Below are 54,526 nucleotides of genomic sequence, written 5' to 3'. Positions count from 1 at the left end.
GCGGGCTACCAGCCGGGCGGTCAGGGCGCACACGTCGGCGCAGTCACGGTCGAGGCTAATACAGCGGGCCATCATCTTTACATCGTCTTCCTGCAGGCAGGCGGTGGCGCAGTGCTCGCAGGCGGCAATGCAGGCGTTGAGGGCGTCGAGGAGGGATTGGTTTTGGGCGTGCATGGGTAAAAGCGTTAAAGTGGAGGGGAGTAAGCCGAAGCTACTCCTGCTTATACCCGTCGGGCTTAGCCTGGTTTTACATCAATTGCCTCGTGGCTTGCATCATTTGGCGCTACCGGGTCAAGCGGTAGCTCCACCATTTTCTCGAAGGAAAGAGAAAACCGATGCTCTTCGCCTACACGCTTCTGATTTGAGGTAAAATCGACCCGTTTAAACGAGGCGGGGCCGTAATCGGCCAACCACGTTTCCCCAATCAAAAGCGGGAAAACGGGGATGTCAATGGTCTTCAAAGGGGGTGTAATGGCTAAAAAACGAACCTTATCGACTCGACTGAAGGGCAGTGCCAACTGAAAGTAGTAGTTGGCATAGTAGAGCACAAACACCTTTTCCGGAATGTTAGCCGGCGCTGTCTCGCTACGGGTGTAGAGTTGGGCAAAGGGTGCCGGAAACACCGGCGGACCGGGAATGGAGTGTATCATCACGCTAAGCAGGTCCATTCCTTGGGCTGCTGCATCGTGCTCCTCCGAAGTAACGAACCGTCTGGCCCACGCATAATCGGCCACTTCCTGTTCATCAAGTAAACAGAGGGCCATTTTCAACAAGAGCTTGACCAGATGAATTGGGACGTAGCTCGGACGTGTGGTAACCAGCTGCGCAGAATTTGTAGCCGCATCAATGATGAGCGGGTCCTGGCCCTGAATCGTCTTGATGTGCAGACCTTCCGCGCCCATGGATACCTCCAGCCCGGTCTTATTGTCCTTGAATTTGGGGACTTTCTTGTTCTTGCCTTTAATCTGGTTAAAGGTTCGGGCTACGCCCAAGTAGTTGGCGAAGGAGTCTTCGTACTTCGCAAACAACGCGTTGCACGTGTCGCACTCGAAGTAGGATAGAATGTTGCGGTTGCCCATAAAATCGGGCATCACATGCGCATCCTTTCGGAACGACACCTCTGGTTCCGTCCTGCCACAAAACCGGCAAACCCGAGGCGTGGGCGTCCCCAGATAATAGGGTGTGTCTGAGGGGCCAACCATCATTTGACAGTTGTATGCCTCGAAAAATTGTAGGGCACGCTGTTGATTTACTGCATCGGCCGGCATGGGAAGTTGCAGTGTTTTGGTAATTCTGGCCATAGAAGGACGTGGTGCTGTGAAAGATGAAAGAGAAGCAAAACGTGGAACGGAGCCAGGTAAGTTTCTACAGTCGAACTTTCATATTGGATAACCACAATTTGGCCTGCTAATCAACACTCTGTGTAAAGGCCAGCTGCTGCCGGTAGGCCGAGGGGGAGCACTGCGCAAACCGCCGGAACTGCCCGGAAAAGTGCGCCAAACTGCCGTAGCCTAGCTGCCGGGCAATGCGCCCGATGTCGAGCCGGGAAGTCTGCAGCAATTCCTGGGCGTAGGCCAGCCGCTGGCTGGTAATGTAGCTGATGAGGCTTTCGTGGCCGGGCAGCTGGGCGAAGGCCGCGTGCAGGCGGCGGCTGTCCAGGCCCACCTCCCGGGCCAGGGCGGGAACGAACTCGCGGTGCCGCAGCGTGTTGCCGGAGCGCCGCAGCAGTTGGGCCACGGCCAGCTTTACCCGGTCCACCAGCGCCTGCGCGGGGCTTTCCAGCAGGGCAAAGCCGGCCGTGGCCAGCGCCTGGCGAATACGGGCCCAGTCCAGCTGCCCAGCCTGGTCCAAAACCGTGGCCGCGCCCAGCCGCACATCGAGCACCTGCAGCCCCAGGCTTTCCAGCTCCCGCCGCACCACCCGAATACCGCGCGCGCAGACCATGTGCTTGATGTAAAGCACACAGCCGGCATCGTTAGGCAGGGAGAGTGGAGCGAGGGACATAACCAAAAACTTAGACGGCCGGCTGCACCGGGTTCAGGTCGGCGGGCGGCGTCAGGGGCTGGGCGTCCAACTCCTGCGGGTGGGCATCGAGGCTGACTTCGTGGTGGCCGCGCTGGTACTGGGCCAGGGCCTTTTCGCCGAAGAGCCAGAACACGACCGGCGTCACCACGATGTCGAGGAAGGTGGAACTGAGCAGGCCGCCGAGGATGACCGTGGCCACGGGGTAGAGAATTTCCTTGCCCGGCGCGTCCTTGGCCAGCGTGAGCGGCACCAGGGCCAGCGCCGCTACCAGGGCTGTCATCAGCACCGGCACCAGGCGTTCGAGCGAGCCGCGGATAATCATCTCCTTGCTGAACCTCTCGCCCTCGTGCTCCACCAGGTGGATGTAGTGGGAAATCATCATGATGCCGTTGCGCGAGGCGATGCCGGTGAGCGTGATGAAGCCCACCAGCGAGGCAATGCTGAACGTGCCGCCCGTGAGCAGCACCGCCACCACCGAGCCAATGAGGGCCAGCGGGATGTTGAGCATAATCTGCCCCACCATCAGCCCCGACTTGAAGTGCGAGTACAGTACCAGGAAGATGCCGGCCAGCGAGAACAAGCTCAGCCAGAGAATTTTCTGCGAGGCCGACTGCTGGCTTTCGAACTGCCCGCCGTAGGTCAGGTAGTAGCCCGCTGGCAGCTTCACCTGCTGATTGATGCGGGCCTGCACCTCTTTGACGGTGCTGCCCAGGTCGCGCCCGGCCACGTTCATCGAGACGGTGATGCGGCGCTGGGTGTTTTCGTGGTTGACGGTGTTCGGGCCGGGCTCGTAGCTCACGTCCGCCACCTGGCTCACCGGAATCAGCGCCCCCGAGGGCGTCTCGATGCGGGTCTGGGCGATGGTGGCGATGTCGTTGCGCTGGGCTTCGGGCAGCTTCACGATGAGGTCGAAGCGCTTCTGGCCGTCGAGCATCTGCGACACCACGTCGCCCTGAAACAGCGTTTCCAAGGTGGCCACCACTTGGCCCCGCTCCAGGCCGTAGGCGCGCAGGGCGGCGTCGCGGGGGCGCACCAGCAGCTGCGGAATCTGCACCTGCTTCTCCACTTGCAGGTCGACCACGCCGGGCACCGAGCTGGCGGCCGTGCGAATTTCGTTGGCGTAGCGGCGCAACTCCAGCAAATCGTTGCCGAATACCTTAATGGCCACCTGCGCCCGCACCCCGCTCAACAGGTGGTCGAGGCGGTGGCTGATGGGCTGGCCGATGTTGACGTTGACGCCGGTAATCAGGCCCAGCCGCTGGCGCAGGTCGGCCAGGATTTCCTCCCGGCTGCGCATTGTTTTTCCCGCTTGTTCCAACTCCTGCTCGGTTTTGAAGGCCACCTCGATTTCCGAATTGTTGACCGACTCGGCGTGTTCGTCCAGCTCGGCGCGGCCGGTGCGGCGGGCGGTGTAAGCTACTTCCGGCAGCTGCAAAATCTGCTCCTCCCCCAGCGTGCCCAGCTTGTTGGATTCGGTGAGCGAGGTGCCGGCCGGGGCCGAGAAGTTGACCGTGAGCGAGCCTTCGTTGAAGGGCGGCAGAAACTCGGTGCCAAAGAAGGGCACCAGCGAGGCGGCCAGTGCGAACAGCAGCCCAGTGACCGTGAGCACCATTTTCGGGTGGGTCAGGCCCCAGCCCAGCAGGCCGGTATCCTTGCGCTTAAGCCAGCGCACCAGCCCGCCTTCCTGCTCGGCCGCCCGAATCTGCTTCATCTTGGGCAGCAGGTAGTAGCAGAGCACCGGCGTGATGGTGAGCGACACGAACAGCGACGCCACAATGCTGGTGATGTAGGCAATGCCCAGCGGGGCAAAAATGCGCCCCTCCATGCCTTCGAGCGCGAACAGCGGCAGGAACACCAGCACCACGATGATGGTGGCGTACACAATGGAGTTGCGCACCTCCGAGGAGGCAGCGTAAATTACCTGCAGGGCCGGTTTGGGCTGGGGCAGGTGCTGATTTTCACGCAGGCGGCGGAACACGTTTTCCACGTCCACGATGGCGTCATCGACCAACTCGCCGATGGCGATGGCCAGCCCGCCCAGCGTCATGGTGTTGATGCTGATGCCCGCCACGCGGAATACCAGCGCCGTCACCAGCAGCGAGAGCGGAATGGCCACCAGTGAGATAAAGGTGGTGCGCACGTTCAGCAGGAAGGCGAACAGCACGATGACCACCAGAATGGCCCCGTCGCGCAGGGCCTCCTCCACGTTGGTAATCGACGACTCGATAAAATCGGCCTGCTTAAACAGGCGGGTGTTTACCTGCACGTCCTTGGGCAGCGAGGGCTTCAGCTCGACCAGCGCCTTTTCCACGGCCTGGGTCAGGCCCACGGTGGCGGTGCCGGGCTGCTTTTCGATGCTGAGAATGACGGCGGGCTTGCCGTTCACGCTGCCGTCGCCGCGCTTGAAGCGCGCCCCGAAGGCCACATTGGCCACCTGCTTGACGCTGATGGGCGAGCCCTGCCGGTAGCCCACGATGATGTTCTCGATGTCAGCCACCGAGCGCAGCCGGCCCAGGTTGCGAATGAGCACTTCCGAGCCGTTGCGGTCGAAGAAGTTGCCGGTGGTGTTCAGGTTGGAGCGGCGCAGCGCCTCTTCCACCTGCGTTACGGTCAGGCCCGTGGCGTTCAAGCGGGGCATGTCCAGCAGCACCTGGTACTGCAGGTTATCGCCGCCGATGGGAATGACCTGGGCCACGCCGGGAATGCTGAGCAGGCGCTGGCGCACGGTGTAGTTGGCCAGCGTGCGCAGGTCGGCCGCGTTGGTCTGCTGGCCTCCCGAGAGGCCCACCAGCATAATCTGGCCCATCACCGAGGAAATCGGTCCCAGCACCGGCGTAATGCCGGTGGGCAGTTGCCCGCTCACGGTTTGCAGCTTCTCGGCCACAATCTGGCGGGCCGTGAAAATGTCGGTGCCGTAGTCGAACTCCACGAACACCATCCCTAAGCCGATGGCCGAGTTGGAGCGCACGGCCGCCACGCCGGTGGCCCCGTTCAGGGCCGTTTCCACGGGCAGCGTTACCAGGGCTTCCACTTCCTCGGGGGCCATGCCGGCCGCTTCCAGGAACACGGTCACGCGGGGGCGGTCGAGGTCAGGCAGCACGTCCACGGGCAGCTGGCGCGCCGTGTAGGTGCCGGCGATGAGCAGGCCCGCGGCAAAGGCCAGCATGAGCAGGCGGTTTTGCAGGGCAAAACGAATGATTTTATCGAGCATCCGCTATTGGTTCAAGTAGATGGATTTGAGCTGGTAGGTGCCCACGCTCACCACCCGGTCGTTTTCGTTCACGTCGCCGGCCAGCAGCACCGTCTGCGCACCGTTAGCGGCACCCGGCTGCACGTAGCGGATTTTGAAGGTTTCGGGGTCGGTGTGCACGAAGACCACGGGCTTGCCGTTCAAATCGGTCAGCGCCGAAGTGGGCACCACCAGCTGCTTTTTGCCGCCGCCGCTGCGGCCCAGCACCTGCACGTTCACGGCCTGGCCGGCGCGGAATAGGTTGGTACCGGTGGGGTCGAGTTCCAGCACCAGCTGGCGGGCCTGGTTCACCGGGTTCACTACGTTGCTGAACACCACCAGCCGGGCCGGGGCGCTGCCGGCCTGCCCCTGCAGGCCTTCCACCTGAAACTGGGCCCCGGCCGGAATCTTGTCCAAGTCCTGGGCGAACACCTGGGCTTCGACCCGCAGCTTGCCGGGGTTGAGCACCCGAAACAGCTCGTCGCCCTGGGTCACCTGCTGGCCCACCGCGAGGGTGAACACGTCCACCGTGCCGCTGATGGGCGAAGTGATGGTGACGCGGCGGTTGCTGGCCTGCCCGTTAAGAATGCCCGCGTTCTGGCGGGCCTGGCGCAGGCGCAGCTCGGCGGCCACCACGTCCTTGCGGGCCGCGATGTCGGCGATGGTCTGCAGGCGGGCGTAGTCCTGCTGGGCCGCCCGCAGCTCGGCCTGGGCGTTGGCCCGCTCGGTGCTGAGGCCGATTTGCTGGGTCGCGTCCAGGGTCTGGTCGATGACGGCCAGCACCTGCCCGGCGCGCACCGGCTGCCCTACTTTGGCCGCGAGGCTCACGATGCGCCCGGTCTGGGGTACCACCACCCGGCCTTCGCCCCCGGCGGCTGAGGCCACGGTGCCGTAGAGGGTCAGCCGGTTATAGGTATCGGAGTAGCCGGCCAGGGCCGTGCGCACCCCGAACAGGAACTGGCTTTCCTTGGGCAACGCCACGGCATCGGTCATGGCCACACCGCTGGAAGCGTGGGCCGCGTCGCCGTGGTCTTCGCCACCGTGCGCCCACAGCGCGGCGGGCGGGGGCAGCAGCACGGAAAAGGCCAGCCCGAGGGCGGCCGTAGCGGCGAGAAACTTATGCGTGGTTTTCATAAACAGCGGGCGTTGAAGTGGGGACGGCAGCGGCCGGGCGACGGCGGCGCATAACCAGGGCAGTGAGGGCAATGCCCAGCGCGAAGGCCCCGAAGAGCAGCAGCACGGTTTTCCAGGAGCCGATGAGGGGCGCGGCGGCCGGAGCCGGGGCCGCCGCCACGGGCAGCAGCTTGCCGACCTCAATGCCGGAGAGCAGCATCAAGTCGGCCTTGTCGCCGGCCACGATGTTCACGGCCAGGCTGTACTTCTTATTGGCCGGAAACGTGCCCTCGACTAGGTAGGCTCCCGGCGACTTTTCGGATACCGTGAATTTCAGGTCGGCCGCTTCCGGGCAGGTCACCGTCAGCTTGGCTCCCTTGATGGGCGCGTTAGTAGCGTAGTCCGACACGAACAGTCGCATGTCGGCGTCTTCACCTTTTTTCAACGGCTCGAAGCGCAGCAGCAGCTCGAAGCTCTCGGACAGCGCCGCCACCGAGAAGGTGGTGGCCACCGGCCCGGCCGAGGGTTTGGCCGCGTCGCCGTGGTCTTCGCCGCCGTGGGCGCGGGCCCCGGTGGCCAGCAGCAGGGCCAGCAAAAGCAGGAGGAGGTTCTTCATTATTGTCCCCGCAGGTAGTTAAGTGCAACGATGGCCTGACGGTAGTCGCGGATGGTGGTCAGGTAGGTATTCTGAATGGTAAAGGCCTGGTTCAGGCTCTGAATCAGCACCAGGTAGCTGATTTCGCCGGCCTTGAACAGGCGCTGCGACTGGCTGATGATGGCCCGCGACTGGGGCAGGCCGGTCTGCTCGTAGTAGGTGAGCGAGGCGGCAAACTTGCGCGTGTCGGCTAGGGCCTGCTGGTACTGGGTGCCCAGGTCGAGGCGCTGCACCTGCAGCTGGGCCTGGGCGGCCTTGCTGCGCGCCGTGGCCGCCTGCAGCTGCGCGCGGTAGGTCCAGAACCAGATGGGCACCGACACGCCGAACTGAAAGCGGTACTTTACCAGCGAGTTCTCATAGGCCTGATTCTGATAGCCCAGCGTCAGGGCCGGGGTGCGCCGCGCCCGCACCAGGCTGATGCCCGACTGGCTCAGCGCCACGTTCTGGCCGTAGTAAGCCAGCGTGGGGCTCAAGGCCACGGCGGCGCTGTCCTGCTGGGGTAGCGTGCCCAGCAGCTCCGCGCCGGCGCGGGCCAGCTCGGGGCCGGTCTGGCGCAGGTCGGCATCGGCGGTGAGGTTGGCTTCCGGCTGCCCGAGCAGCAGGCCTAGGCGGCGCTGCGCCGAACGCTGGTCCACCACGGCCTGGTCGAGCTGATTGCGCACCTGCCGGGCTTCGGCCTCGGTGCTCACCCGCTGCAAGGCCGTTACCTCGCCGGCCTTGAACAGGCGGTCGGTGGCCACTTGCAACGCCCGAAACAGGCTGTCCTGATAAGTGAGCTGGCGCACCTGCGCCTCGGCAAACTGCAGGCTCAGGTAGGCTTGGCGCACGTCGCGCCGCACGGTGGCCCGGTTCACGTCGAGGCCCCGCTCGGCCAGGGTGATGCCGGCCTGCGCGGCCTGGGCCTGCCGGCGGTACACCGTGGGGAAATCAATGGTTTGCACCACGCCCGGGGCCCACCGCTCGCCCGTGGGCGCGGAAAACAGAAAGTCCGGGTTGGTGGGCGAGAAGCTGCCACGCTTCAGGGCGCGCTGCTCCGCGATTTCCTCAGCCGACTGGCGCAGGCGCGGGTGCCGGCGCAGGGCCTGCTGCTCGGCGCTGTCGAGGCGCACCACGACCTGCTGCGCCCCCGCCGGTCCGGCCAGCAGTACCAGCAGGAGCAGCAAGAGCCTGAACCGGCGCTGGCGAATGGGAAGATTGTTCATAAGCATGAGTTAGGCCGCTGGCCCCTCCGCCGGCAGCCGACGGAGGGGAGCGGGACACGAAGGGCGGCCCGGAGTCGGACCGCGCCGGTAGCTAGGATTTTTTGACCAGCGCCATGCCGCACTTCGGGCATTTGCCCGGCGCGGTGGCGGCCACTTCGGGGTGCATGGGGCAGGCGAAAGCCGCGCCCACGGCTTTGTGGCCGTGGGCCTCGTCCAGCTTGTCGAAGCGCACGGTCAGGGCTTTGCCATCGGCCGTGTTCAGCGTCACGATGGCCGTGCGCACCTTGGCCCCGGCGGGCAGCTTGGCCGTGAGGTGGTCGTCGCCGGCCAGGGCCAGCGGCACGGTCACGGTGGCATTGGTGGTCAGCTGCACCAGCACCGAGCCGCTCATGCCCTTGTTGGGCACGGCACTCATCTTGGCTCCCAGCAGGTAAAAAGCCAACTCGGTGGGCTGGGCCACCAGCTCCAGGTGGTAGGGGCTGGCCGAGCGCACCACGCCGCCGTGGGGGGCTACGTGAGCGTGGGTTTCGCCCGCCGCTATTTCGGCGTGCTGGGCGTGGGCGAGGGGCGCGGCGGCCAGCAAAGCCAGCGCGGCGAAGAGGGTGCGAAGCATTTTCATGGAGGACTGTAGCGGTGTATTTGGAGTGGGATTAGGCTTTTTTGACCAAATCCATCTCGCAGGTGGGGCACTTGCCGGGCTTGTTGCTGCGGCTGCCTTCGCAGCCCATCGGGCACTCGTACACGGCGGCCGAGGTCTTCATCTTGCCCTCGTTCTTGGTGTGCCAGTCCTTGAACTGCTGGATTTCCTTCTGCTGGGCGTCAATCATCATTTGCGCCATCTCCTTGAGCTTGCTGTCCTTGCCGTGGGCCAGCTCGGCTTTGGCCATGTCCACGGCGCTCTGGTGGTGCACCGTCATGAGCATGTTGAAGTTCATGTCGGGGTCCGCCACCATCTGGGGCATGTTTTTCATCATCCCGTCCATCGAGGCCTTCATCTGGGCGGTGAAGGGGTCGGCCGGGTCCTGGGGCTTGTAGTTGGTCGGGGCCGAGTCGAGGCGCTCGGCAATAGGCTCCATTTCGCCGATTTCCTTCTGCTGGTCGGCCTTGATTTTTTCGGCCATCTGGCGCATGGTGGCATCCTTGCCGTCGCGCAGCTCGATGTCGGCCATGGCCACCGCGCCCTTGTGGTGCTCCAGCATCATGTGGGCAAAGTCGTGGTCGGTGTTGCCCTTCATTTTCATGGCGTCCATCTTAGCCATCATGTCGTTCATGGAGGCCATCAGGGGCGAAGCGCCGGCGGCACCGTCCGCCATTGTCGAATGGTCCATGCCGGCCATGTCGCCGCCCGCAGCGGTGGTGTCGGCCGTGGCCGAGGTCGTCTCAGTAGCCGTGGAGTCGGCCGATTTGTCGGCGTTGCAGCTGCCCAGCAGCAGGGTGCCCGAACAGAGGGCGGCGAGGATAAATGCAGACTTTTTCATGGGGTTTGGGTTGGGATTGAAGGTGAAAAAATGAGGTGTATGGGCGCGGGCTAGGCCTTCACGTTGATGGTGAAGTCGCCGGTGTGAATCTGCCCGCCGTGGTTGAATTGCAGGAAAACGCGGTACAGGCCGGGCTTTTCGAAGTTGGTGTTGAAGCCGATGACCGGGCCCTTGTCGGCCTGGTCGTTGGGGTGCACGTGCAGGTAGCGCTCGGTGTCTTCGCTGATGACCACCACGTGGCCCAGCGCCCCGAGGTACTTATCCAGGTCCGTCACCGGCTGCCCATTCTTGCTCAGGCTGATTTTCATGCCCAGCAGCTGGCCAACTTTCAGCTCTTTGTCAAATGCGAGGGTAGCCTGATAGCCATTCTTGCTCCACTGCAGCTGGTCTTTGCTGAACTTGACGGGCGTGTACTTGGGGCCCTGCACGCTCACCACCTGGCGGCCGAGCTGGTGGCCGCTGCCGTCGGGCGTGTAGTCCTGAAACAGCACGTACTCACCGCCCTTGGGGAAGGTAAACGGTACTTTGTAGTTGCCATCAGCCGTGAACTCGGGGTGCTCATGGTCGAACACCGACAGGTCTTTGCGGACGATGATGAGGTGGATTTTCTTCTCGTGCACCACCGCCAGCGGCACCGGTGCTTTCTCGTTGCCGACTTCCTGCGGGGTATAGGTCAGCGTGGCGGGCTGGCCGGCCACCAGCTGCATGGGCTTCGGCTCGAACTGCATCTGGTAGCTTTTGCCGTTGCTCACCTGGTCGTTGTGGACCAGCTCCATGCCGCACTTGGGGCACTTCTCGCCGGGCTTGGTGCTGGTCACCTCCGGGTGCATGGGGCAGGCGTAGGTGTGGCCTCCGGCGTGCGCGGCCGTGCTGTCGGGCGCGGTGCCGGTGGGCGTGGTAACGGTGTTGGTGGCGCTGCTGCTGGACGAATCCGAGGAGCAGCTGGCAACGGTGAAAATGCTGGCAGCGGCCAGCAGCGGAACAAGAAAGCGGTTCATGAAAACGGGTATGGAATGGGAAATGCGGGGCCGAAAAGGCCGTTGGGGCCTACGCCTGCCACTGCTGCCAGAGCACGAAGCCCAGCGCGGCAGCCAGCCCGGCGTAGAGCAGGTAGGACAGCCAGCGACGGCCCGGCCCACGGGGGGGCGGCGCACCGGCCTCCTGACAGCAACTCTTCATTGCGGGGGAGGGAAAACCAGGAAAATAGGGGAAGGGGGCGCAGCTTAGCCACGCGAGCGAGCAAACGAAAAGGCCCGCCCCGGACATAGCATAGCTATGCCGGCGCGAGCCTTAGCGCGTCGGAAGAATCAGACAGTCAGCGACTGGATGAAAATGCGGATGTCGGGTATTTTGGGCTTGAGGTGCCGGGGCGGAACCAGGGCCACCGTAGCCGTGCGGTCCCACTTGCCAGCCAGGGGCCGGAAATGAAACTCGATAGCCGCCGGCAGTACAGCCGGGGCAGGCAGGAATAAGTGCTTCTGGGCGGGCGTCGTCAGCGAGGACAGCAGCGACGCCGATTTGTCCTTGCAGCAGTCGTGGCTGGTGCCCGGCTTGGTCGGGTGGCCGTGGCCGTGCTGCTTGGTCGAATGCTTCGCCACCGCGCCGTGGCCGTGGCAGCCCGGGTGCGCCGGCTTCTCGGCCTGGTGGTGGTCCATGGCCGCCATCGGCGGAGCCGGCGGCAGCGGATTGACCGTTGCGCACCAGCACTGCCCCACGAACACGTTGACGAAGACGAGCAGGAAGCTCGTCGCCAGCAAACGGCGGAAAGGGTACAGGCTACGGAACATAACGGGCATGAAGCAACCGCAAAATTAGACTTATCTCCTCAGAAGAGTAGAGCTGCTTCTTTACCCGCAATGCCGCGAAAGGGTTCCGGTGGTGGTTTGCGCAAGGTGGGCGCAGGTTGATAAAATGGCGTTACTGAGCAACTCAGGGCCATCAGCTTCCATTTTGGATACACCCTAGTCCGAGCGGAAAAGCAAAATTATGCAAGTTGCTGGCGTGATTTTATAAGCTGTTTGCTGGTAACTGCCTGATAAAGCCAAGGGGCATCAAAAATAATTCAGGGCCATTTTCCAAGTGGCAGGGTGGATTTCGTATTTATCTGTGAGAGGGGTTAGTAAGCTTAATTCTTGGTGCCCCCAATCAATAACTAAATTTTTTAACCCTTTACCCATGGCCTCTACGCCTACCTCTCCTTCGCTTTTACAAGAAGTCAAAACTCAACCTCTCAGTATTGCTACCGCAGCAATCCTCAAATCGACCATCCAGTTCTTTTACACGCACAAGGGCCGCATCGCCGCCTGCGGCAGCGGGGTGTTACTAACCTTGGATGGTCGGTATTTTGTGGTGACGGCGGCACACGTTATTGCCGGCAAGTATTACGAGACGTTCGTGATTCTGCCCCCGCACGAAGTCACCCTGGCCGGTGAGCTGCGCATTACCTCATTGCCTGCCTCTGGCAAACGGAAGGACGACAAAATAGACCTAGCTGCGTTGGAGCTGACCGACGAATCCCAACTTGCCCGCCTGCAGGAAGCCTACCACTTCCTAACCCTTTCGGAACTCTCCACGAGTCCCAGGCACCTGACGGATGTTTACCTGTCCGTTGGCTTTCCAGCGGCGAAGACCAGGTCTTTTGATGGCCAAGTGAAATCAGCACCGTACCCGCTGCAGACCCAATTAACAGGTGAATTTGATTATGCCCGGTCTGGGCTCCACCCGGCTATTCACCTCGTGCTCGACTTTACGGGCGACGTGCTGTCGGCCACCAATCCCCAGCCGCACAAGCGCCCCAAAATGGAAGGCATCAGCGGCAGCGGCCTCTGGGATACGGGCAACTATCTGCTGCACGACCCTGCCCTGGAAAAGAAGCTGGTGGGCATCGTAACCGAAGAGTTGACGCTCAACCGAAAGAAGTACCTGCTTGTGACCCGAACCACCGTGCTGCTGGAGTTTTTACGCCAGAGCTTCGGCTTGCAAATTCCCGTTTCCACGACCGTTAAGGTAAACTTGGGGTCTGCCCGGTGGCGCTACGCTGAATGGCAGGCAAAACAGGCTGCCAAGGATGGTGGTACGGCGGTATAGGCCGTCAAATTATGCAATTCTGCGGCGGTATTTAGTACTAACTTCGCCATGGGGTAGCCGTTCCTTTGTAGCGTGATTCTGGGCTTTCGCCAGCTGGCCGAACCGCCCAAAAACCACTCCCTACGCTACTTTTTATGGAACCTGCCACTAAAACCGAAACCCTCGACATCGAAGGCATGACCTGCGCCTCGTGCGCGTCCTTCGTCGAGAAGTCGCTCAGCCGCACGCCCGGCGTGCAGCGGGCGATGGTCAACTTTGCCACCGAGAAGGCCACCGTGGACTACGTGCCCACCCAGGCCTCTCCGGCTACGCTGAAGGAAGCCGTTATCAACGCCGGCTACGGCGTGGTGGAGCGCGCCCCCGATACCAGCGCCGCCGAGCGCAGCGCCGAAATCGATTGCCAGAAAGCCCTGGCTTACCAGAAGCTCAAGCGCCGCTTCTGGGTGGCCGTGGGGCTGGCCGTCATCATCATGCCGCTGAGCATGCTCATGCTCTGGCCGGCGATGATGGCGCGCGTCAACATGCAGTGGCTCAACTATTCCCTGCTGCTGCTCACGCTGCCCGTGCTGCTCTACAGCGGGCGCGAGTTCTACGTGTCGGCCTGGAACGGCTTCAAGCACCGGGCCGCCAACATGGATACGCTGATTGCCGTGGGCACCGGCGCGGCGTTTCTGTATAGCCTGGCGGCGACGGTGGTGCCTGGCTTCTTCACCAGCCGGGGCCTGATGCCCGAGGTGTACTACGACACGACGGCCACCATCATTGCCCTGATTCTGCTGGGCAAGGTGCTGGAGCTGCGGGCCAAGACCCAGACCTCGGCCGCCATGCGCAGCCTCATCGGCCTGCAAGCCAAAACCGCCCGCGTGGTGCGCCCCGATGGCGCGGAGGTCGACGTGCCCATCGAGCAGGTGCAGCTGGGCGACCTGGTGGTGGTGCGGCCCGGCGAGAAGGTGGCCACCGATGGCCTCATCACCGAAGGCAGCTCGGCCCTGGACGAGGCCATGCTCACGGGCGAGAGCCTGCCGGTGCAGAAGCAGGTGGGCGACCCCGTGTTCGGGGCCACGCTCAACAAAACCGGCTCCTTCCGTTTTCGCGTGACCAAAGTAGGGGCCGATACCATGCTCTCGCAGATTGTGAAGCTGGTGGAAGATGCCCAGGGCAGCCGCGCCCCCATTCAGCGACTGGCCGATAAGGTCAGCGCCATCTTCGTGCCCACGGTGGTGGTCATTGCCATTCTCACGTTCGTTATCTGGTTTGATTTGGCCCCGGCGGGCACGCGCCTGCCGCTGGCGCTGGTCAACTTCGTGGCCGTGCTCATCATTGCCTGCCCCTGCGCGCTGGGGCTCGCCACGCCCACGGCCATCATGGTCAGCACCGGCAAGGGGGCGGAGCATGGCGTGCTGGTGCGCAACGCCGAGGCGCTGGAAAAAGCCTACCAGGTAAACACCGTGCTACTCGACAAAACCGGCACCATTACCAAGGGCGAGCCCGCCGTGACGGACTTCTGGACGCTGCCCGGCCAGGAGGCCGCCCAGCTGCTGCCGGTGGTGGCCGCCGTGGAGCGCCAGAGCGAGCACCCACTGGCCGAGGCCGTGGTGCGCCACGCCGACGCCCAGGGTGCCGCCAGCCTGACCGCCACCGGCTTCCGGGCCGTGGAGGGCAAAGGGGCCGCCGCCACCGTAAACGGCCAGGCCGTGCTGATTGGCAACCGCCGCCTGCTGGCCGACGAGGGCGTAAGCCTCTCCCCTACCCTGATAACCCAGGCCGAGCAGTTGCTGAGCCAGGCCAAAACCGTGCTCTACATTGCCGTGGCGGGCCAGGCCGTGGGCTTGGTGGGCGTGGCCGATACCGTGCGCGACACCTCGGCTGCCGCCATTAGGAAGCTCCAAGCGCTGGGCATCGAGGTGGTGATGATGACCGGCGACAACCCCGAAACGGCGGCCCAGGTGGCCGGCCAGGTCGGCATCACGCGCTACTTCGCCGAGGTGCTGCCCCAGGACAAGGCCGGCAAGGTGAAGGAGCTGCAGGGCGAGGGCCGCACCGTGGCCATGGTCGGCGACGGCATCAACGACGCGCCGGCGCTGGCCCAGGCCGACATCGGGCTGGCCATCGGCTCGGGTACCGACGTGGCCATGGAAGCGGCCGGTATTACGCTCATGCGCTCCGACCTGAACGGCGTGGTGACGGCCATCGAGCTGAGCCGCCAGACCATCCGCACCATCAAGCAGAACCTGTTTTTCGCCTTCATCTACAACACGCTCGGCATTCCCGTGGCGGCCGGGCTGCTCTACCCCTTCTTCGGCATCCTGCTCTCGCCCATGCTCGCGGCCGGGGCCATGGCCCTCAGCTCGGTATCGGTGCTGACCAACTCGCTGCGCCTGCGCAGCTTCGACAATCATTAATTCCGCTTTCCTATGGATACGCCCGCCATTTTGGTAACCGTCGGCGGCCTGGCCCTCGCCGGGTTTGTGCTGTGGTACTTCTTTTTCTCGGCCCGCCAGACGGCCAGCGCCGTGTCTTCCTCGGGTGGCGTGCAGGAGGTAGCCATCACCGTGAAGGGCGGCTACTCGCCCGACGTGATTGAGGTGGAGCGCGGCAAGCCCGTGCAGTTGAGCTTCTACCGCGACGAGGAAAACAGCTGCTCCGAGGAGCTGCTGATGCCGGATTTCAGCATTCGCCGCGACCTGCCCGCTTTCAAAACCACGCTGGTGGAGCTGCTGCCCAAAGAAGCCGGGACATTTACCTTCACCTGCGGCATGGGCATGCTGCGGGGTAGCTTAGTGGTGAAATAATGCCGCATCCCATGAAAGCCGACGTCAGCATTGCCCACGTCCTGCCCCCGCCCGGTTCGCACCGGCTGCTGATTAAGAACATGGTGTGCCCGCAGTGCATCCGGGTGGTACGCGAGGAGCTGACGGCGCTGGGCCTGCACGTTCACCGCGTGGCGCTGGGCGAGGCCGACGTGTCCACGCCCGACGGCGCGGCTCCCGACTGGGCAGCCATCCGGGCCAGCCTGCAGGAAGCTGGGTTTGAGTTGCTGGAAGACCCCCGCGACCAGCTCGTGGACCGCATCAAAACCCTGCTGGTGGCCCTGATTCACTACCCGCCGCCCGGCCCGCGCCTGCTCAATTACTCGGATTATCTGGTCGAGCACCTGAGCAAGGATTACCACTATCTTTCCCATTTGTTCTCCGCTTCCGAAGGCCTTACGATTGAGAAATTCATCATCCGCCAGAAGGTGGAGCGCGCCAAGGAGTTGATTGGCTACGGCGAGCTGCCCATTGCCGAAGTGGCCCAGCAGCTGGGTTACAGTAGCCCGGCGCACCTCTCGCGGCAGTTCCGGCAGGTGACCGGCCTCACCCCCACCGAGTTTCAGCGCCTGGGCCCCGCGAGCCACGCCCGCCGCAGTCTGGACTCGCTGATTTAAGCAAACCCGGCTGCTGTCTTATCGAATATCGCCCAAACTACCTCGTGCAAGTGCTGTTGGTCTTGTTCCGGGAAAATGAAGGCATCCGTCATTCCCAGCTGTGGTAAACGTTCTCGCAAATGAGGGAGTAGGGATTTGTGAATGTTAAAGCAGTGCGAGTATAAGTGGTTGGCTTCGGGGTTATCTTGGATAACCTGTTCGTGCACCACATGCTCCATGGGCTCGGTAGATGAGCTGTTCCAGGCAAAGACACCTTTTTGATTGATGACGTTGGGGTTGTTTTCCAAGCCGATACGAACAAAATCGTCGCCCTGGTCTGAGAAATAAGAATTGGGAATCCGTTTGAGGTGTTTTACCTGGCAGAAGTAATTGGTGAGCCCGCCACCCGGAAAAGAGGCCCGGGCCCATCGTAGTGCGGCAGCATCGTCGTTGGCAAAGTTGTTCATGTTCTCGTCCGAAAACGTGGGCGAAAAGCTCGCCATAATGCCCCGACGCTCTTTCAACGCTTCCACATTGGCCTGAAACACTTCCTTAATCAAGGGCAGGTTGCCCTCAATACTCATGGCCACCATTTCCCGCAGGCCAGCCTGAGCAAAACCTTGCTCCTCGATATAATATACACTCACGTAGTTGTCTATTTCCCGGGCGGGCGTAGGCTGGGCATCGGTGGCGCCCATCGCCGCAAAGTAAAGTGCCACTGGAAAGCTATAGGTCCAGTCCAGTAAGGGAGTGGGGCAGCTGTAATGCTGCAAAATGCTCAGCACGCTCACGTCGTTGCCAGCATCTCCCCCATTGGTTTCAATGTACTTTGCCAGGAGGCCACCGCAGTACAGTCGGGCGTTATCCATCAGCCGCTCTAAAAACAGTTGGTGGTCGGTGGGCTTCGTTTCGCGCTTATTCAGAATCCAGTTCCGCTGCATCGAGCTATACAGCATAAACTTAGCTTCGTTTATCCCCCGAAACAGGTGGTCGGTTTTGGGGGTGAACTCCGAAATGAGAGCTTCCAGCTCGGCCGGCGTATCAATGCGCTGTTGGTCAAAGTAATTGTTCTTCTGAACGAAAGACCCGTACATGGATAGGTGCTCGGGATGCAGCAACGGCGGTAGTTGCTGACTACCGTAGAGTGCATTTGCTAGGGCGCGCACCCGGGAAGTCAGCGTTTGAGGATTGACATGGCCGCTGCCATCAGGCATTTCCCGCACCTGTGTTATTTCCCTTACTAGCTGAGCGTCGCGGAGGGTAGCCCAACCGCCACTCTGCCCCCACTCCCACAGAATCTTTATCTTTTCGTCAAGTAAGCTTTGTTCGTCAGTAGGTTCCATAAGTTGATGTAAGGCGGCTGCACGAAGGTAACCAAGTCATGGAAAGCAGGTTTCCGAACCAAAGTAGTGCCTCCAAATGCCATGGAATAGGCTGCTTAGGATAGAAATTATGCAAGTCTGCGCAGGCATCTTGTAAATCCAGTGGTACAGCAGGCCGTTTTAGAAATCAGGAAAAATTCACCACGACCTGATATTATGAAAAAGCTATTTCGCCTTCCCCTGCTGGCCCTTTTGCTGGCTTCCGTTTCCCTCGTTTCCTCGTGCAGCAAAGACGACTCGGATAGCCTGAAAGTGCAGGCGCACGACCAGAACACCATGATGACACTCATGCACGACATGATGAAGAAGATGGATGCCATGATGAAAACCCAGGACCCCGACCAGGACTACTCCATGATGATGGTGATGCACCACCAGGGTGCCATTACGATGGCCCAGGAGGAATTGAAAAATGGCAAGGACAACCAGATGCGGGACCTGGCCACCCGCATCATTGCCGCGCAACAGGCCGAGATTACGCAGTTTAACGCGTTTCTGGCGGGGCACCGGGTGGAGACGCCACTCGTGCCGGCGTTTAACACGCGCCAGATGATGGCCATGGATAAGATGATGCGCGCCAACGACCTGCGCGTTATCACCGGCAATACCGACCGCGATTTTGCCCAACTTATGCAGGACCACCACCAGAGCGCCATCGAGACGTCGCAGGCGGATTTAGACCTTGGCCGTCACACCGAAACCAAAGCCTTGGCGCGGCAGATAATTGACGAGCAAATGATGGAAATAAAGGAGATGCAGGAGTGGCTGCTGACCAACAAAGGCTACTAATGTCCTCCCTCCTTTCACCTAAAAAGCAGCGGGCTAGATAGCCCGCTGCTTTTTAATTTACGCCATTACCCAATGGAAATGCACAATACTCCCTGGGCTCCGGAATGGCTGCTGTGGGTCTGGTTCGGCCTCACACTGTTATCCGTGGCCTACGTTGCCTGGGACTTGTTTACCAGCACCCCGGAAATGAAAGTGATGAAGTGGGGCTGGGTGCTGGTCACCCTCTACACCGGGCCGGTGGGGCTGCTGGTGTACTGGTTTTCGTGCCGCGAGCCCTCGCCCGGCACCCACGAGACGTTCGTGGCCCCGCTCTGGAAGCAGGCCGTGGGCTCGACGATTCACTGCGCCGCCGGCGACGCCACCGGTATCATCGTGGCTGCCGCCATCACTGGCTACTTTGGTTTGAACATGGGCACCGATATCTGGATTGAGTACGCCGCCGGCTTCTTTTTCGGACTATTCATCTTCCAGGCCCTGTTTATGAAGGACATGATGAGCATGAGCTACGGGCAGGCCGTGCGCAGTTCGTTTCTGCCGGAGTGGATGTCGATGAACGCCATGATGGCCGGCATGCTGCCCACGATGGTACTACTCATGACCCGCGACATGCGGGCGATGGAAGCCACCTCGCCCTGGTTCTGGGCCTCGATGTCGGCCGCTACGCTCGTGGGCGTCGTGGTGGCCTACCCCGTCAACTGGTGGCTGGTCAAGCACCAACTCAAGCACGGCATGGGCACCGAGCGGGCCCTGGGCAAGGGCGGGGCCCCGGTTGCCGCAGAACATCAGCACGCCGGGATGGTCATGGCCGGCATGACGCACGCTATGCCTCCAACAGCGCCCAGTTCGCCCGCCGGCCCCCCCATGCCAAGAATGCGCATGGAAGGCGACGGCCAGGTATCGGCCGGGCGCAAAGCCCTGGTAACGGTGCTTACCCTGCTCATGCTGGCGGCGGGCTACTACGTGGCGGCCCGGTACGGGGACCTCGCTATGCGGCCCGGCCAGCCGATGAGCATGCCGGAAATGTCCATGCCTGGGATGACGCATTAGCCCGCAACGGCAACCCGGACGACGGATTTTGGGTGCGGCGGCTTGCGGACCCCGGGGTTCTGCGCATCTTCGTGATTCCAATTATCCCGCCCCATTATATGTCTGCCGCGCTACCGCCCCTTATTCAGCAATACAAAGCTGATTCCGAGTCCGTTTACAACACCTGGTTCATCAATAACGAGGAGCGCTTGAAGGCCTTCCGCTCCATTCGGCGCGGGGTGCAGCAGGTGGTCAAGGACATCAAGGCGGGCAGCTTCGGCAACGATTTTAAGGGCACTTCGCTCGAATTCGTGCTCGGCGTCATCAGCGAGCAAAAGCAGGTGTTCCAGGGCGCGGCGCACCCCTTCTACTGGAAGCCCAAGCTGCGCATCCCCGACATATACGAGCACGAAGACAACAAGCGCGCCTTCGGCCAATTCTTGGAAAGCTGCCTGGCGGCCACTACCGAGCAGCAGCTGCTGCGCGAAATCGACATTCTGGACCGCCGCAAAATCAAGGGGCTGGGGCCGGCCGTGGCTAGTATCCTCTATTTCCTGCACCCCACGCTGATGCCACCCTGCAACACGGCCATCGTCAACGGCTTCAACGCCCTGTTTGGGGAGAAAATCAAGCTGGGCTCCTGGTCCGAGTACCTGCGGATGCGCGACCGGCTGCGCGACCTTAATCAGGAGCACCGCCAGCACCTGAGCCTCGACTACGGCGCGCTGAGCGGGCTGCTTTTCGACGTGGGCGTGAAGAAGATGATTGCCGGCGACCAACAATTTGCCACCGACGAGGACCGCGACAAGTACCAGCAGCAGGCCCAAAAGCGCCACAAGGAGGTGCAATCCGAGGCGCAGGAGGAAAACCAGCACACCGAGATGCAGCATCACCTGCTGCGCGTGGGCAAGGCCCTGGGCTGCGACGTGACCACGGCCATCAACGACCGCAACCGTCTTTGCGGCGGCCAGAAGCTCTCCTTTCTCTGCCTCGACCAGCACCCCGAACTGCCCGTGCCGGCCGAGGTGGCCAGCACCATCCGCCTCATCGACATCGTGTGGTTCGCTCCCGGCACCAACCGCGTGGTAGCGGCCTTTGAGGTGGAGAAAAGCACCAGCATCTACAGCGGCATCCTGCGCCTGACGGACTTGGCGTTCTCCATGCCCGAGCACGAGACGGCGCTCTATCTTGTGGTGCCCGATGCCCGCGAGAAGGAAGTGCAGGCCCAGCTCTCGCGGCCGGCCATCCGGGCCGCTGGCGCTACCATCCGCTACATCCTGTTCTCGGAGTTGCGCCAGCACTGCGAGGCGCTATGCAAGTTTGGTGATTCGCCGGCGGCCATGCTGAAAATTGCGCGCTCGGTGTGAGGGACCGTGTCTGTACTTTAGTAGAATATTAAGAGTTGGCTTGACTTTTTATGGCCGAGTATCTGTATCTATGGTTGGTGTTGCTCGGATTTCTGGTCGGATTGGGGCTATTAGCAATTCGAAAAAACCGGCTTGATAAGCAGCTGGCGCAGGAAAAGAGTAGCCTTTACAAGGATTACCAAACCAGGAATTCCGAGTTAAACGTCCGGGAGAAAATACTCGACAAGCGGGCCGCTGATGTGGCTCGATTGGAAAAAGTGTTAACCGAGAAAAGCAAAAGCTTTCCTTGGCTGGCTGGTGCAATTGCGGACCTGGTCTTGCTTAACAACAATCAGGTTGCTGACTATTTGGCCTTTAAGCCCCGGCCGGCCAAGTCCTCTGCCCAGGCAGTGCGCGAGGTAGGGAAAGAGAAACGTATTCTGGCTGCTCAGTTGAAACACCTGCAATACGTTATCAACCAGTACGAAGGCCTGTTTCCATTTCTGACGGAGTTTCGCGAAGGAGAAATGGAGGAGGCGCTCCTGGAAATAAAGGATACACATGGCGAGCAAGCACCGCAGGAGGCCGACCCGGTGAGTGTTTTTCTGACGGCTGGAGAATATAGCAGTCTCTCCACGACCGAGCGGAACCAGCGGGCCTTGGAGCGATATATGCAGGGCCGGAAAAGCCCTTACCAGTTGGGCCGTGACTACGAGCGATTTGTGGGGTATTTGTATGAGTGCGAAGGCTATACCGTAACCTATTTTGGGATTGAGAATGGCAAGGAAGACTTGGGAAGAGACTTAATCTGTCGTAAAGACGGCAACACCCTAATCGTGCAGTGCAAGTACTGGAGCAAGCACAAGCTCATTCACGAAAAGCATATCAACCAGCTGTTTGGTACCACCGTCAAATTCTACCTGGACTCAGCGCAGAAAAAGTTAGTTGAACAGCAGCTTCACCTTTTTCCGCAGTTACTTTCCGCCAGTAACATTCTGGGGGTGTTTTGCACCTCCACTGATTTGTCGGATACGGCCCGCAAGTTTGCCCAAGCTTTGGGCATCCAGGTGCGGGAGCAGGTCAGGCTGGGCGCTTTTCCGATGATAAAATGCCACATCAGTCCGGCAACGGGTGAACGGATTTATCACCTGCCATTTGACCAGATGTATGACCGAACCAAGCTGGATAAAGCAGGCGAGTTTTATGCCTTGACGGTAGCGGATGCTGAGGCTAAGGGCTTTAGAAGAGCTTGGCGGTGGCGTGGGTAGTTAACTGCACCCTGTTGAAGATTGCGCGAAACGTGGGGAGTAAACTTGGCTGATAATTGCTCAGGGTTTCGAATGTCGCTAAAGGAATTAGGCGATAAAGTCAAATAAGAGCTCAGTGAGCTTTTCTACTTGGTTTTGAGCTTGCATCACACTGTACATCTGCATGATGGTTTCCAAGTGCGTTTTGCTCATGCAGGCAACGTAACGCGTGGAATAGTGAAGGGTAGCCAGGTCCTTCTGGATAGTGAAAATTGGGCTTTTAATCCGCTTCTGGGCCCCGTGCTTGTAAATAAACGTGTCGGTAGCGCTTAGCGGAAAGATGAAGTCTTCTAATTTGCTATAGTCAGCATTGGGCCTTTCCAGCACGGGGCAGTCTCCAATCACGGAGGGAAACCGTTCATCGGGCTGCGAGTGAATAAACCAGTTGGCGTGAATGTCGGTAAGCTTGTTCTCGTCAAACAACGGCAGCAGAGGCAACAATATTCGCTTGGCCTCTTTGATAGCATCCGAATCCACCAACTGGTTCAGCGCATTCAGGTCGACTGGGTTAGCTTGGTCGATGGGCCGGATTTCAGCTTTTAAGTCGGCCAGGCTCAACTCCTCTTTCAGTCGGCCAAACTGCGGGTCGCTCGCCGGTATGCGCCATTTAAGGGAGCTGGCCAGCGCAACAATGCTCACCACTGCTTCGAGAGAAGCTTTTCGGGAGAGAAGGACATTTTGCAAATCGGCGGCGGCCTTGTCATCCAAAGCTGCATACAAGGCCTCCAGATGGTCTTTGGGCTGGCCGTGGAAGAGAACCGTATTCCGGTCCATCTCAAAGAATATAGCCTTTGGGCTTTGCCGCTGCTTGGCTATTCTACCCGTCTGCTTATCAAGCAAGTAGAGCATTCCATCCGCATCCGCGAAATTCTTAATGAGGAATTGGGGAATGTAGTGGTGTCGGCGTGATACCTGCATCAGTGGTGGGCAACAATTAAAATAAAAAAGCGACTCCAATTTCGGAGCCGCCTTTTTACTGACAAAAGACAGAGTAGAAGTAGTGCTATTTGCCTCCCTTCTCTTTTCGCACGCCTTTGAAGGGCGTACCATCTTGCTTCACGTCCATGAACTGGCCGTTGGTGGTGTTCCGCTTCACGTATTGCTCCGTGACGGGGTTGAAAACTTGCGAACGGTCGCGCACTGCGCCGTTGCGGTGGCCGTCGCCGGCCGGTTTGTTCGTTGCCATATAGCAGGGCGAGAGGGAAAAACTCTCTTTACCTCAACGGTGAGTTTGAACGAAGAATTCCGCGTAAGGATTCACTGGCATAAATACTTATTATTCAGATGCTTTGAGTTGTCTTGAACTGCGCCTGAACGAAGTCGTGGGCATAGGCTTTCACCTGGTCGCGCACCGCGCGAAACTGCCCCATAATTTCCTCCTCGCTGCCAGTAGCCTTGGCCGGGTCGGGAAAGTTGTGGTGCAGCTTCTTGGCCGACGACGGAAATACTGGGCACACCTCGTTGGCGTGGTCGCACACAGTCAGCACGTAATCGAACGGCACGGCGGCGTACTCATCGATGTGGTTGCTAGTGTGATGCGAGATATCCACCCCGTCCTCGGCCATTACGCGCACGGCGCGGGGATTAAGCCCGTGGACTTCTACGCCGGCGCTGTAGACGGCGGCCCGCTCGCCTAGCTCTTGGGCGAGGTAGCCGTGCAGCAGCTGGCTGCGGCAGGAGTTGCCGGTGCAGAGCACCAGCACGTTTTTCTTACCAGACATGAGCAGGGAAAAAAGCAGGGGAAGAGTTACGCGGCCGAAGCCACCGTTTTGCCGTCGTACCAGCGGCGGCGGAACCAGAAGGCCAGGTTAACCAGCGCAATCAGCGCCGGCACCTCAATCAGCGGGCCGATAACTCCGGCGAAGGCCTGGCCCGAGTTCAGGCCAAACACCCCAATGGCCACGGCAATGGCCAGCTCGAAGTTATTGCCGGTGGCCGTGAAAGCAATGGAGGCATTCTCAGCGTAGTCGGCCCCTAGATACTTGCCGGCCGCGAAACTAAGCACGAACATGATGCCGAAGTACAGGGCCAGCGGCAGGGCGATGCGCAGCACATCGAGCGGCACCTGCACGATGGTTTCGCCCTTGAGGCTGAACATGACCACGATGGTGAGCAGCAGCGCCACCAGCGTAATGGGGCTGATGGCCGGGATGTAGACGTTCTCGTACCATGCGTCGCCTTTCAGCCGGCGCAGGACGGTGCGCGACAAAAAGCCCGCCGCGAACGGAATGCCCAGGTAAACGAGTACGCTCCGGGCAATGTCCCAGATGCCGATGTTCACCGCGTAGCCCTTCAGGCCAAAGTAAGGCGGCAGCACGGTGATGAACAGCCAGGCCAGCACCGAATAAAACAGTACCTGAAAGATGGAATTCAGGGCCACCAGCCCGGCGGCGTACTCGCGACTGCCATCGGCCAGGTCATTCCAGACCAGCACCATGGCAATGCAGCGGGCGATGCCGATGAGAATCAGGCCCATCATGTATTCGGGCTTGTCGGGCAGCAGCCAGATGGCCAGGAAAAACATGAGCAGGGGGCCCAGAATCCAGTTTAGGAACAGCGAGAGGCCGATGATGCGCGTGTTTTTGAAGACCGTGGGCAGCTGCTCGTACTTGACCTTGGCCAACGGCGGGTACATCATCAGAATCAGGCCGATGGCCAGCGGTACGTTCACCGTGCCCACTGAGAAGTAGTTGATGGCCCCGTTGATGCCGGGCACAAAGTAGCCCAGGCCGACGCCCAGCGCCATGGCCAGGAATATCCAGAGCGTGAGGCCCCGGTCGAGGCCAGAGAGTTTCTTTTCAGCCAGCGCGGCGGGGGCCGGGGCGGCGGGCAGGGGTTGATTCAGGGTTGTCATAGAAAATAGTGAATTAAGCGACCCCGACGGAGGAGCTGCGCCGCTCCATCTGCACCGTGTTGCGCCACACGCCGTGGTGCTGGCCAATCCGTTCGCGGTGGCCGATGACGCGAAAACCTGCCTGAGTATGCAGGCCAATGCTGGCGCTGTTTTCCTCGAAGGTGCCAGCTTGCAGCGTCCAGATGCCTTGGGCCTCCGAGTCCGCAATCAAGACCTGCAGCAGCTGCCGGCCGACGCCCTGCCCACGGGCGTCGGCGGCGATGTAGATGCTGAGTTCGGCCACCCCGCCGTACACGCAGCGGCTCGACACCGGCGAGAGCGCAGCCCAGCCCAGCACCATGCCGGTGTCATCGACGGCGACCAGGCGGCTGTGGGCCAGGTGCGCCCGGTCCCAGGCCTCCCATTCGGGGGCCTGCGTTTCAAACGTGGCGTTGCCCGTGGCAATGCCTTGCTCGTAGATGGCACGCACGGCGGGCCAGTGGGTTTCCGCGAGTGGTTGAATGGTCATCGGGTTGGTAGCTTAATAGGCTTTGCGCAGCATGTCGGCGTATTCGTTCGGCAGCGGGGAGGCCTCCACGGCCTGGGCGGCTTTCTCCACGTCGTATTCGACCCGAATAAGTTCCGTGCGCACGCTGCCAGGGTCCGTGAGCTTCGTGTTTTCGTCGAGGTGCAGCAACTGGTAAGCCGCGCGTGGGTCACCGTCCTTGGGCTTGCCCACCGAGCCGATGTTGAGGGCGTGGCGGTAGCGGGTTTCGCCTTCCACTTCGTAGGCGAAGGTGCGGTGGTAGGGCTTGTGAGTATGCCCGAATAGCATAATATCGGCGTTGGCCTCGGCCAACACCCGCAGAAAGCTGGCCTCGGGCCGGTCCTCAAACAGGTACTCATTGATTTTGCGCGGCGAGCCGTGCACCATCAGCAGGTTCAGGGTGCAGGGCTCCTCCTGAAACTCCAGCCGCATGTGTTTGGGTAGCAGGCGCAGGTAGCGCCGCTCCTCGTCGCCCATGATATGGTTAGTGTAGGCAATGCTTTGCGCGCCCAGGTCCTTTTCGGTGTCGGTTTTGTAAGCGCAGCCGCAGTTGCTACTGGCCAGCCCGATGCCCTGGTCGTAGTTACCGGCCAATGTGGGGATGCCGCGGCGGCGCACCTCATTCACCACTTCGTTGGGCCAGGGCGCGTAGCCCACCAAATCGCCCAGGCAGAAAATCATGTCGGGCCGGCGCTGCTCCATATCGGCCAGCACCGCTTCCAAGGCCGGCAGGTTGCCGTGCACGTCGGAGAAAAAGGCAATTGTCATCGAAATCGGGCGGAATGGATTGGGGGATAAGTCAAGCGGCGTGACCCGGGAGGGCCGCGCCGCGTGGTCATTTTAGCAGCACCCGCCGCCCGGCGTGCAGCCGCCGGCCGTTTGCAGCTGGGGCAGCGCGAACTGCTGGGCCGCCGGAATGCCGCAGGCATCCTGGGCCAGGCAGGCCGTCTGCTTGGGCATGAGCACGAAATCGGTGCCGTCGAAGGTCAGGCCGAACTTGCCGATGGTGGCCTGCTGGTACTCTACTTCAATGTCCAAGTCTTCCTGTCCCAGGATTTTCTCCGACAGCTTCAGGATGTGCAGGAATTTCTGGGGGGCTAGGCGGTGGTCATAATCACCGGCCTCCCAGAGCTGGAAGTTGGCCACGGTTTCTTGGCGCTCCACGCCGCCGCAGTCGATGAAATGCTTGCTCACCAGGCCCACTTCCGTGACGTGGAAATGGGAAGGCAGGTACTCGCCCGTGGGCAGGCGGAAATTAATGGCTTCTACTTCGGTCAGGGCCTGCTTGATTTCAGAGATTTTCATGGCGTTGCTTCGTAAAATGGTAAGGGTTAAAGTGAGGATGGTTAGCAGGCGCAGGCATCATCGGGGCCGCAAACGGCGCCGCTCGTGGCCTCGATGAAAAAGGCGGTGAACTGCTGGTGCACCTGTTGCAGCAGCTCGGTATTGAGGCAGTAGCAGACCGTGAGGCCGTCGATTTCGCCGCGTATCAAATCCAGCGCCTTCAACTCCTGCAAGTGCTGAAATACGGTGGTGCGGGACAGGGGCAGCTCGGCGGCGATGTCGCCGGAGATGCAGGTCTTTTTGCTGGCCAGGAACTGGATGATGGCCACTCGCGCCGGGTGGGCCAGGGCCTTGGCCACGCGGGCTAGGTGCTGCTGCTCTTCGGTGAAGGCGGCGGTTTTAGCGTAGGTCATGAGGATGAATCGGGGAGTGCGTTGGGAATAGATGCTGGCGCGGCAGCCGTGGCGGCCAGCAACTGGGCGAGCAGGATTTCGGCCCGCTGGTAGGCGCGCTGTTCGGCCGCTTTCAACCGCTGCTCGCCGCCGCCGCCGGGTTGGCCGTTGTAGCTCTGGGTCTGGAGCCGCAGGCCTTCCAGGACGAGGCATTCGGTGCGCAGCACCCGTTCGAGCACCACGCGTAGCAGGGGATGAACCAAGGTATCCGCGTTGGAAGACATAGCAGTCAGGAGCAAAGCCGGAAGTATGTCGCAAATATACGACATAGAATGACGTAAGTTTACGACATAGCTAAAATATTTCTTCCTGGGCGGAAAACGAGCTGTATTAAGGCATTGCTGGCGGCGCGAGCCCATTGGGCCAGGCTATGCAGGAGTTCGCTGCGCTACCGTGCTACGCACCGCTCCCGTTGGTCGCGTTCTTCCTATCCTTCTCGCAAAAAAATCCTCCCACCGGCCCGGCCCAGGCAGCGGCGCTTACTCGGGGGCGGGGCCGGCTCTCCGCTACTCCCGTTGGTCGCGGCGGAATGCCGGCCCCGCCCCCGGTGCGCTTTGCAGCCCCGCCCGGGCCTCCCTCCTTTTTTAATGGCTGCTGGCCGAACCGGCAAGGGTCGGTACCGCCAGCGCAGTGCTTGAGCCAGCGAGCCGCTGGCAAAATCAATATGGAACAAAGGGGAAGGAGGGTTTAAGCGGCCAAAGCGGGCAGTTGATTTTGGTGAAATATTGTTGTCTTTTTAGCAACAAAAACACTCAAAAATGCGTTTAATAGGATAAGCAAGTGGTTGTTCACTATCATCTTAGCCCCGTCAGACGTCATGCTTAATCCTGAATTCTTTCCTACCCCGGCCGCCGTTATTCAGCGCATGCTCGAACCGTTTTTCAATCCCGCTCCTACCGGCGACGAAGCCGAGAGCGGCGACCGGTACCGCCGGTACAACCCGGCCGCGGCAGCTTTGCGCAAGCTTACTATCCTGGAGCCCAGCGCCGGCAGCGGGGCCATCGTGGACGAGCTGACGGCCTGGCTGGACCGCGAGGACTACCACAGCCGCAGCGGCAAGCAAAACGTGTATTGCTGCGAAGCCGACCCCGACCTGCGTGCCGTGCTGCACGACAAGGGCTACAAAGTCATTGCCAACGACTTCCTGAGCTACCGGGGCGACCATTTTATCGATTTGATTGTAATGAACCCGCCCTTTTCCAACGGCGACCGGCATTTGCTCAAGGCTTGGGACGTGGTAGCCGCCGGCGGTGACGTGGTGTGCCTGCTCAACACCGAAACGCTGGCCAACCCCTACACCGAAACCCGGCAGCTGCTGGCCCGCCTCATCGAGGACCACGGCACCAGTGAGGAGCTGGGGGCCGTTTTTGCTGAGGCCGAGCGCCCCACCAACGTAGGGGTGAGTATGGTTCGGCTGCACAAGCCCGCCAAGGCCGACCGCCTCACGTTTGAGTTCAGCAGCCGGGGCCGCCGGGGGCCGGAGCTAAACGAAAACCTCTTCGCTAATGCCGTGGCCACCCGCGACGTTATCGGCAACATGGCGGCCGAATACGAAGGCCTGAAAGCGCAGTACGCCGCTTACCTCCAAGCCCGTGAGGGCATGAAGTTCTACGCCAAAAGTCTGCTGCGCAACGACTACCAGGACGTGCTTAAACTGGCCGAGGCCAGCTTGGAGCGCGGCAGCCTGCGCACGAGCTACAACAACTTCGCCGACGAGATGAACCAGCAAATCTGGGGGCTGGTACTCGATAAGGTGAACATTCAGAAGCTGATGACGGCCGACGTGCGCCGCAACTTCGCGGCCTTCAGCAAAGCCCAGGGCTACCAGGAATTCACCCACGAGGCAGTGGCTGAGCTGGTGGCGCTGGTGCTCGACAACCGCGAAACCATCATGGAACAGGCCGTGGAATCGGTGTTCGACACCTTTACCAAGTACCACAAGGAAAACCGCCTGCACGTCGAGGGCTGGGTAACTAACTCGCAGTGGAAAGTGAACCGCAAGGTGATTCTGCCCTACGCGGTGGAGGAAAGCTATTCGGGCAAGGGCTTCCGGGTGAACTGGAGCCGCCGCGACGACTACGCCGACATTGACCGGGTGATGTGCTACCTGACGGGCGAAAACTACGATACCTGCGTGGGCATCGATACCGCCCTTGACCGCTACGGCAATCAGAACCCCAACCCGAACGGCGTGTACACGGTCTACAGCCGGTTCTTCGAAATCCGGGCCTTTAAGAAAGGCACCGTGCACCTCATTTTCCGCGAGGAATTTCTCTGGCAGGAGTTCAACCTTCGGGCTTGCGCCGGCAAGCAGTGGCTGCCCGGCCCCGAAATGGCCGCCTACCGCGCCCGCCAGGCCAAAGCCGCCACCGCGAAGACCCACCCCTTAGTGCCCGAGGCTGAGCCGCTGGCCGCGCCCGGTACCCAAATGCAGCTGCAGCTTGCGGCCTGAGCACCGATGCCAGCGGGCGGGCTACCGTCCGCTGGCACGTGACCGGGGCAGTGGAGTATCGCTCTGCTCCTTCTCCCGTAAGGCAGGGAAGCGTTATACTGCTTGCATGAAAACCCCATCCCCTCCCTCGGCTCCGCCCGGTGCTGCCCCGCCGGCGGGCCAGCAGTTCAGCCACCTGCTGCGCCACGGCCGCTTCTCCTTCACCGAGCGCGAGCTGCAGGAACACCTGCAAATGACTTACCGCACTATCAAGCAGCGCGAAGCCGACCCCTCCGGCCTGACCGTGGCCGAGGCGCTCCGGGTAGCCGAGCTGCTGGCCGTGCCCGTGCAGACGGTGCTGGATGCGGCCCTGGCCGATGCACAGGCGGCCAGGTCGAAGCAGTAGCCCGGTTTGGCACATTTTTGCCTAACTTTCGTTTGCCGTAGTAGACCACTCAGGCAAAACAGCATGGATACCCTCGTAAAATTCGGCCCCAAGGAAGCAACCCGCGAGCAGCGCCAGGCGCTGTCGGACCGGGCGGCCGCGCTGAACGCAACCCAAGACCGCAAGCTGAGCCCCTTTGCCGAGCAGCTGAGCCAGCGCTACATCAACGGCGAGCTGAGTCTGGCCGAGGTTAACGCGCAGCTTGACGCGCATTACCAAGCCCAGACTCAGAAGCCGATACCCACGCGGGGAGCCGATGGCATCCTGGCGGTGGCACCCCGGCCGGCTCCCGCCGTGACCAAGGCCCGCTCTTTATCGCACTAGCCCTTCGCTTCAATTCTATTCGCTAACGCCCTGCCGGTTGGTGGGGCGTTTTGCTTGCTTACCCAGTTCCCGCGCAGGTTTCCTCTATGACTGACGGTTTTACCGACCCCCACACCGGTGTCCTGATTAATAAGCTCAACATTGCCGATGAGGACAAGCTGGCCGAGGTCGAAGGCAACCGCTTCCACTTCCGCCTGCTGGAGGTGCTGGCCGGCCACGTGGAAGTGACGCCTCACAATGCCCAGGGCCTGCAGGCATTGCACCGCCACCTTTTTCAGGATGTGTACCCGTGGGCCGGCGAAACGCGCGCCTGGGGCGAGTTTCAGGCTACCAAGTCAACATCGGCCGATAAGGACGGTCCCGGCCTGTACACCATGTACTTTGGCAGCTACCAGCAACTGCCCGCGCACCTGGATGCCATCGGGCAACAGCTGGCCGCTGAGCGCTTTCTGAAGGGGCTGGATAAAGACCAGTTCGTGGCCCGGGCGGCCTACTATTTCGACCAGTACAACTACGCCCACGCCTTTCGGGAGGGCAATGGCCGGACCTTGGGCGCGGCTTTTCAAGTGCTGGCGGAGAATGCCGGCTACGACGTGAACCTCGTCGCGCAGTTGCACCCCAAGCAATACAACCAGGCCCGGGACTATGCTATTCTACGGCCCACCGGGAACCCGGAAACCGATTTGCAGCCGCTCCGCGCCTTTTTTGGCCAGATTACCACGCCGCTTCCGGAACTGGTGCTAGCCCCGGCCGCGCCCGTGGTAGTGCCCGAGTTTCTGCGGCGCGTGGATGCCATGCGCGAGGTACAGCAGAGCCAGGAGCCTATATGGCGCGCGCTGCTGGGAGGGCGTCACACCGGGGTAGCCCGGCAGATTATGCAGGGCACCCGCGGCGTGGTGCATCCCGATGCGCAGCAGCCGGCGCGGCTGGCTATTCTCAAAACCGGGGCCGAGCTGCTGGCGCAAATGCCCGTTAAGATGGAAGATGCCCGGCTGCGCCAGCGCGTGGCGCGGTTGCTAAAGGCATTGCCTCTGGTTACGGTGGTGCTGCTGGTAGTCGGGCCTCCGCTGCAGGCCGCGCCATCCGCCAGCCCGGAACCACCGAAAATACCCGTAGCCAGTAAAGACGAGCCGCTGCAAAAAGCACCGGAGTTAAAGCGTCGAGGCCCAAAGCTGTGAGTTCGAAATAGAGCTGATTTGTTGCCTCCCAGGACGCCGGTGCGAGCTTTTATTCGTATCTTGTATTGGTGGAAAAAGCACTCTATTTCTCCGAAAACGAGCAAATCAAGCAGCAGCGTCGCGAGGTGGTAAAGTTTGCAGTTGGCGTGTCAATGAGTCAAAATCGACCGCCCTCGACGCTGCTGGTGGAGTTGCAGAACCAATACATTGCCGGGCAGATTGACCTGGCGCAATTGTCGGCCGCGCTCGACGCCGAGTACCAGCCAGCTCCCGGCTTTGACCCTTTCGCTAGGTATGCGCCCGGAGCAGGCCCGCAAGTAGAGCCGGCCCATCAGTACGACCCATATCTGCACTTTGATGAATCGAGCGTAGGTCCTCGCCTGCCGTAGCTTTACTGAGTCCGGCTGATTTAGCGCAACTATAGGGCCTGAAAAGATGTTTAAATAGAATAGGGACTGCTATTGGCTTTCTCCCTCTGGTTCCCAATCCAGCTTTCGGGAATATGCTTCCCTGTCACACGAAAGGCTAATAGCCCCGGCTCACATATCCTGTACTCATGGAAAAGCTCACCCCTTCTGCTACGGTTGCAACGCCCGAGCCGCAGGTCGTACCGGCCCCCCTGGCCGAGCACCTGCCAACTCTATTGTGGGACGTAGACCCCGATACCATCGACCCGCAGGCCATGGCGCGTACCATCGTGCAGCGCGTCATTCAGCGCGGGAGCAAAGAAGACTGGGCTGCCATGCTGGAATATTACGGCAGGCCCCGCGTGCAGGAAATCGTTGAAACGGTACCCTATATGTCGGATGCCGCCATTGCGGCCGTATGCCAGTTCTTCCACATCGAAAAGGAAACGCTTAGATGCTACCAGCGCAAGCAGTCGATACCGCAAACCTTCAACTCCTAGCGCAGCTCATGCAGGAGCCCTTGCTGAAGCCGTTCGTCCTGGTAGGGGGAACGGCTTTGGCGTTACATCTGGGTCACCGTCGCAGCCGCGACCTCGACCTGTTTTCGGACGGCCCCACCCCGATTGACGGAGAAATCAAGGACCTGCTGATAAGCAAATATAAGATGCGGGCCGACGGCGCGCTCCAACGAATGCGGGCCCAGGAGCCGGAATGGGACAAAGCCGCCATTCAGGGTGTCATCGGCCAGGTGAAAACCGATGTGGTGAATTATGGCTTCCCGCTGTTACGACCGCCCGTGCTCTATCCCGACTCCAACATTCGTATGGCTTCACTCGAAGACCTGGGCGCTATGAAGCTGGCCGGTGTGGTGATGAGCGGCGAAAGGCTCCGCGACTTCGTGGACGTGGCCGCGCTGAGCGAAAAGCTCACTTTGAACCAGATGCGCCAAGCCTATGAAGGCCGCTTTAATACATCATCATCCGAAGTGCCCCGCGCCCTGGCCTTCCACGGCGACATCGACTTTAACATGAAGCCCGAAATGCAGGGTTACCGCTGGCCGGCCATTGCCGCGCGCCTGGAGCAGATGCAGCGCAGCCCCGACCTCCTGTTTCCACCCATCGTGGAGCAGCGGCTAGTGATGCCGGTGCTGGGGCCAATGGCAGAGGAAAATGCCAAAGCCTTACTGCCAGACCAACAAAAAGCCCCCGAGCCGAAGCGCCGGGGGCTTAAGCTATAAGCAGCAGAAATAGCCTAGAAAGGCTTGTACCGCTCGTAGGGATTGAATGGATTGCGGTTGGGCGGCGTGACCTTACTGGAAAGTCCCCAGAACTTGCTTAGGCCAAAGAGCACCAGCCCCCAGGTGGCGGCAGTGCTGCCCCAACTGGGAGCCCAAGACGAATACAGAAAGGCGATAATCGCCGCGAAAATCAGGAAGCTACGCATACCAACACGGGTTAAATCTTCACGCTAACTAGGCAGGCAACGCAGTGTGGGCACTTTTCGTTGCTTCTGCCCAGCTGCTGAGCTTGACAATGCCTATTTGAAAGTCCGGGCTTTGAGCAGGTCGGCGTTAGTAAGCTTGAGCTTGACGTTGCGCCCGCCGCCCTTTTCGTACACCTCGATGATGAGCTGCTTTTGCTCGGGGATGGTGAATTTTTTGAAGATGTAGACCTGTTCGAGCTGGCCTTTGGCGTCAATCTTTTTCAGGCCCCCATTGAAGACGTAAATGGGCGTGATTTCTAAGGCCTGCTCGGCCGTGCGCTTGGCCACCTGCTTATCCTGAATGTAGAATTTGACGAAGTCCACGTCGTAAGTCACGTTCGATTTGTTGGCAACGTGCAGCGGAAAAAACAGGGTTTCCTGCTTGTAGCCCACGTTGCCGGCGCGCACGCTGAGTTGGTTGGCACTCTCGCTGGCCGAGGTACCGCCCGCCGCCAGCGCTTGCCGGGAGTAGGCATCCAGATTGCCCTGCGGGATGGGCGAGTTCGATAAAATGGCTTCCCCTTGCGCCGATGAAGCCGAGCCGGCCGCGCCCAGGTCGAGGCTGAGCACCTTAGGGTCGTGCTGGTAGTTCACCACGAAGGAGTACAGCTTTCCATCCGAGGTGAGCACCGTCATGTTCGATTCCGGAAAGCCGGCCGAAGCGGCTTTCACCCGCACGATATTTTCCGCGCCGGTGGCCTTGGCCGCAATCAGGCCCGAGCTGCCCAGGTCGACGTAAGTGATAGGAAAAGGGAACACTAGATGAGTCGTTTTCTGGTCGCTGATATAGAGCGGATAGGTCGGCAGCTTATTGGCTTCCGAGTATTGCAGCATCCGGGCGGCCGAGGTCTGGGCCTGCACCGGAACAGCCGCCAGGCCGAGTAAAAGGGCGCTGGTAGCAAATAGGGTGGTTTTCATGGGAAGGAGTCGTTAGTCTTTATCTACTTTGAGCATCACGTTGTAGCCGGCCTTCAGGCGGACTTTGACCAAGCGGATTTTCTTCTGGCCAATGCCTTTCACGGCGCTAACCGCCACGCCTGCCGCGGCCATGGCTGGGTCGGCGCTCATCGTCATCATGTCGGCCGCACCGAGTCCTTCGGCACCAGCCTGTTTTGCGGCATCGCGGGTAATGGCGCCGGGAATGTGCAGGCCTTCCAGCCCATCCACGTCGTACACTTCCAGCGCCGCCGGAAACACACTGTTGCCCGATTTGAGGGTTTCAATGGCAATGCTGAGCCGCTCGCCAGCCAGGCTGCACTTGCCATAGATAAAGGTGTTGGCTGGCAGAGAGTGGCCATTGATGACGGCCGATTCGGTGAGGCGCATTTTCACCAGTGAGCCACTGACCACTTCCTGCGATTCGTGGATGACGGCCGGTAGGGTGTTTCCGTCGCCACCCGTGCCGGTTTCAGCATCAAAGCCCTGAAAAGAGGCCGTGCGCTTGCGCCCCGGCCCGTTGGAGCCCAGGCGTGACACCACGGCATCATCATCGATGGCCCGCAACCGGGTGGTAGGTTTCTTCTTTTTCGGTAGGGCTGCAACCGTGCGCGGGGCCGCTCCTCCCCCACCGGCACTGTTCGATTGGGCCAGCAGTGCCGCCATTTGCAGCTGGGCTTTCTGCTCGGCCAGGTCGCGTTCGTGCTGGCTGCGCATTAGCTCCATTTGTTCCTGCGGGGTGAGGGCCCCTGGGGCTGTTGTGGCAGGGACTACGGTGCCGGGCGCAACTCCGCCGTTCATCTGGGCCTGCTGTGCGGCAATGAGCTGCTGCTGGGCCTCAACCACCGACTTATCGACGGAGCCGTTGGGTCCCGCCTTGCCATCGGCCCCCACCGCGTAGGAAAGGCCCGAGCCCGAAGTCGTATCGAGGCGTGCATCGACCAGGCCCCGGTTGCGCAGGGTATCAACCGGGCTGGCGTAGGCTTCGAGCTTGCTGCTGGTAATGGTGCCCTTCTCGGCTTTGGGTAAGTTGGTGTTGAAGCCGGTTTCGGTGTTCTGCGCTGCCGCCGGCGTGCCCTGGCCGCCCCCGCCCAGGTAGAACATCACGGCCAGAAAGGGCACGCCTACCACCGGCAGAAAGGTGGCCATCTTGCGGGTGCGAAGAAATTGCGCGTCGTGCGGCGCGTTGGTTGCCGTTGCCATAACAGGGGAGGATTAGCGAGGAAGCGTATTCAGGTCTTCATTCTTGAGCACCCGCCAGTTTTCCATCAGAAAGCCGTGGGGATTATTTTCCGAGCGGGTCACGTCGCGCAGGGAGCACTCGGAAAGGAAATTGCGGGTGGTAACCGAGGTGGCCCGAATGACGCGCTGGTGCCCGTAGCACCGCGCCACCATCGGGCGCGAATTGGACACTACCACGCTATCCACCGTCATTTCCAGGCTGATGTTGGCGGCAATCAGGTCGTTATAGAAGCCCTTCTCCTTGAAGTTCTCGTACTGCCGTTTGGCCGAGTTATCAGCCAGGTATAGGGCCTTATTGACGTTGCTGTCGATGGCTTTCTGGTCAGGGTCGAGCGTGAAAAACAACTCGTGGAAGCGCGTGACGTGGCTGCGTGCCTCCACCGGCCGGTTAGCCCGCGCATCCCGCGCCCCAGCCGTGAGCAGCTGCCCACCTTCCAGCACATAGATGCGATTGGCCGCGGCGTTGGTGGTTTGGAAGGCGAAGTAGGCGATGGTGCCGGCCAGCACCAGCACGGCCACAATGAAAATAAGCGCCAGGGTTTTTACCTGCTGAAAAGCCGAATCAATGGTTTTGAGGGAAGCAAACATGGGAAAAGGAAATAGTGGGAAATCACCGCGCAACCAGGGCTAGCCCCGTAGCCGGTTGACGAAGCTGGCCGCCCGTTCGCGCACCGCCGTGCCAGCCCGGTGACCTGCGGCCTCACTCCGCGTCATGTTGCCCGAGGCAGCATTGCCAGCTAACGCCTGCCCGGCCCCAACTGCCGCCCCAAGGCCCGATGCGGCCCCGGATACGCCGGCCGCGCCCGCCCGCCCGGCTGAACCTGCCGCCGCGCCAGCCATAGCCGCCCCACCACTCATAGCCGATTGCATGGCCCGGGCGGCCTGGCCTGCCCCGGAAGCCGCAATCATCATATCGGTGATGAAGGGAATAATCAGGTACCCCGTGATGGCAATGCACAGAAACACGAGGTAGCCGAAGTCGGCCGAGTCAACGCCTTGGTTAGAGGTCAGGCGGGTGATGTCGCCCTGTAGCATCATTATCTGAAACTGGCCCATAATGGCTCCGAAAATGTTGGCCACGGGCACCCACAGGCTGATGGTGATGAATTGCCCCAGCCATTTAGGAATGGAGTTGCCGAAGCCTGGGAAGATGGCCAGCCCAAAAGTGAGCGGTCCTAGCACCGACAGCACGATGAGCAGGAAGGTGGCCAGCACGTTGATGAGCAGCCGGGCCGCGACATGGAACAGCTCCAACGTGTTCTTCATCCACTCGCGGAAGTTCTGGTTCACATCGTACTTGAGCTTATCAAACGAGAGCGACAGCTGCTGGCCCATGTTCATCATGCCCAGTTCGTCGAGCCGCTTCTCGTAGGCCTCGTCCGTGGCGAAGTACTTGTTTTCGGGCCGGGCGGCCAACAACGCCTTTTTTTGGTCCTGCAAGGCCGTAATCTGGGTGGTCTGGTCCACCCGGACCGAGTCCGTGCTTGATGCCAGCGCGCCGGTGATGCCGCGCAGGCCGCCGAGCAGCTGCGGAAACAGCAGGATGGCCAGCCCAATTAGAAATGGGCGCAGCAACGGATACAGGTCGATAGGCTCGGCGCGGGCAATGTGGCCCCACACCCGGGAGCTGATGAAAATGAGGGCTCCCACCCCGCCCACGGCCCGGCCCAGAGTGACGAACTGCGCCACCAGGGGCAGCATGGAATCATAAAGCCGGCTGAGCATCTGCTCCATTTCGAGCATTTGCGCGGTGATGGAATTCATTTCCATAGTCGGGTGATTTGGGGCTGGTGAATGAAAGCGAAAGGGCTACTGCTTAGCGCCCACGAGGGTGAGCACCGACGCCCGGTCCTGAATGGCCTGCTGCTGGGAGAGAGCCACAGCGCGGCATTTATTGGTGTAATAGGTCATCAGGTATTGCTGCTGCTGCATCTTGTCGCCAATCTTGTTGATGAATTTGATGCGTTGCGGGTCCGTCATTTCCGCCCGGTTCGCAGTCATAATGGTGGCCAGCTCGCCAATCAGGGCCACGTTTTCCTGCAGCAGCACCTGGTACACTTGTGCCGCTTCGGTTACCTGATTTGGGGAGAGGCCGCGCCCGCGCAGGTCGGCCACGCCCGAGCTGAACTGCGAAATCATCGAGGCCTGCGCGGCGTAGATTTCCCGCACCCGGCGGTAGTTGCGCACCCCCGCGCTTATCTGTAGCAAACTGCTGTACCACTGCGCGTGCAGGGCCTGCGTCTGGTCCACGATGCCCTTAATCTTGCCGCTTACCACTTGCATATCGCCGGCCAGGGCCTTGCCCCGCCCCAATAGGGTGGTCGAAACGCCCTGGTGCACAATCTGCTTGCGCGAGCTGGATTCAGCGATGGGCGCGGAAATAACGGCCGGAGCTTGGGCAAAGCCCTGCTGTGCGCTCAGCCCCAGGCCAAGCAGCAACATGGTGGTGAATGCTTTCATCGGGAGAGGAAGGGTTAGTGCGCGTCCATGAGGCTGAGCAGCGCCTGGTGGTCCTGTTCGACCTGCTGGGCGGTCTTGAGTACCATCATGTTGCGCCGGGTGAAGTAGTTGACTAGGCCCAGCTGGTCAGTAATTTTGGCGTCCAGCGTGTCGATGAATTCCATTCGTTCCGCGTCGGTCATCTTGAGCATGGACGGGCTGGTAATGGTGGCCAGGTCGGACACCGTGTTGGCTCCTTCGGCCAGCATCTTCGTGTAGATGGATACCATCTCCGTCAGTTGGGCCGGCGTGATGTAGCGCGAGGTGCGCAACACATTGATGGCCGAGGAGTAGGTCGAGATAATCTGGGTTTGCTTGGCGTAAATGGCCCGCACCCGGCGGTAGTCGCGCACTGCGCTGCTCACTTTCAGCAGCCCGTCGTACCAGGCCTTGTGCTGCTCCATGTTCTTGAGCGAATAGGTCTTGGTCAGCTCCTGTTCTTTCACGCCCAGGGCTACCAGCTTGTTGGCCGCCGCTTCCAGCCCCTTCATGGTGTTCTGCAGGCCGGTTTGTACGCCGCTTTGCACTTCCAGCACCGGGGCCGTTACTACCAGCTGGGCTGACGCTTTCGAGGCGCTGAAGCCCAGCAGCGCCAGGCTGAGGATGCCAATCTTCGTTTTCATAGGGAAGGCAAGTGGTTGAAGGAGGTGACGCTAGAGTGTCCGCGTGTAGGGGTGTTCCAAATACATCATGTGCCGTTCGGCCGCGAAGCGCACCCGACCGATGCTAGAATCCACGCTCTGCAGCGTCGGCAGGGCCTGGGTGGCCGTCACGTTGGGCTCCTGGATGAGCGGCAGCAGCATTTTCATGGCTTCTTCGCACTGCGGCGTAAAGCCGTTCCAAGTGACCACATCTTCGGGCTTCACGCGATTCATGCCCCGCGAGCGGACTACCGTGCGCAGCACGTAGCGGTAGCGCTTCCAGATGTTGGCCACCACGGGGTGCTCCTTCACCGCACCGTTCAGGTCGCTGGTCTCCCAGGTATTCACGGCCTGCGCGAAAGACCGGGCGGCGGTGATGTCAGCTTTTTCGGCTTTGGGAGCCGACGCTAAGCTATCGGCAAACGCCACGGCGGCCACGGCCACGGGGGAGGTGGAAACGGTTGGAGGAGCTGTTTCGACGGCTCTATTGTCCATCGCCGTCGTAGCCTTGTCGGAGCCGCAGCCAATTAGCAAAGTGGCCAAGCCTAGTATTGGAAGCGTGATTTTCGTTTTCATGATTTTTCCCTTTGGTTGAAATCAGCCGCCCTACCCTTCGCGCAGCTCATTGGCGAAAAGCTTGATGGCCGTGGGCATGTCGCCGGTCTGCCTGAGCTTCTCAAACAGCCGCACTTTCTCGGTTTCCTCGGTGGTGTAGGTCACGTATTCTTCCTTGGACACCTCGATGGCGTACACTTTCGACACGACCCCACCCAGGCTGATGAATACCTCCGTGTAGCGGCCCCGCGTGGCCTTGTTGTCGCGGTTGATGCTCAGCACCAGGTCTTTTTCCTTGGGCGTGAGCGAGAGCAGCGCCTGAATCTCATCGAAGCGGTTGATGAACTTGCGCTGGTCGAGCAGAATCTTGCAGTCCGAGTTGTTGATGATGGCGTCCTTGACAATCTCGTTGCCGATGATGTCGTCGATTTCCTGCGTCACCACGATGGCCTCGCCGAAAAACTTGCGCACCGTCTTAAAGAGGTACTTGATGTAGGCGGCCATGCCCGGCGTGGTCAGCGCCTTCCAGGCCTCTTCAATCAGAATCATCTTCCGCACCCCTTTCAGCTTGCGCATCTTGGAGATAAAGGTTTCCATAATGATGAGCGTGACCACCGGAAACAGGATGGGATGGTCCTTGATGTTGTCCAGCTCGAACACGATGAAGGGAGCCTGCACCAGGTCCAGCTCTTTCTCGGAGTTCAGCAGGTAGTCATACTCACCGCCCCGGTAGTAGGGCTTGAGCACGTAGATGAAGTTATCGATGTCGAAATCCTTCTCCCGGACTCTTTCCTCCTCCAGAATCTTGCGATAAGGTCCTTTAACAAACTCGTAGAACGTGTTGAAGCTCGGCTTGATAATCGCGTTAGCTTCGAGCATTACGTAGTACAGACTGACGGCAGTAGAGAGCGACACGTACTCCGACTGGCTCACGCTTTCGTCGTCCTTTTTCCAGAGCGCCTGCAGCAGCGTTTTGATGGATTCCTTCTTCTCCACGTCCAGCTTGCCCGAAATCAGGAAGGGGTTGAAGGCAATCGGGTCGTCTTCCTCATAAGTGAAGTACACCCCGCCCACCAGCTCGCAGAGGCCCTTGTAGGAGTTGCCGGTATCCACCAGCAGCACGTGCGCGCCCTGCTCGTAGTACTGGCGCACCATGTGGTTGGTGAAAAACGACTTGCCCGAGCCCGAGGGCCCGAGCACGAACTTGTTGCGGTTGAAGATGATTTGCTTCTTCATCGGCTCATCCGAAATGTCCACCAGCACGGGTTTACCCGTGAGCCGGTCGGAGAGCTTGATGCCCTTGGTGGCCCCGGTGCTGCGGTAGTTGGTTTCGGAGGCCCAGAAGCAGACGGCCTGCTCGATGAAGGTGTAGAAGGTTTCCTCCGAGGGAAAGTCGCCGGCGTTTCCCGGTATGCCGCCCCAGTAGAGCGCGGCGATGTCCACCGTGTTCTGCCGCGGCTTGCAGTTCATGGCGTTGAAGGCCGCGTTTACCAGCTTGCGCACCTCGGTCAGCTCCTCCTCGTGCCGGCCCCAGGTGAGCACGTTGCAGTGCACCCGCACCGGCCGGCGCTTGTGGGCAATCAGCTCGTTGAGGAAGGCATTGTAATACTCGAAGTTGATGGCGTTCTGCCGCGAGTAGAGCGAGAGCGAGTTGAGCCGGTCCTTCTTCTGCTCGAAGGTTTTGACGGTCTTCTGGGTGTTGTCCAGAAACACGTACTGGTTCAGGATGTGGTTGGCACCCAGCAGCAGCCCCAGCGGCGCGGCAAACGAAATGGGGAAGTCCGAGTATTCGGTGCTGTATTGCTCGTAGCGAATGTCGGTTTCCACCGAGGTGGGCAGGTCATCGAGGTTGGCCACCGAAAACATCTGGCAGAACTCCGCGCCCACTTTCAGCCCTTCGGTCAAATCCAGGTCCACCTGCAGGGCCTGGTCGGACAAATCCAGCGCCAGGTACTTTTCCAGCAACCCGGCTTTATCGGCCGTGCCGGCCAGCTCATCCGAGGTCAGGCGGTGCGAGCGGATGTAGGGAGCGTTGGTCGGCCCCACCCCTTCCAGGGTGCGCACGAACTGGCCCACATTGTCGAAAAAGCTCTCCAGCACCTTGGTGTCGAGCATATCTTTCGGCACGATATTGCGCCGGGCCAGCAGCCCCGACGTGCTGCCCCAGTTGGGCCGCTCCGACGAGGTTTTGGTGATGTAGAGGTAGCAGAAGTGGTTGAGGAAGGGCCGCTCGTTGAAGTGGCGCTCGTAGGCCGACGACAGCAGCGTGCGCTCGGCCTCGAAGCCGGGCGCGTACTTATCCTCCACGTACCAGTCCTGCTTGTGCACCACGCAGTGGTCGGGCAGCAGGCGCACGGCCTTCACGAAGGCGGCCTGCAACTGGGCATAGTCTTCGCGCGAGAGCGTGAAGATTTCGGGCAAATCCAGCCGAAACGCCACGGTCACGTCCGCATTTTTCGAAATGAGGCAATCCTTTTCCACCTTGTAGATGGGCTGCTTGGATTCCAGGGAAACGGAGGGCAGAACCTTATTGCTCATAAGCTGAAGAAAGCACCCAAAACCAGCCGCGCCTAGCGGCTGGTTGGGTCCTCGTTGAGGCGTTGGAATAAGCGGCTGTGCCGGTTGGTGATGTATTTGGGCGACGAGCGCCGGGCGGCGGCCTTCATCAGCCCATGCTCGCCAAAGCGGCGGTTCAGGGCGAATACGCCGGCCCACATCCCGCCACCGGCCAGGAAGGTGACCAGCACGGTGAGCACCAGCGGCAGGCCCAGCAGGTAGCAGGTCACGAACAGGGCAAACACCAGCCCGATGCCGGCGGCCAGAAAGTAGATGTTGCTGCCCACCAGTCCCTTGAATTCGACGGGCTTGTTGATGCCGCGATTGAGGTCGTAGATGGGCATGGCAGCGGCTTAGAGGAAGAAGGAGCGCACCACCGTGGCCACGATGACCAGGAAAATCATCGAGCCAAACCACGACACGGCCGTTTTCTGGGTGTCCTGGTCGCCGGAGTTCCATTTGCCATACACCTTGATGGCCCCCACCAGGCCCAGCACCGCCCCGATGGCGTACATGAGCTTGGTAAGCGGGTCGAAGTAGCTGGTGACCTGGGTGGTGGCATCCTGAATGCCGGCCGTGCCATTGCCGCCCCCGGTCTGGGCGTAAAGTAGTTGCGAGCTGAATAGCAAGACCACGAGGGCCAGCGAGGTAACGAAAGGTTTCTTAGTCATGGCAAAGGAAAAGGAGTCGGGAATCAATGATTAGGGAGAAAGCAGGCCGCGCTACTCATCGTCGGGGCCGAATAGGTCATCCAGCTCGGCGTGGTTGAGGGCCATCTGCTGGGCCATTTGCTCGGCCAGGGTGGTGCCGGCCAGCTCGACCGGCGGCGCGGGCTGCTGACCAGCTTGCAGCAGGGTCAGGTACTCGGCGACCGAGGCGGCGGACACTAGCTTGGGTAAACCCACCGGGGCGATGTCCAACCGCGAGGCTACCGGTTCCTCGAAGCTGGCCAGCGGCTCGTAGCCATCGGCCACCAGGGGCAGCTGCACGGTTTCAGGCTCCAGCACCCCGCCAGTTGCCTTATCCGCAGTCTCGGATTCCTGGGGCAGGTTGTGGGCTTCGCGTCGGACCAGCGCAGCCAGGTGCTCGTCGGCCTGGTCGGCTTCCTCGGTGCGGTTTTCATCCTGTGCCTGCGCCTCGTCGCCCGCGGCGGCCGTCGCCTCCATCGGGGCGGTATCGCTGGTGCTTTCATCGTGGCCAGTAGCCGTGCCGGTGGAGTCAGGAAGTGCCCCGCTGACCAATGGCTCGGCGGCAGCCGGCAGGTTCTGGTCCGCGCCGGCTTCGGGACGTTCCGCGTCATCGGCTTCCTCTCGGGCTTCGGTGGCCGCTGGCGTGGCCTTCACGAAGGCCGAGGTGGGGCGCACCAGTGAGGGCGGAGTCACCGTGCTGCCGCCCACGCCGGCGAGCTGGGCACCGGCCAGCTTTTTGCCCGGCGTCAGCAGGGCCGTGAGTTCTACCCGGTAGTAGAGCAGGCCCACCACCAGGTAGTAGAGAACAACCACAACCAAAACGAAAAGGCCAAACTGGCCCCAGGAATAGGCGCTGAGCATCGCGGGGAAATAGCGTGGCACCCCAGGCCGACCGGCCCGGGCGTGAACTTGCCAAACCGTGATTTGACGCTACAAACCTATCCGGGCTATAAACCGCTTGGGTAGAAAGTTGACGAATGGTTAGAATTCGATGGTGAGGTGCAGCCCCGATACACGAACGGCACCACATTCAAGCCTGAATTTTAGAGAAAAGAAGCTTGGCTGTTGCAGAACTTGCTGGACGGCTCACTAAGCGGGTAGGCGGGCTGTCAAAAGCACGTAAATGGCCCATTTGCCATTCTTTCCAGTTTGAATCGGCTTATCAACCCCTTGTTTCCAGACGCCACACCGAGTTGAGCAACCGCCACGAGCGAATGATTAGCGGGGCGCAGAGTGATGACTTGCCCGGCTGCGCTCGCCATTCGTTTTTAACTCGGCGGGAGTATTCCCCGTTGAACGGAATCGGCTGTTGACCTTCCCTATGCTCCTATTTTTCCGCATCTCCTGGCTGCGCATGGCGGCCGCGTGGGGGGCGTTTGCCTTCTTCATGATGCTGGTGGCGTACGGGCAGGCCATTACGGGCACCGGGCCGTTGCAATGGCGCACGGTGCTGCTGGGGCCGCTGCTGTACGGGCTGATTGGGACCCTGCTCACACCGGTGGTGTTTGTGCTGGCAGCGCGCTTCGACCTCACGGCCGGCCGCGCCCGCTGGCTGCCCTACCTGCTGGTGCACGCGGCCGCCAGCGTGGCCCTCACGGTGGCCTACCGGGCCTTGTTCATGGCCACACTCTACCTGGTAGGCGGCTCGAATGCGCCCGTTTCATGGGTCACGATTCTGGCGGGATTTAATTTCTGGATTCCGCTCTACTGGATGGTGCTGTTCGTGGCCTACGCCCTCGACTACCACGACAAGTGGCAGCGCCGCAACCTCGACGCAGTGCGCCTGGAAATGCAACTGGTGCAGGCCCAGCTGCACGCCCTCAAGCAGCAGCTCAACCCGCACTTTTTGTTCAATACTCTCAACGCCATTGCCACCCTCATCGGCGACGAGCCCGCCGCCGCCCAGCGCATGATGGCCAAGCTCGGCGAGTTTCTGCGCCTGGTGCTCGACCACTCCGATGCTCAGCAGGTGCCGCTGGCGCAGGAGCTACACTTCGTGGAGCTGTATCTGGACATGGAGCAGGTGCGATTTTCTGACCGGCTGGCTGTGACCTACGAGGTGGACCCAGCTGCGCTCTCGGCCCTGATTCCGCACCTGCTGCTGCAGCCCCTGGTGGAAAATGCCGTGCGCCACGGCCTGAGCGCGGGGGGCACCGGCCGCCTGCATATTGCCGCCGAGCGGCAGGGCCAGCAGCTGGTGGTGCAGGTGCGCGACTCCGGCCCCGGCCCTGAGCAGGCCGGCCCCCGGGGCGTGGGCCTCGAAAATACCGAGCAGCGCCTGCGCGCCCTCTACGACGACCGGTACGCGCTGCGCCTGCTGCCCGCGGCCGGGCAGGGCACCGTGGTGCGCATCGAACTACCCTTTCACCACTAATCCGTGGCAATGGCCCCCATTCAAACCCTGATTGTGGACGATGAGCCGCTGGCCCGCCGGCGCATTGCCCAGCTGCTGGCCGGCCAGCCGGGCTTTGTCATCGCGGGCGAGTGCGGCACCGGGGCCGAGGCGGTGGCCGCGCTCTCGCACGGACCGGCCGTGGATTTAGTGTTTCTGGACGTGCAGATGCCCGATTGCAACGGCCTGCAGGTGTTGCAGCAATTGCCGGCCCAGCCGCGGCCGTTGGTGGTATTCGTGACAGCCTACGACCGGTATACGCTGCAAGCTTTTGAGGCCCACGCCGTGGATTACCTGCTCAAGCCCCTGGACCCGGACCGCTTCGCGCGCTGCCTGGCCCACGTGCGCCAGCGGGCCAGTCAGGTGGCCGCACCGGCCTGGGCGGCGCTGGTGCAGGCGCTGCCCGCCCCGCCGCCGATGCCTTTTTCCACCCAGCTGCTGATTAAGCAGCCCGGGCGCTTCTACTTCGTGCCCGTCGAGCAGGTGCATTACCTCGAAGCCACCGGCAACTACGTCACGGTGCACGCGCCCGGTGAAACCCACCTAGTGCGCGCCACGCTCACCCAGCTGGCCAGCCAGCTCGACCCGGCCCGCTTCCTGCGCATTCACCGCTCGCTGATTGTGAACACCACTCACATCAAAGAACTGCGGCCCTGGACGCACGGCGAGTACCTGCTCACGCTGCACGATGGCACGCACCTGACCTCTTCGCGCAGCTGCAACGAGGGCATTCAGCAGTTTCTGCGGCAATTTGTCTCTTAAGTACAGCTATTGGCTGGGCCAACTGCTTAAGAAATATTGCTGTTCGTCCCGCTAAAAGGCCACTTCGTCACGGTGGATAAACACTGCTTACTTATCGGCCGTATAAGCGGGTGTCGGGCCGCATTCGTGGCGCAGCTATGCTTTGCCAGCTTATATGCCCCAAACTACTACTTCGCTACCTAGCCCCGTGGCTTTACTCCCGGCCCCGGCCGAGCATGAGCTGGTGCAGCGCCTGCTGGCCCGGGACGAGCGCGCTCTGGGGCAGTTGTACGAGCAGTACGCCCGGAATCTGTTCACCGTCATTCTGCGGGTGGTGCAGGACGAGGCGATGGCCCAGGACGTGCTGCAGGAAGGCTTGCTCAAGGTCTGGCTCAGCATTGGCAGCTACGAGGCCACGCGGGGCCGTCTGTTTACCTGGATGGTGCGCGTATGCTGCAACCAGGCCATTGATGCCCTGCGCAGTCCGCGCCATCGCTTTCACCGCGGCAATCCGTCGCTGGAGGCTGCCGGAGCACACTATAGCCCGGCTCCCACGGCCTTTTATCCCGAGCACATTGGCGTGCGCGAGCTCATCGTGCAACTAAAGCCCCGGCAGCGGGAAGTCATGGACCTGCTCTATTTCGGCGGCTGCACCCAGGCCGAGACGGCCGAGCAGCTGGCCATTCCACTGGCCACCGTGAAAACCCGGGCGCGCGCCGCTTTGGCCGTGCTCTCCCGCATGGCCCGCTAGGGGCAGCGCCTACCTAAGCAGCATCTTCCTAATTAACCTGTTTCATCTCTCATTTTTACCTTAACTCCTGACCTGATGGCCAACCTGCACCACTTCCGCGTGCCCGCCCTTCTTGTTTCGGGCCTTGCCGTGGTGGCGGCGGCCGCCTGCCAGGGCGGTTCCGATACCAAGACGAGTACCGAAACTTCCACCACCCAAGCGGCGACGGACACCGCCGGCACCGGGGCCACGCCCGTGGCGCTGCGCACCGGCAATGCTGAGGTTGGCCGCGACGTGTACCGCAACGAAACCTTCGGCGACGAGGGCTTCTGGACCGATGCCGTGCGGATGCCCCAGGGCATGAAAGCCGCCAAGCTCACGGTGCTCGATGCGCTGAAAGCCGGGGTCAGCTTCGACGTGGACGCCATGCCGGCCGACTTGAAAGCGGCCTTCGCCAGCGAGCTAAAAACCGACCATTCGCCCGCCAAAGCCCCCAAGCTCAACGACCCCGCCACGCTGGATGCGCTGGTAAAGGCCAACGCCGTCATCGGCATGGTGCCCAAGGGCGGCAAGGTGGGCGTGACCTGCGCGCTGTGCCACGCCATCACCGATAAGTCGATGTACGAGCTGACGGGCAAAGGCACGATTGGCAAGCGCATCGACGGCCCCACGCCGCACGGCCTGAACGTGGGCAAGCTGCTGGCCACGGCCGCCAACTCGCGCGCCCTGTTTCCCACCTTGCAGCTGCAGCAGCCCGATGGCAGCACCATCGGCCGCGCCCCGAAGGGCCTGACGGCCAAATCGACCGAAGCCGAGGTGGATGCCTACTTAAGTAACCCGAAGTTCTACCCCGTGGGCACCTTCGACGACTCGCCCGACGGTAACGGCAACTCCGTGCACATCACGCCCTTCTTCCGGCAGGATTTGGCCGCGCCCTACGGCTCGTCGGGCCAGAACGACCAGCTGGATGACTTCAACAACACGGTCTACACGGCCCTGTTCGACCAGAGCAACCTGCTCTCGCCCGGCGGGCGGCAGTTCATGCACGCCTTGGGCGCGGCGGGCGGCGACTCCATTGTGGCCGGCTACGCCAAGGTGCTGGCCGCCACGGGCGTCACCGGCTACCCCTTCGTCACGGCCCATATGCAGGGCAAAGCCGGCGACCCGCCCACGCCCACCGGCAAGCGCGTGGACGAGCAGAAGCTGCGCGACCTGAACGCCTACGTGTCGAGCCTGCAAGCGCCCAAGGGCGTGGTGCGCAATGCCGCGCAGGTAGCCAGCGGCCGGGCGCTGTTCATTTCGCAAAACTGTACGTCCTGCCACAACACCAACCAGGGCGTGGCCGTCCAGTCCAAGCTGGTGCCGATGAAAGTCATCTGGCCCGGCTACGCGCCCAAGGTGCTGGCCCAGCGGCAGGCCCCGCTCACCCCCATTCAGAATGCCCCCGGCACGTTCGATGACAAAATGGTGGTAGTGGATGCCAGCCCCGGCGGCGGCATTCGCGGCAACGCGCTGCCCCTGCTGCTGGACCTGGCCCGCAAGCCCGTGTTTCTGCACGACGATTCCGTGCACAGCCTCGACGAGCTGCTAAATCCCAAGCGGGGCAAGACCGCGCCGCACCCGTTCTACGCCGTAACCCCGGCCGAGCGTACCGCGCTAGTGGCCTACTTGAATAGCCTGGACACCGACAGCAAGTAATAAGCTCCTTGCATTAGCTGCGGCGTCCCGCACGGCCTTTTTATCACCGGGCAGGACAAGCTTAGCCGCGACCTGATTGTCTTTGTCACTAACAGAGAGGTACGCGGTGCCCAGAGCAGCTAAGCGAGTACGTAATTGAAAACGAAAGCCCCGGCCCTGATACAGGGCCGGGGCTTTATTATGCCTGGGAACCCGGGCAGCCATCGTGCTTACGTCGGGGTGCTCGCCGGGCTAACGCCCCCGCTTTCCCCGCGACGAGAGCAGCCAGAGGCCACCGGCTAGCAGCGCCAGTGCGGCTGCCACGACGGCCGCCTTCGGCAAAGTCGGTGCCGCCACTGCTGATTTTGACAAAGCAATGGATTCATCGGTGAAGGGCTGGCGGCTGGTGGCGGCCAGAATCAGGCGCGTGGCTTCGGCGGGCTGGTCCCACTGTGGGAAGTGGCCGCAGTGCTCGAACCAGTACAGGCGCGCATCCGGGAACTTCGCCAGCGCCAGCGTCGACTGGCTCGGCAGGCACACCCGGTCCTGCCGGCCCCAGCCAATGACCAGCGGCCCGGGGATGCTGCCCTTGGGTGCGGGCTGCTGCACTTCGCCGTGCGCCAATTGGTCGAGCAATTCGTCAAAGGCCGGCGAGTGGGCGAAGGTGTACATCTCGTCGATGGCCTGCTGCGAATCTACGGCCCAGGGGCGGGCCGAAAACTGCGGGAGCAACACCGTGCGGCCCACCGCCGAGCCGGCCAGGGCGGGCATCACCGGCTGCAGGGCCTTCACCAGCTTCACCGACAGGTCCACCGAGTGGTAGAAAAAAGGAATCTGCCAGCCCTGCCAAAATCCGCCCGGGTCCAGCGAAACCACGGCGCCGAGTACACCGCCGCGCCGGGCTAATTCCAGCACCAGCCGCGCGCCCATCGAACTGCCCACGGCATCAATCCCGAGCAGGTCATGTTGAGTGAGAAAGGACGTCACCGCGTCGGCTAAGGTGGCGATGGAGTTTTCGCCGGTCATCTTGGGGGTTTCGCCGTGGCCGGGCAAGTCCACGGCGATAACGTCGCGCTCGGCGGCCAGCGCGTCGATGATGGTGTTCCAGGACCGCCAGCTGCCGCCGATGCCGTGAACCAGTAACAGGGGGCGGCCGGTGCCGCGGCGGACAAAATGCAAATCCATAAACGGAAGAATGAAAACGGGTGAAAAAGAACGTACAGCCCTGTAACAGCCGGCTCCGCGAAACGGCTGAACGAGGCAGGCCCAAAAACGAAATACTGCCCCTAAGGCCCGCAAGCTGCAGGTTGACGCTCTGCTCTTCCAATGGCCTGTCAGCCTAGCCTTTCCGGACGGTTGGGAGTGCAAACAACCGATTCGAGAGACTTGGCTGCGGGTTCTGCAACCGCTACGGTGGATTTTGTCGCCTGAATGCTAATCATTAATAGCGGGCATTAGGCTACCCCACCAGATGAATGCGGTTTTTCAATTCGTCCTTGGATGAACGGCTGACGGGCACGTAGTCCTCGCCGAGCAAAACGCTACTCTCCTCATAAGCCTGTACACGGTCCAGATTCACGATATAGGAGCGGTGGGTTTTAAAGAATTGGTCAGGCAGCTTCTGCTCCAGCTCCTTCATCGTGGAATCGAACACGAACTTTTCCCGCACCGTGTGCATCCGCACGAAATTCTGCAGGGCTTCGAAATAGAGAATATCGGCGAGCAGCACCTTAACGTGGCCGGAGCCCTTGCGCACAAACAGGTAGTCCTTGAACTTGGGGCAGCGCTCGGCCGCTCCCAACACCTCCGTGTCGGCGGCATTGGCGGTGTCCAGGACGGGGCCGGTGGGGCCGGCCTGATAGGCATTGTAAAGGGCCAGCTCGACCTGCACCCGCAGCGAATCATCGGTGAAGGGCTTGACCAGGTAGCCGTAGGGCTGGGCCAGCTTGGCGCGGTTCAGGGTGTCGGCGTCGGAGCGGGCCGTAAGGAACACCACCGGGACGGCAAACTGTCGGCGAATAAGCAAGGCGGCCGCGATGCCGTCACAGTCGCCGGCAATGTTGATGTCCATCAGCACCAACTCCACGGGCTGCGTGGCCAGCACGCGCAGGGCCTCATCGCTGTTGTCGACGGGTTCGAGTGGAGTGTGGCCGAGACGAACCAGCGTGCGTTCTATCTCAGCGGCTATAAGCAATTCATCTTCAACTATGAGAATGGTAGACATAGGGTGGGATAAGGAACACGCCGGTAGGCTCGTCATTCACGAGTAACCTCTATCTGCGTGCCCGTGGGAAAGGAACGGGTCACCGACAGCTTCGCTTTCAGCTGTTTGGTGAGCGTGCGGACCAGCTGCATACCCAGGGAGTGGGCTTTCGCCGGCGCGTCCCCGGCCGGCATACCGGCCCCGTCATCGGCGATAACGAGCTGAAAGCCGGTGGGGCGGCTGGCGAAGGAAACGTGCAGATGGCCCTGGGCAAGGCCCTGAAAAGCGTGCTTGTACGCATTGGTCACTATTTCGTTGACCACAAGGCCCAGCGTGCTGGCCTCTTTGGGGCTCATGATTACCGGGGCCAGGTCCGTACTCAACTGGATGGTTTGTTCGGGCGTAGTAAGCGCCGTTTTCAGAGAATCAAGCAGTTCGCGCAGGTACTGGTCCATGCGTACTTCGGCCAGATTATCGGCTTGATATAAGAATTCATGGACTAAAGCCATGCTCTGAATTCTTACCCGGCTGGCATCCAGCGCGGCCACCAGGGTGGGTTCAGGCAGGGTGCTGGCCTGCCAGCCCAGCAGGCCACTCACCAGCTGCAGATTGTTTTTTACGCGGTGGTGGATTTCCTGCAGCAGCACCTCCTTTTCGGCCACGGACCGGCAGTTGGCTTGGTTGGCTACGGCCAGCAGCGCTTTCTGCCGCCGCAGCCGCCAGTACAGCCAGCTGCCCACCCCGATGGTGGTCGTGAGCCCGCCCAGCAGCAGCCACAGCGAGTGCAGCTGCGCCCGCTGGCTGCGCTGCTCAAACTCGGCGGCCCGCTTCTGCTCAGTGAGCAGTTTCACGTCGTAGCGCACCTGCAGCTGGGCCAGGGCCTGCGCCTTGTCGCCGTTGAACAGAGAATCGCGCAGGTCCTGGGCCCGGTTGTCTAGGTCGAAGGAGCGCCGCATCCGGCCCTGGTCGGCGTGCGCCCAGGCGAGGCTAGCCAGCGCGTCGGCTTCGTAGTCGGGCATTTTCAGCTCGCGGGCCAGGGCGAGCGCCAGTTCCGCCATGCGCTGCGAGACGGCCGGCAGCCCTTGCAGCCGGTACACGCGGGCCAGGGCCAGCGCCGAGCTGGCTATCTGGGGCCGAAACCCGTGGCGTTGCATAATGCGCAGGGCCCGGTTCATATTCGTGGCCGCTGAATCCAGCGTAGCCCTGCTTTGGGGTTGAATCATGGCGTACACCTCGCCCCGAAACTGGTACACGTAGCCCAGGCCGCGGGCATCCCTGGCGCGCTGCATGTAGGGCAGGGCCCGGGTAGCGTAGTGCAGCACCGAGTCGTAGCGCTGCATGACCAGAAAGGTGTTGGCCAGGTTGAGCAGCAGCCCGCCCCGTTCCCGGGGTGGAACGTTACCCACGGCTCCTTGCTGCTGGTAAGCCTGCCGCATGTATTTCAGGCCTGCTTTCACATCTTTAGTATCGACCGCTACCAGCCCCATGCATTGGGTGAAGCGCCACTCGTCGGGCAATTGGTGCACCTTGGCCACGCCGGCACCCTCCTGGCTGTACTGCATGGCGGCCACGTAGTCGGCTGCCCGCTCACAGTTCACCACCAACTGGTACAGGGCATCGGCCACGCCCGGCCAGTCCCGTCGATGGCGGGCCAGCTGCACGGCCTGCTCCCCTACCCGGCGGGCCTCCGGCTCATCCTGGGCAAACAGCGCGTCGCTCAGCGCGCGCAGCGTCTGAAACCGGACCGAATCCGGCAGCCGCCGCCGGGCCACTTCGCGCAGCGAGTCAACGGTAGCACTGTCCCCAGGCGAGGCCAGGTTATTCTCGGCCGCCAAACAGGTGGCACCGGCTACCGTACTGGCCAGCAGCAGGGCCATCACGGTCAAACGCTTACCGCCCGCCACGTTGCTTCGACGCACCTTGGGGGCTGTAAAAGGAAGTACTGCTGGTACGCATTGCTGGTAGAGAACAGGGCCCCTCCCCTACCCTGCCCAGGTGGGCCGGCAGCGGAGAGGAGAATTTGATATAGTGAACTTGAGCCGACCAGCCTTTTAATCAGGCCGGGCCAGCGGAATAGCCGCTAACGGAAACGCTTACTTCTTGGGCGACATCATCTGGCGCAGCTGCCGCTGAAACGCTTTCTGAATCTGGACCTCGTTTGCGGCCTTGAACTGGGAGAGGATGTTGTGAATCACATCGGTCGAGGAAGCTCCCCCACCCAGCAGCAAGCCCATCTGTTGGAAAAACTGCTGGTGGCTGGCCGTGATGCGAATCTGAAAGGTCTTCTTCTCCGCCGAATCGGCAAAGAGGGAAGTCAGGTCCAGCTTATCCTTGCCGTCCCCCGTGGCAGCTGGCGTCGGCGTAGCCTCCGCTTCCACCGCTTCTTCTTCTTGGTCGTCTGCAACGGGTAACTCAGCCGCCGGAGCGGCCGGCGGTGCCGGTGCCGCCACGGCAGATACTTTTTCTCCCTTTGGTTCTACTGGTGCTGCAATGGCGGCTGGCTCGGGAGCCGCAGCTAACTGAGGCGCGGGCTCCGTAGCGGCAACAGGTGCGACCGGCGCCGACGGTTCCGGTTCTGCTGCTGGTACCGGGGGCGCGGCTTCGACGGGCACCGGGGCCGGCTCCAGGGCCGTAGCCGCCGGCGTAGTCTCCGGGGCCGGGGTCGGCAGTACGAAAGGCTGACTGGTACCCATGTGGCTGATGGCCGCGACGGAGCCCGTCAGGCGGGCCAGCTCGGCCATTTGTTCTTCCGGGGTGAGTTTGGGTTTCTTAGTGGAGGCTTTGGCCATGACGAAGGAGGATGCAGGCTTGAAATTTGAGAGGAAAAGCAGCGGCTGATGAGCCGTAGGGCTACGCGCCGGGAGCTGATTCGACGGCCGGGGCCGTAAACGAAATGGTTTTACCCGAGGGCGTGACCGCCCCCTCCCCCACCACGAGGGTCAGGATTTCCTGAATAAGCTGACCCAGGCCAAGGCGGTTGAGGTCACGCTCGGGCAGCGGAAACATCGTGGAGCGATTTTCCTTGTAGGTCATCAGCAGCTCCACCCGGCTCTTAAGCAAGGGCAGGCCTTTCTCCTGAAACAGCTCTTCCGTCTTGTCATAAATCCCTTTTTTCTCGGACTTTACAAACTTGTTCCAGAAGGCGTAGAAGCCCAACAGGTTCGAGTCCTCGTCGCGGGCCTGCACAAACTGACCCAGGATGCCCATGTAGGACATGGTGGAGGCAATCGAGCCCTTGTCCGGCTCGATTGGCAGGAAGATGTAATCCACCAGCCGGAGCAGTTCCGGGAGCCCCACCACGTTCACCGTACCGGGCGTATCCACCAGGATGAAATCGTAATCCTGCTCAAACAACCCTTCGATAGAACTGACCGCCTTCTCCACGCTGGAAATGATGACTGGGTACGGCGGGATGCCCTGCTTCAGCAGGCGGGCCTGAAACGGGGCTTCCGACTGCAGCCGGTTCTGCTCTTCGAGGCGGTAGGCGTGGAGGGAGTTCTGCGGGTAGTCGCAGTCCACCATGGCCACCTTGTAGCCATAGTAGTAGCACAGCGCCGAGGCCATGTGCGTGCCGATGGTCGACTTACCAGCGCCTCCCTTCTGGGTGGCGAATGCGAGTACGTGGGGTTGATTCATGCGGAAAGCCAGAAGATTTGGAGTCGTTAGATAGTTAGTTGCAAAGTGGCATTGTGGCATGGCCACTTAGCTGTAATGGTGTAACGCAATAAAGTTGCGTTGTTGCAACAGTTGAAAGTTGTGTAGTTGCAAAGTTGCAAAACAACAAAGATTGTATGTGACAGTGTTGTTTAGTTGTAATGTGGCGAAGGTAATAAGTTGCGTTGTTGCAAAGCAACTTTATGGCAAAGTTTTTATGGATGTTATATGTGGTAAAGTTGCAAAGTTGTTTTGGTGTATTGGTGCAGTAATTAGAAATGTAGGAATACTGGACTTTGCACTCATATAAGTTGTATAGTGGCAAAGGTGTAATGGTGCAGTGTGGCAGGATTATCCAAATGCTGATACTAACTCATAAGGCTGGAGTCTATAAAAAGTTGGTTGCAAAGTTGCAAAAGGTTAAAGTTGCATTGTGGCATAAATTCTAATACTAGTCCTAGCTCTAGCATCGTGCAACGCCCCCGTTCCAACAGCTAGTTCATCGCCCAGCCAGCCAGCCAGCCAGCCAGCCAGCCAGCCAGCCAGCCAGCCAGCCAGCCAGCCAGCCAGCCAGCCAGCCAGC

Annotated in this window: 58 protein-coding genes (1 of these 58 cut by a window edge); 19 read left to right on the top strand and 39 right to left on the bottom strand. The window is 61.1% G+C overall.

Annotation, left to right across the window (positions count from 1 at the left end; all coding sequences use genetic code 11):
- From I2H31_RS19785 to I2H31_RS19735, 12 genes are all read right to left on the bottom strand, one after another.
- A protein-coding gene (locus I2H31_RS19785; protein WP_196294795.1) for a four-helix bundle copper-binding protein crosses the window boundary here: on the bottom strand, positions 1-174 show its 5' portion. 168 nt of this gene lie to the left of the window's left edge; only the first 174 of its 342 coding nucleotides appear in the window; it begins with the start codon at positions 172-174; the stop codon falls past the left edge of the window.
- Positions 175-236: 62 nt separating this feature from the next.
- Positions 237-1,301 carry an HNH endonuclease gene (locus tag I2H31_RS19780; RefSeq protein WP_196294794.1) on the bottom strand — a complete coding sequence of 355 codons (1,065 nt, stop codon included), beginning with the start codon at positions 1,299-1,301 and terminating at the stop codon, positions 237-239.
- 106 nt (positions 1,302-1,407) lie between these two features.
- Positions 1,408-2,004, bottom strand: coding sequence for a helix-turn-helix transcriptional regulator (locus I2H31_RS19775; RefSeq protein WP_196294793.1), 597 nt, complete (start codon positions 2,002-2,004; stop codon positions 1,408-1,410).
- A gap of 10 nt (positions 2,005-2,014) precedes the next feature.
- Positions 2,015-5,236, bottom strand: a complete 3,222-nt coding sequence (locus I2H31_RS19770) for an efflux RND transporter permease subunit (protein ID WP_196294792.1) — start codon at positions 5,234-5,236, stop codon at positions 2,015-2,017.
- A 3-nt stretch (positions 5,237-5,239) separates the two neighbouring features.
- Complete coding sequence (locus I2H31_RS19765; RefSeq protein WP_196294791.1) at positions 5,240-6,388, bottom strand: efflux RND transporter periplasmic adaptor subunit; 1,149 nt, start codon at positions 6,386-6,388, stop codon at positions 5,240-5,242.
- A complete protein-coding gene (locus tag I2H31_RS19760; protein WP_196294790.1) occupies positions 6,372-6,983 on the bottom strand; it encodes a hypothetical protein in 612 nt (203 codons plus the stop codon). The genes I2H31_RS19765 and I2H31_RS19760 overlap by 17 nt, the downstream gene beginning before the upstream one ends.
- Positions 6,983-8,224 carry a TolC family protein gene (locus I2H31_RS19755; RefSeq protein WP_196294789.1) on the bottom strand — a complete coding sequence of 414 codons (1,242 nt, stop codon included), beginning with the start codon at positions 8,222-8,224 and terminating at the stop codon, positions 6,983-6,985. The genes I2H31_RS19760 and I2H31_RS19755 overlap by 1 nt, the downstream gene beginning before the upstream one ends.
- Positions 8,225-8,315: 91 nt before the next feature.
- A complete protein-coding gene (locus I2H31_RS19750) occupies positions 8,316-8,843 on the bottom strand; it encodes a heavy metal-binding domain-containing protein (protein ID WP_196294788.1) in 528 nt (175 codons plus the stop codon).
- Between the two features lie 31 nt (positions 8,844-8,874).
- A complete protein-coding gene (locus I2H31_RS19745; RefSeq protein ID WP_196294787.1) occupies positions 8,875-9,702 on the bottom strand; it encodes a DUF305 domain-containing protein in 828 nt (275 codons plus the stop codon).
- Positions 9,703-9,752: 50 nt separating this feature from the next.
- Entirely contained in the window at positions 9,753-10,700 is a 948-nt protein-coding gene (locus I2H31_RS19740; RefSeq protein WP_196294786.1) for a heavy metal-binding domain-containing protein, read from the bottom strand.
- Positions 10,701-10,749: 49 nt separating this feature from the next.
- Positions 10,750-10,881 (bottom strand): hypothetical protein, encoded by a 132-nt coding sequence (locus I2H31_RS25525; RefSeq protein WP_262386163.1) that lies wholly within the window; start codon positions 10,879-10,881, stop codon positions 10,750-10,752.
- Positions 10,882-11,009: 128 nt separating this feature from the next.
- Positions 11,010-11,489, bottom strand: coding sequence for a hypothetical protein (locus I2H31_RS19735; RefSeq protein WP_196294785.1), 480 nt, complete (start codon positions 11,487-11,489; stop codon positions 11,010-11,012).
- Positions 11,490-11,877: 388 nt separating this feature from the next.
- On the opposite strand from I2H31_RS19735, the gene I2H31_RS19730 reads away from it, so the two are divergent.
- From I2H31_RS19730 to I2H31_RS19715, 4 genes are all read left to right on the top strand, one after another.
- Positions 11,878-12,789 carry a trypsin-like peptidase domain-containing protein gene (locus I2H31_RS19730; protein WP_196294784.1) on the top strand — a complete coding sequence of 304 codons (912 nt, stop codon included), beginning with the start codon at positions 11,878-11,880 and terminating at the stop codon, positions 12,787-12,789.
- A gap of 134 nt (positions 12,790-12,923) precedes the next feature.
- The gene (locus I2H31_RS19725; protein WP_196294783.1) at positions 12,924-15,191 is read left to right on the top strand and encodes a heavy metal translocating P-type ATPase; all 2,268 of its coding nucleotides are present in this window, start codon (positions 12,924-12,926) and stop codon (positions 15,189-15,191) included.
- 12 nt (positions 15,192-15,203) lie between these two features.
- Positions 15,204-15,581, top strand: coding sequence for a cupredoxin domain-containing protein (locus I2H31_RS19720; RefSeq protein ID WP_196294782.1), 378 nt, complete (start codon positions 15,204-15,206; stop codon positions 15,579-15,581).
- 11 nt (positions 15,582-15,592) lie between these two features.
- Positions 15,593-16,216 carry a helix-turn-helix domain-containing protein gene (locus I2H31_RS19715; protein ID WP_044518498.1) on the top strand — a complete coding sequence of 208 codons (624 nt, stop codon included), beginning with the start codon at positions 15,593-15,595 and terminating at the stop codon, positions 16,214-16,216.
- On the opposite strand, the gene I2H31_RS19710 is transcribed toward I2H31_RS19715, so the two are convergent.
- The gene (locus tag I2H31_RS19710) at positions 16,213-17,538 is read right to left on the bottom strand and encodes an FRG domain-containing protein (RefSeq protein ID WP_196294781.1); all 1,326 of its coding nucleotides are present in this window, start codon (positions 17,536-17,538) and stop codon (positions 16,213-16,215) included. The two genes, I2H31_RS19715 and I2H31_RS19710, sit on opposite strands and share 4 nt — an antisense overlap.
- A 195-nt stretch (positions 17,539-17,733) precedes the next feature.
- On the opposite strand from I2H31_RS19710, the gene I2H31_RS19705 reads away from it, so the two are divergent.
- The 4 genes from I2H31_RS19705 (at position 17,734) to I2H31_RS19690 (ending at position 22,006) form a co-directional block, all read left to right on the top strand.
- Positions 17,734-18,366: a DUF305 domain-containing protein gene (locus I2H31_RS19705; protein ID WP_196294780.1), complete on the top strand. Its 633-nt coding sequence runs from the start codon at positions 17,734-17,736 to the stop codon at positions 18,364-18,366.
- Between the two features lie 78 nt (positions 18,367-18,444).
- Positions 18,445-19,413, top strand: coding sequence for a DUF4396 domain-containing protein (locus I2H31_RS19700; protein WP_230687943.1), 969 nt, complete (start codon positions 18,445-18,447; stop codon positions 19,411-19,413).
- 98 nt (positions 19,414-19,511) lie between these two features.
- A complete protein-coding gene (locus I2H31_RS19695; RefSeq protein ID WP_196294778.1) occupies positions 19,512-20,759 on the top strand; it encodes a hypothetical protein in 1,248 nt (415 codons plus the stop codon).
- Between the two features lie 50 nt (positions 20,760-20,809).
- On the top strand, positions 20,810-22,006 hold the full coding sequence (locus tag I2H31_RS19690) for a restriction endonuclease (RefSeq protein WP_196294777.1): 1,197 nt from the start codon (positions 20,810-20,812) through the stop codon (positions 22,004-22,006).
- Between the two features lie 87 nt (positions 22,007-22,093).
- On the opposite strand, the gene I2H31_RS19685 is transcribed toward I2H31_RS19690, so the two are convergent.
- From I2H31_RS19685 to I2H31_RS19645, 9 genes are all read right to left on the bottom strand, one after another.
- A complete protein-coding gene (locus I2H31_RS19685; RefSeq protein WP_196294776.1) occupies positions 22,094-22,963 on the bottom strand; it encodes a DUF4238 domain-containing protein in 870 nt (289 codons plus the stop codon).
- A gap of 85 nt (positions 22,964-23,048) precedes the next feature.
- Positions 23,049-23,231 (bottom strand): hypothetical protein, encoded by a 183-nt coding sequence (locus I2H31_RS19680; protein ID WP_044518383.1) that lies wholly within the window; start codon positions 23,229-23,231, stop codon positions 23,049-23,051.
- Between the two features lie 94 nt (positions 23,232-23,325).
- Positions 23,326-23,766 carry an arsenate reductase ArsC gene (locus I2H31_RS19675; protein WP_196294775.1) on the bottom strand — a complete coding sequence of 147 codons (441 nt, stop codon included), beginning with the start codon at positions 23,764-23,766 and terminating at the stop codon, positions 23,326-23,328.
- 26 nt (positions 23,767-23,792) lie between these two features.
- Complete coding sequence (gene arsB, locus I2H31_RS19670) at positions 23,793-24,899, bottom strand: ACR3 family arsenite efflux transporter (protein WP_196294774.1); 1,107 nt, start codon at positions 24,897-24,899, stop codon at positions 23,793-23,795.
- A gap of 13 nt (positions 24,900-24,912) precedes the next feature.
- Complete coding sequence (locus I2H31_RS19665) at positions 24,913-25,407, bottom strand: GNAT family N-acetyltransferase (RefSeq protein WP_196294773.1); 495 nt, start codon at positions 25,405-25,407, stop codon at positions 24,913-24,915.
- Positions 25,408-25,419: 12 nt separating this feature from the next.
- The gene (locus tag I2H31_RS19660; protein WP_196294772.1) at positions 25,420-26,193 is read right to left on the bottom strand and encodes a metallophosphoesterase family protein; all 774 of its coding nucleotides are present in this window, start codon (positions 26,191-26,193) and stop codon (positions 25,420-25,422) included.
- Positions 26,194-26,265: 72 nt separating this feature from the next.
- Positions 26,266-26,730 (bottom strand): DUF6428 family protein, encoded by a 465-nt coding sequence (locus I2H31_RS19655; protein WP_196294771.1) that lies wholly within the window; start codon positions 26,728-26,730, stop codon positions 26,266-26,268.
- Positions 26,731-26,771: 41 nt separating this feature from the next.
- A complete protein-coding gene (locus I2H31_RS19650; RefSeq protein WP_196294770.1) occupies positions 26,772-27,122 on the bottom strand; it encodes an ArsR/SmtB family transcription factor in 351 nt (116 codons plus the stop codon).
- Positions 27,119-27,385: a hypothetical protein gene (locus I2H31_RS19645; RefSeq protein WP_196294769.1), complete on the bottom strand. Its 267-nt coding sequence runs from the start codon at positions 27,383-27,385 to the stop codon at positions 27,119-27,121. The genes I2H31_RS19650 and I2H31_RS19645 overlap by 4 nt, the downstream gene beginning before the upstream one ends.
- Positions 27,386-28,026: 641 nt before the next feature.
- On the opposite strand from I2H31_RS19645, the gene I2H31_RS19640 reads away from it, so the two are divergent.
- From I2H31_RS19640 to I2H31_RS19610, 7 genes are all read left to right on the top strand, one after another.
- Positions 28,027-29,613: a DUF4942 domain-containing protein gene (locus tag I2H31_RS19640; protein WP_196294768.1), complete on the top strand. Its 1,587-nt coding sequence runs from the start codon at positions 28,027-28,029 to the stop codon at positions 29,611-29,613.
- Positions 29,614-29,719: 106 nt separating this feature from the next.
- Positions 29,720-29,998 carry a hypothetical protein gene (locus tag I2H31_RS19635; protein WP_196294767.1) on the top strand — a complete coding sequence of 93 codons (279 nt, stop codon included), beginning with the start codon at positions 29,720-29,722 and terminating at the stop codon, positions 29,996-29,998.
- A 63-nt stretch (positions 29,999-30,061) separates the two neighbouring features.
- Positions 30,062-30,361, top strand: coding sequence for an antitoxin VbhA family protein (locus tag I2H31_RS19630; RefSeq protein WP_196294766.1), 300 nt, complete (start codon positions 30,062-30,064; stop codon positions 30,359-30,361).
- A gap of 86 nt (positions 30,362-30,447) precedes the next feature.
- Complete coding sequence (locus I2H31_RS19625; RefSeq protein WP_196294765.1) at positions 30,448-31,539, top strand: Fic/DOC family protein; 1,092 nt, start codon at positions 30,448-30,450, stop codon at positions 31,537-31,539.
- Between the two features lie 68 nt (positions 31,540-31,607).
- On the top strand, positions 31,608-31,928 hold the full coding sequence (locus I2H31_RS19620) for an antitoxin VbhA family protein (protein WP_196294764.1): 321 nt from the start codon (positions 31,608-31,610) through the stop codon (positions 31,926-31,928).
- Positions 31,929-32,095: 167 nt separating this feature from the next.
- Positions 32,096-32,446 (top strand): DUF6922 domain-containing protein, encoded by a 351-nt coding sequence (locus I2H31_RS19615; protein ID WP_196294763.1) that lies wholly within the window; start codon positions 32,096-32,098, stop codon positions 32,444-32,446.
- Positions 32,447-32,454: 8 nt separating this feature from the next.
- Positions 32,455-33,183, top strand: a complete 729-nt coding sequence (locus tag I2H31_RS19610; RefSeq protein ID WP_196294762.1) for a nucleotidyl transferase AbiEii/AbiGii toxin family protein — start codon at positions 32,455-32,457, stop codon at positions 33,181-33,183.
- Positions 33,184-33,197: 14 nt separating this feature from the next.
- On the opposite strand, the gene I2H31_RS19605 is transcribed toward I2H31_RS19610, so the two are convergent.
- The 12 genes from I2H31_RS19605 to I2H31_RS19550 form a co-directional block, all read right to left on the bottom strand.
- Entirely contained in the window at positions 33,198-33,389 is a 192-nt protein-coding gene (locus tag I2H31_RS19605; RefSeq protein ID WP_196294761.1) for a hypothetical protein, read from the bottom strand.
- 93 nt (positions 33,390-33,482) lie between these two features.
- Entirely contained in the window at positions 33,483-34,346 is an 864-nt protein-coding gene (gene traN / locus I2H31_RS19600) for a conjugative transposon protein TraN (RefSeq protein ID WP_196294760.1), read from the bottom strand.
- Between the two features lie 12 nt (positions 34,347-34,358).
- Positions 34,359-35,567 (bottom strand): conjugative transposon protein TraM, encoded by a 1,209-nt coding sequence (gene traM, locus I2H31_RS19595; protein ID WP_196294759.1) that lies wholly within the window; start codon positions 35,565-35,567, stop codon positions 34,359-34,361.
- 12 nt (positions 35,568-35,579) lie between these two features.
- On the bottom strand, positions 35,580-36,194 hold the full coding sequence (traK, locus tag I2H31_RS19590; protein ID WP_196294758.1) for a conjugative transposon protein TraK: 615 nt from the start codon (positions 36,192-36,194) through the stop codon (positions 35,580-35,582).
- Between the two features lie 39 nt (positions 36,195-36,233).
- Complete coding sequence (traJ, locus tag I2H31_RS19585; protein ID WP_196294757.1) at positions 36,234-37,370, bottom strand: conjugative transposon protein TraJ; 1,137 nt, start codon at positions 37,368-37,370, stop codon at positions 36,234-36,236.
- A gap of 45 nt (positions 37,371-37,415) precedes the next feature.
- Positions 37,416-38,066, bottom strand: coding sequence for a hypothetical protein (locus I2H31_RS19580; protein ID WP_196294756.1), 651 nt, complete (start codon positions 38,064-38,066; stop codon positions 37,416-37,418).
- A gap of 14 nt (positions 38,067-38,080) precedes the next feature.
- A complete protein-coding gene (locus tag I2H31_RS19575) occupies positions 38,081-38,728 on the bottom strand; it encodes a hypothetical protein (protein ID WP_196294755.1) in 648 nt (215 codons plus the stop codon).
- Between the two features lie 30 nt (positions 38,729-38,758).
- On the bottom strand, positions 38,759-39,289 hold the full coding sequence (locus I2H31_RS19570) for a hypothetical protein (protein ID WP_196294754.1): 531 nt from the start codon (positions 39,287-39,289) through the stop codon (positions 38,759-38,761).
- A gap of 63 nt (positions 39,290-39,352) precedes the next feature.
- Positions 39,353-41,839 (bottom strand): TraG family conjugative transposon ATPase, encoded by a 2,487-nt coding sequence (locus tag I2H31_RS19565; RefSeq protein WP_196294753.1) that lies wholly within the window; start codon positions 41,837-41,839, stop codon positions 39,353-39,355.
- A gap of 32 nt (positions 41,840-41,871) precedes the next feature.
- Positions 41,872-42,201, bottom strand: coding sequence for a DUF4133 domain-containing protein (locus I2H31_RS19560; RefSeq protein ID WP_196294752.1), 330 nt, complete (start codon positions 42,199-42,201; stop codon positions 41,872-41,874).
- Between the two features lie 9 nt (positions 42,202-42,210).
- Entirely contained in the window at positions 42,211-42,528 is a 318-nt protein-coding gene (locus tag I2H31_RS19555) for a DUF4134 domain-containing protein (protein WP_169533834.1), read from the bottom strand.
- A gap of 51 nt (positions 42,529-42,579) precedes the next feature.
- Positions 42,580-43,407, bottom strand: coding sequence for a hypothetical protein (locus I2H31_RS19550; protein WP_196294751.1), 828 nt, complete (start codon positions 43,405-43,407; stop codon positions 42,580-42,582).
- Positions 43,408-43,867: 460 nt separating this feature from the next.
- On the opposite strand from I2H31_RS19550, the gene I2H31_RS19545 reads away from it, so the two are divergent.
- The 4 genes from I2H31_RS19545 to I2H31_RS19530 all read left to right on the top strand — a co-directional run bounded on the left by I2H31_RS19545 (position 43,868) and on the right by I2H31_RS19530 (position 48,107).
- Positions 43,868-44,920 carry a sensor histidine kinase gene (locus I2H31_RS19545; RefSeq protein ID WP_196294750.1) on the top strand — a complete coding sequence of 351 codons (1,053 nt, stop codon included), beginning with the start codon at positions 43,868-43,870 and terminating at the stop codon, positions 44,918-44,920.
- Positions 44,921-44,929: 9 nt separating this feature from the next.
- A complete protein-coding gene (locus I2H31_RS19540; protein WP_196294749.1) occupies positions 44,930-45,700 on the top strand; it encodes a LytR/AlgR family response regulator transcription factor in 771 nt (256 codons plus the stop codon).
- A gap of 187 nt (positions 45,701-45,887) precedes the next feature.
- Entirely contained in the window at positions 45,888-46,430 is a 543-nt protein-coding gene (locus tag I2H31_RS19535) for an RNA polymerase sigma factor (protein WP_317192247.1), read from the top strand.
- 75 nt (positions 46,431-46,505) lie between these two features.
- On the top strand, positions 46,506-48,107 hold the full coding sequence (locus tag I2H31_RS19530) for a c-type cytochrome (RefSeq protein ID WP_230687942.1): 1,602 nt from the start codon (positions 46,506-46,508) through the stop codon (positions 48,105-48,107).
- Positions 48,108-48,338: 231 nt separating this feature from the next.
- Here the strand turns inward: I2H31_RS19530 and I2H31_RS19525 are convergent, their stop codons facing one another.
- From I2H31_RS19525 to I2H31_RS19505, 5 genes are all read right to left on the bottom strand, one after another.
- Complete coding sequence (locus I2H31_RS19525) at positions 48,339-49,271, bottom strand: alpha/beta fold hydrolase (protein WP_196294747.1); 933 nt, start codon at positions 49,269-49,271, stop codon at positions 48,339-48,341.
- Positions 49,272-49,545: 274 nt separating this feature from the next.
- The gene (locus I2H31_RS19520) at positions 49,546-50,310 is read right to left on the bottom strand and encodes a LytTR family transcriptional regulator DNA-binding domain-containing protein (RefSeq protein WP_196294746.1); all 765 of its coding nucleotides are present in this window, start codon (positions 50,308-50,310) and stop codon (positions 49,546-49,548) included.
- Between the two features lie 32 nt (positions 50,311-50,342).
- Positions 50,343-52,208, bottom strand: coding sequence for a sensor histidine kinase (locus I2H31_RS25700; protein WP_196294745.1), 1,866 nt, complete (start codon positions 52,206-52,208; stop codon positions 50,343-50,345).
- A gap of 174 nt (positions 52,209-52,382) precedes the next feature.
- On the bottom strand, positions 52,383-53,078 hold the full coding sequence (locus I2H31_RS19510; protein WP_196294744.1) for a hypothetical protein: 696 nt from the start codon (positions 53,076-53,078) through the stop codon (positions 52,383-52,385).
- 61 nt (positions 53,079-53,139) lie between these two features.
- On the bottom strand, positions 53,140-53,925 hold the full coding sequence (locus I2H31_RS19505) for a ParA family protein (RefSeq protein ID WP_196294743.1): 786 nt from the start codon (positions 53,923-53,925) through the stop codon (positions 53,140-53,142).
- Positions 53,926-54,526: the final 601 nt, after the last annotated feature.

The organism is Hymenobacter ruricola, from assembly GCF_015694525.1.
In the GTDB taxonomy this organism is placed as follows: domain Bacteria; phylum Bacteroidota; class Bacteroidia; order Cytophagales; family Hymenobacteraceae; genus Hymenobacter; species Hymenobacter ruricola.
This window is presented reverse-complemented; position numbering and strand designations above follow the sequence as displayed.

Excerpts from the sequence above, each read along its gene's own strand:
- I2H31_RS19780 (WP_196294794.1), bottom strand. The coding sequence starts at position 1,301 with ATGGCCAGAATTACCAAAACACTGCAACTTCCCATGCCGGCCGATGCA.
- I2H31_RS19775 (WP_196294793.1), bottom strand. The coding sequence starts at position 2,004 with ATGTCCCTCGCTCCACTCTCCCTGCCTAACGATGCCGGCTGTGTGCTT.
- I2H31_RS19770 (WP_196294792.1), bottom strand. The coding sequence starts at position 5,236 with ATGCTCGATAAAATCATTCGTTTTGCCCTGCAAAACCGCCTGCTCATG.
- I2H31_RS19765 (WP_196294791.1), bottom strand. The coding sequence starts at position 6,388 with ATGAAAACCACGCATAAGTTTCTCGCCGCTACGGCCGCCCTCGGGCTG.
- I2H31_RS19760 (WP_196294790.1), bottom strand. The coding sequence starts at position 6,983 with ATGAAGAACCTCCTCCTGCTTTTGCTGGCCCTGCTGCTGGCCACCGGG.
- I2H31_RS19755 (WP_196294789.1), bottom strand. The coding sequence starts at position 8,224 with ATGAACAATCTTCCCATTCGCCAGCGCCGGTTCAGGCTCTTGCTGCTC.
- I2H31_RS19750 (WP_196294788.1), bottom strand. The coding sequence starts at position 8,843 with ATGAAAATGCTTCGCACCCTCTTCGCCGCGCTGGCTTTGCTGGCCGCC.
- I2H31_RS19745 (WP_196294787.1), bottom strand. The coding sequence starts at position 9,702 with ATGAAAAAGTCTGCATTTATCCTCGCCGCCCTCTGTTCGGGCACCCTG.
- I2H31_RS19740 (WP_196294786.1), bottom strand. The coding sequence starts at position 10,700 with ATGAACCGCTTTCTTGTTCCGCTGCTGGCCGCTGCCAGCATTTTCACC.
- I2H31_RS25525 (WP_262386163.1), bottom strand. The coding sequence starts at position 10,881 with ATGAAGAGTTGCTGTCAGGAGGCCGGTGCGCCGCCCCCCCGTGGGCCG.
- I2H31_RS19735 (WP_196294785.1), bottom strand. The coding sequence starts at position 11,489 with ATGTTCCGTAGCCTGTACCCTTTCCGCCGTTTGCTGGCGACGAGCTTC.
- I2H31_RS19730 (WP_196294784.1), top strand. The coding sequence starts at position 11,878 with ATGGCCTCTACGCCTACCTCTCCTTCGCTTTTACAAGAAGTCAAAACT.
- I2H31_RS19725 (WP_196294783.1), top strand. The coding sequence starts at position 12,924 with ATGGAACCTGCCACTAAAACCGAAACCCTCGACATCGAAGGCATGACC.
- I2H31_RS19720 (WP_196294782.1), top strand. The coding sequence starts at position 15,204 with ATGGATACGCCCGCCATTTTGGTAACCGTCGGCGGCCTGGCCCTCGCC.
- I2H31_RS19715 (WP_044518498.1), top strand. The coding sequence starts at position 15,593 with ATGAAAGCCGACGTCAGCATTGCCCACGTCCTGCCCCCGCCCGGTTCG.
- I2H31_RS19710 (WP_196294781.1), bottom strand. The coding sequence starts at position 17,538 with ATGGAACCTACTGACGAACAAAGCTTACTTGACGAAAAGATAAAGATT.
- I2H31_RS19705 (WP_196294780.1), top strand. The coding sequence starts at position 17,734 with ATGAAAAAGCTATTTCGCCTTCCCCTGCTGGCCCTTTTGCTGGCTTCC.
- I2H31_RS19700 (WP_230687943.1), top strand. The coding sequence starts at position 18,445 with ATGCACAATACTCCCTGGGCTCCGGAATGGCTGCTGTGGGTCTGGTTC.
- I2H31_RS19695 (WP_196294778.1), top strand. The coding sequence starts at position 19,512 with ATGTCTGCCGCGCTACCGCCCCTTATTCAGCAATACAAAGCTGATTCC.
- I2H31_RS19690 (WP_196294777.1), top strand. The coding sequence starts at position 20,810 with ATGGCCGAGTATCTGTATCTATGGTTGGTGTTGCTCGGATTTCTGGTC.
- I2H31_RS19685 (WP_196294776.1), bottom strand. The coding sequence starts at position 22,963 with ATGCAGGTATCACGCCGACACCACTACATTCCCCAATTCCTCATTAAG.
- I2H31_RS19680 (WP_044518383.1), bottom strand. The coding sequence starts at position 23,231 with ATGGCAACGAACAAACCGGCCGGCGACGGCCACCGCAACGGCGCAGTG.
- I2H31_RS19675 (WP_196294775.1), bottom strand. The coding sequence starts at position 23,766 with ATGTCTGGTAAGAAAAACGTGCTGGTGCTCTGCACCGGCAACTCCTGC.
- arsB (WP_196294774.1), bottom strand. The coding sequence starts at position 24,899 with ATGACAACCCTGAATCAACCCCTGCCCGCCGCCCCGGCCCCCGCCGCG.
- I2H31_RS19665 (WP_196294773.1), bottom strand. The coding sequence starts at position 25,407 with ATGACCATTCAACCACTCGCGGAAACCCACTGGCCCGCCGTGCGTGCC.
- I2H31_RS19660 (WP_196294772.1), bottom strand. The coding sequence starts at position 26,193 with ATGACAATTGCCTTTTTCTCCGACGTGCACGGCAACCTGCCGGCCTTG.
- I2H31_RS19655 (WP_196294771.1), bottom strand. The coding sequence starts at position 26,730 with ATGAAAATCTCTGAAATCAAGCAGGCCCTGACCGAAGTAGAAGCCATT.
- I2H31_RS19650 (WP_196294770.1), bottom strand. The coding sequence starts at position 27,122 with ATGACCTACGCTAAAACCGCCGCCTTCACCGAAGAGCAGCAGCACCTA.
- I2H31_RS19645 (WP_196294769.1), bottom strand. The coding sequence starts at position 27,385 with ATGTCTTCCAACGCGGATACCTTGGTTCATCCCCTGCTACGCGTGGTG.
- I2H31_RS19640 (WP_196294768.1), top strand. The coding sequence starts at position 28,027 with ATGCTCGAACCGTTTTTCAATCCCGCTCCTACCGGCGACGAAGCCGAG.
- I2H31_RS19635 (WP_196294767.1), top strand. The coding sequence starts at position 29,720 with ATGAAAACCCCATCCCCTCCCTCGGCTCCGCCCGGTGCTGCCCCGCCG.
- I2H31_RS19630 (WP_196294766.1), top strand. The coding sequence starts at position 30,062 with ATGGATACCCTCGTAAAATTCGGCCCCAAGGAAGCAACCCGCGAGCAG.
- I2H31_RS19625 (WP_196294765.1), top strand. The coding sequence starts at position 30,448 with ATGACTGACGGTTTTACCGACCCCCACACCGGTGTCCTGATTAATAAG.
- I2H31_RS19615 (WP_196294763.1), top strand. The coding sequence starts at position 32,096 with ATGGAAAAGCTCACCCCTTCTGCTACGGTTGCAACGCCCGAGCCGCAG.
- I2H31_RS19610 (WP_196294762.1), top strand. The coding sequence starts at position 32,455 with ATGCAGGAGCCCTTGCTGAAGCCGTTCGTCCTGGTAGGGGGAACGGCT.
- I2H31_RS19605 (WP_196294761.1), bottom strand. The coding sequence starts at position 33,389 with ATGCGTAGCTTCCTGATTTTCGCGGCGATTATCGCCTTTCTGTATTCG.
- traN (WP_196294760.1), bottom strand. The coding sequence starts at position 34,346 with ATGAAAACCACCCTATTTGCTACCAGCGCCCTTTTACTCGGCCTGGCG.
- traM (WP_196294759.1), bottom strand. The coding sequence starts at position 35,567 with ATGGCAACGGCAACCAACGCGCCGCACGACGCGCAATTTCTTCGCACC.
- traK (WP_196294758.1), bottom strand. The coding sequence starts at position 36,194 with ATGTTTGCTTCCCTCAAAACCATTGATTCGGCTTTTCAGCAGGTAAAA.
- traJ (WP_196294757.1), bottom strand. The coding sequence starts at position 37,370 with ATGAATTCCATCACCGCGCAAATGCTCGAAATGGAGCAGATGCTCAGC.
- I2H31_RS19580 (WP_196294756.1), bottom strand. The coding sequence starts at position 38,066 with ATGAAAGCATTCACCACCATGTTGCTGCTTGGCCTGGGGCTGAGCGCA.
- I2H31_RS19575 (WP_196294755.1), bottom strand. The coding sequence starts at position 38,728 with ATGAAAACGAAGATTGGCATCCTCAGCCTGGCGCTGCTGGGCTTCAGC.
- I2H31_RS19565 (WP_196294753.1), bottom strand. The coding sequence starts at position 41,839 with ATGAGCAATAAGGTTCTGCCCTCCGTTTCCCTGGAATCCAAGCAGCCC.
- I2H31_RS19560 (WP_196294752.1), bottom strand. The coding sequence starts at position 42,201 with ATGCCCATCTACGACCTCAATCGCGGCATCAACAAGCCCGTCGAATTC.
- I2H31_RS19555 (WP_169533834.1), bottom strand. The coding sequence starts at position 42,528 with ATGACTAAGAAACCTTTCGTTACCTCGCTGGCCCTCGTGGTCTTGCTA.
- I2H31_RS19550 (WP_196294751.1), bottom strand. The coding sequence starts at position 43,407 with ATGCTCAGCGCCTATTCCTGGGGCCAGTTTGGCCTTTTCGTTTTGGTT.
- I2H31_RS19545 (WP_196294750.1), top strand. The coding sequence starts at position 43,868 with ATGCTCCTATTTTTCCGCATCTCCTGGCTGCGCATGGCGGCCGCGTGG.
- I2H31_RS19540 (WP_196294749.1), top strand. The coding sequence starts at position 44,930 with ATGGCCCCCATTCAAACCCTGATTGTGGACGATGAGCCGCTGGCCCGC.
- I2H31_RS19530 (WP_230687942.1), top strand. The coding sequence starts at position 46,506 with ATGGCCAACCTGCACCACTTCCGCGTGCCCGCCCTTCTTGTTTCGGGC.
- I2H31_RS19525 (WP_196294747.1), bottom strand. The coding sequence starts at position 49,271 with ATGGATTTGCATTTTGTCCGCCGCGGCACCGGCCGCCCCCTGTTACTG.
- I2H31_RS19520 (WP_196294746.1), bottom strand. The coding sequence starts at position 50,310 with ATGTCTACCATTCTCATAGTTGAAGATGAATTGCTTATAGCCGCTGAG.
- I2H31_RS19510 (WP_196294744.1), bottom strand. The coding sequence starts at position 53,078 with ATGGCCAAAGCCTCCACTAAGAAACCCAAACTCACCCCGGAAGAACAA.
- I2H31_RS19505 (WP_196294743.1), bottom strand. The coding sequence starts at position 53,925 with ATGAATCAACCCCACGTACTCGCATTCGCCACCCAGAAGGGAGGCGCT.